The organism is Terasakiella sediminum, assembly GCF_033100395.1.
In the GTDB taxonomy this organism is placed as follows: domain Bacteria; phylum Pseudomonadota; class Alphaproteobacteria; order Rhodospirillales; family Terasakiellaceae; genus Terasakiella.
This window is the reverse complement of record NZ_JAWLVJ010000015.1, coordinates 56,011-113,681: the sequence shown is the minus strand read 5'-3', so window position 1 is coordinate 113,681 and position 57,671 is coordinate 56,011. Positions and strand designations below refer to the sequence as shown.

Below are 57,671 nucleotides of genomic sequence, written 5' to 3'. Positions count from 1 at the left end.
GCAGCCGTATTGCCTGCCGAGGTGATCCTTGTCTATTTTATGACTTATCTGAACGCGGATATTCTGGATGAGACTGTCTGGGCAGGATTTGGTTTTGGGGCGTGCGCTGCATTCCCGGCTATTCTTCTGGCATTGGGGGCCATGACGATCGTCAATACGTTTGACGGTGTGATCTGGCAGGCGATGGGAAAAGCTTTTCTGGGGGCGTCAATCCCTGAAGAGATATGTAAGTTTCTGACGATTGTTTGTCTTTTTCACAAGCAACTGAAGAAATTGTCACCCAGTCATATTTTTTTGGTAGCAATCGCTGTTTCAACAGGTTTTGCCTGTCTTGAAAATATTTTCTATGTGATTGAAGACGAAAGTTGGGGCGTTCTCGCCTTGATGCGGAGCCTGAGTGCCGTGCCCGGTCATGCCTTTGTTGGTGCGGTTATGGGATATTGTATTGTCCAGGCGCAGGACCCTGATCGCCAATCTGTGACGTGGTGGGCGCTTGGTCTGACTGGGCCGATCATTCTGCATGGTTTATATGATTTCCCTCTTGTGGCTTTGGATGGGGGTGTTGCAGATCAAGAAGTGCTTTTATATGTCTTGCTGTTTTTACTTGTCGTTGTACTGGAAGGCGGCTTGGCTCACTACTATTTAAAGTCTTTCATTGGTGCTGAAGAGAATGCGAAAAACCCAATGTGGGAGCCAGCGAATATGCTGAAAGCAGTGCGTTGGGCAAATGCGACAGCATGTAATCATTGGCATTGGATTTTTTGGGCGTTGGTGTGCTTTTTTCTGGCCACGGGATTGCTGTTTGGCAGATTCCATATGGATCATGATACTGGTTATAAAATCTATTATGTCACCAGTTTCGCTGTTTTTGCAGTTCTACATGGTTGCGCCTTTGTGGCATTGGCGATGATTTCGCGGCGAAGAAAAAAAGCACGCCAATTTATTCATTCCTGAGATGCGGCGCGGCCTTTTGACCAAGGGCGCGCCAGGTTCCGAGGAATCCGGCCGTGATTGTCAGGATCAGGCACAGCACTAACGTGACGGCAATGGTCATGGGGTAAAAGGCCCAGTTCATATTCATCAAAAACGTGATCACGCCCCAGGACGCAAGGGTTCCGACAATTGCACTGATGCTTGCTGTGACCAGACCGAGCACGCCATATTCAATCAGGTAGGCCTGAACCATACGTCCGCGTGTTGCGCCCAACACTTTAAAGATGATGGCTTCGTACGTGCGGCGTTCACGGCCAGAGGCCATGGCACCTGCCAGAACCAATGTGCCTGCCAAGACAGTCAGGCTGGCGGCAACCGCGATGGCACTGGAAATGCCATCCATCAAATCACGTGCGGACTGCAAAGCCTCTTTCACCCGGATGATGGACACATTGGGGAAATCTTTGGCAACCGCCTTTTCCACCAATCGCTCACTCGCTTCATCCGTATGAAGGGCGGCGATGTGGGAATGGGGCGCATATTCCAACAGACCCGGGCTCATGATAATGGCAAAGTCAAAGCGCATGGATTTCCAGTTGATGGCGCGAAGCGACGTGATGGTTGCCGTTACATCACGACCCAAGACATTCACACTTAATGTATCGCCGATATCCACCCCAAAGCCTTTGGCTAATCCGGCGTCTAAGGAAATAAGTGGCGGACCATTATAATCAGCATCCCACCATTCACCCTTCACAATGTCGGAGCCTTCGGACGGTTTGGCGGCATAGGTCAGTGCCCGGTCGCCTCGCACAGCCCATTGGGATTGGGGATCAATGGTGACTTTATCCACATCAACCCCGTTGATCTTGGTGATGCGACCACGCAAGGACGGTACCCGTTTATAATTGGCCGTGCCTTCGATGGCGGTCAAAGTTTGATCAAATTGTTCGGTCTGATTGTTCTGCACATCGATGAAAAAGAAAGAGGGTGCTTCTTTGGGCAGCTCATCACTGATCTGGTTGCGCAGGTTCTGATCAATCTGCGAAACTGCGACCAGAACAGACAAGCCAAGACCAAGTGAAAGGATCACGGCAGGCGCCGTCGTGCCCGGGCGATGAAGGGCGGCGATGGCAAGGCGGAAATGGGTTTTCTTAAGATGTGGCATCTTGGCCGCCAGCTTGATGGTCAGATTCCCGGCCAATTTCAGGATGGCAAGGGTCAATGCAGCAGCTGCAATGAAAACAAGGGCAAAATCTATGTTATGTGCGGTATAGAGAGTTAATAAAATTAATAATCCGGCAAAGATATAAGATAAAACACGATACTTCATCTCCGGTTTTGACTGGACCGGCGTAATTTTATCGCGGAAAAGTGCGCTGGCTGGCACGTTCTGCGCCCGACCCAACGGCCAGAAGGCAAAGGTCAGCGATGTCAGCACACCGAAGAAAAAGGCCGCGATCAAGGCGTTGGGATAAAGGGCGGCTTCGGGGGTGACGGGGAAGAAATCGGACCCCACAACACTGGCGAGATAAGGCAGGCTCGCCCCCAAAATCAAGCCAACAGATGTGCCAATGGCGGTCAGGATCATGATTTGCAAAAGATACGTTTTAAAGATCACATCACCGCTTGCACCGAGACATTTAAAGGTCGCGATGGTGGCAATTTTGCCATCCAGATAGTCACGCACCCCGGAACTAACACCGACACCGCCGATCAAGAGCGTGGTAAAGCCAACGAAACTTAAGAATAGGGCGAGGCGGTCGATGAAGTTTTCTACACCTGGGGCGGCATTATCCGGTGTGCGGATGCGCCATCCGGCTTCGGGGAAATCTTCTTTCAAGGCATCCACAGTCGGGCTGATCAGCACGGAATCTTTCAGTTTCAGGCGATAATGGTGGCGCACGACACTGCCAGGTTGCAGCAATTTCGTGTCTTCCAATGTCTCCATAGAGATCATAACGCGCGGGCCGAAATTAATGACAGAGGCAATACGATCCGGTTCTTTCACCATGACAGCGCGCACGGTCACATCTGCCTGACCGACCTTGATCTGATCGCCGACTTTTATGTTCAGACGATCCAGCAAGCCGCGATCTACCACGGCCCCATTGTTGCCAAGCGCCTGATCAAACGGGATTTGCGGGTCGGATTTGACAGAGCCGACGAGTGGGTAAAGGTTATCAACCGCTTTTAATTCAACAAGTTGACGCTGATCGGGCACAGAGACCATGGCACGCAGTTCGCTGACATGGGAGTTCTGACCGACCTCATCAAATCGGGCTTGTTGGTCGTCTGTGATGGTGCGGCTGGACAGACGCAGATCAATATCGCCGCCCAGCAAGACAGTCCCGTCGCGTTGCAGGCCTGCTGTAATTGACTGGTTCAGCGAAGAAACGGCCGCAATGGTGGTCACCCCCAGGATCAGGCAGGCGAGAAAGATGCGAAAACCTTTGGTACCGCCGCGTAATTCCCGAAAGGCAAGGCGTTTTGCGTGGGACCAACTGTTCATGAGGCCGCGACCTTCAACGTGCCGCCGGACTGGATCAGCCCGTCTTTCACTTCAATGATGCGATCACATTTATCGGCCAGTTTCGGATCATGGGTGATCAGTAGCAGGGTATTGTTCTGTTCCTTATGGCGTTTAAACAGCAATTCCATCACCATGCGCCCGGTTTCGCCGTCCAGATTCCCGGTCGGTTCATCCGCCAATAATAAAGTGGGGTTGGGGGCAAAAGCACGGGCCAAGGCCACACGTTGTTGCTCCCCACCGGAGAGTTGAGAGGGATAATGGTCGAGGCGATGACCAAGCCCGACATTTTCAAGCTGATTGCGCGCTTTATCAAAGGGATCGGCAATCCCGGCAAATTCCAGCGGCACAGCGACATTTTCAAGCGCCGTCATGGTTGGGACCAAATGAAAATCCTGAAAGACAATGCCGATATGATCGCGTCTGAACAATGCCAGTTCATCTTCGCTAAAGTGCGTCACATCTTGCCCAGCGATAGAAACAGTACCAGACGTTGCGCGTTCCAACCCGGCGATGACCATCATCATGGATGATTTGCCCGACCCGCTTGGACCCACAATGGCGACGGTTTCGCCGCGGGCAATTTCCAAATTAATTCCACGCAGGATATTGACGTCACCGGCATGACTTGCCAGCTTAAGATGGATCGTATCAAGTTGTAACGCGGGAGTATCGTTCATGGGCTGTGGCCTTCAGTTTAAAATTTTGCCTTTCTTGAGATTTGTGCTCTTTTTAGGTCTTGTCAATCTCATCGGTGAAAAGGCTTTGGCGGCAGACTATAAAATTCTCGCATTGGGCGACAGTTTGACAGCAGGATATCGGCTCAATCAGGGCGATGGTTTCGCTGAACAACTGGAAAAACGTTTACAGGAAATCAAACCGGGCTTGCGGGTCATCAATGGGGGTGTTTCAGGCGATACGAGCCAGAGCGGTCTCGCGCGTCTGGGGTGGGCGCTGGCTGATCAGCCCGACATGGTGATTGTGGAATTGGGTGCCAATGATGCCCTTCGCGGGCTTGATCCAGAGCTCACGCGCAAGAATATTGAACAGATCATTTTACAACTAAAAGAAAAGAACATAAAAATCTTACTGGCTGGCATGCTTGCTCCACCAAATTTAGGCGATGCATACGGCCAGAAATTTAATGTGATTTATCCCGACCTTGCGAAACAACACGGGGTCGCCCTATATCCCTTTTTCTTAGAAGGGGTTGCGGGTCATCCGGACTTAAATCTGGATGACGGGATACATCCGACAAAAGAAGGTATCGCGATCATTACAGATCAGATTTTACCCTATGTATTAAAGGTGATTGATTAATGGAATATAGAAAACTTGGCCGCACGGACATTGATGTCAGTCTCGTCTGTCTGGGTACCATGACCTGGGGGGAACAAAATACCCAGGATCAGGCGTTTGAACAGATGGATTATGCGGTCTCTGAAGGCGTAAATTTCTTTGATACGGCAGAGATTTACCCGGTTTCGCCACGCAAAGAGACCTACGCGGAGACAGAACGGATCATCGGCAACTGGTTTGAAAAATCCGGACAACGCAACGATGTTATTCTGGCCTCCAAAGTCGCCGGACCCGGTGATTATTTTGATTATATCCGCGATGGCGCGCCGCGTCTGACCGAAACTGAAGTCATGACGGCTGTGGAATCAAGCCTGAAACGCCTGAAGACCGATTATATCGACCTCTATCAAATCCACTGGCCTGCACGCCCAAGTAACTATTTTGGTCAACTGGATTATCCGGACGGGGCAGATTTCTCAGAATCCATCCCCATGGAAGAAACACTGGGGGCTATGGCAAAACTGGTGGAACAGGGTAAAATCCGCCATATCGGTGTGTCGAACGAAAGCGCCTGGGGCGTGATGGAATATCTGCGACTGGCGGAAAAGAACGGCTGGCCGCGCATTGTCTCCACGCAAAACCCCTATAATGTCATGACGCGCCAGTACGAAGTAGGCCTGTCTGAAGTCACCGCCCACGAACAAGTCGGCCTGCTGGCTTACTCGCCGCTTGGGGGCGGGACCTTGTCCGGTAAATATATGAATGACCAAAAGCCGGAAGGTGCGCGCATGACGCTTTGGCCGCAACGATTCTCCCGCTTTATGAAGGAACGTGCGGATAAAGCGGTCCAAAGCTATCACGATATCGCCCAGCGTCATGATCTGGACATGAGCCAGATGGCCCATGCTTTCATGAAGACCAAAAGCTTTGTGACCAGTTCCATCATTGGCGCGACTTCCATGGAGCAATTGAAATCCAATATCGCCGCGTATGAGCTGGATTTGTCCGAAGATGTGTTGAAAGAAATTGAAGAAACCCATCAGGCCAATCCAAATCCGGCCCCTTAAATCCCATGTTACGCCTTTTTATTGGGCTGGAGTTGCCCATCGCTATTCAGGACAGGTTGGAACCTTTATGTTCCGGCCTGCGTGATGCCCGATGGGTGACCCCGCATAATATGCATATCACGCTGGGATTCGTGGGAGATGTGGATGAAGGGGCGGCGCGCGATCTCCATGAAACGCTTGGTGATATCCGGTTCGACCCGTTTGAACTTTACTTAAGCGAGGTGGATTGTTTCGCCCATAAAAAACAACCCACCATCGTCTGGGCCGGAGTAAAGGGGGATTTGGACGCCCTTCATCACCTGTACAGCAAGACCCTCAAGGCGATTGAGTTGGCTGGGCTAGAACCGGAACGGCGCAAATATAAGCCGCATGTGACGCTGGCCCGCATGAAGCAGATGCCAAAAGAAAAATTGCTGTCCTACATGGAAGCCAATAATTTCTTTAAAACCGACAGTTTCGAGGTCAGTCACTTTGCCCAGTTTCGCTCCCACCTCACCCGACACGGTGCGGACTATGAGGTTTTGGCGAGATATGGCTCGGACCCGTCAAAGACCCAATTCTGATCCTGACTGCCATCAACCTTGATCCCGCCGATCCAGCGGGTGGTCGGGTTGTCGGCGAGCCAGTTGACCTCTCCCTTCACCAGTTTTTCACCGTATGCGGTGAGTTTCAGGATTTCCTTGCCTTCAAACGGGTCGGGCGTGTCGATCTTGCCGATGACTTGCAGGGCAGGCTGTTCGCTTTCCCAGAGATGATCCAGACTGGCGAAGAACGTCAGATCCCCGTGATAGGGCTGCGGGTCGTTTTCTGCCAGGCAAAAGAGAAACAGGCGGCGCAGCACCATGGTTTCTTCTCTGGATAGAATATCCAGCACAAGACGCTCACACAGCCCCAGGCCATTGTGCGGGCTGGGGAGTTCGGACAGCATGCGGATGATGGCCTGCTGCATCAGGGGCAGGGGGGCGTTTTCGATTTGACTGAGGTGCCAAAGCTCGCGTGGGTCGCTGGATGTATAAGCCTTCCAGATATCCCGACCAAAGCGGATCATATCCGGGGTAACGGTCACGCGTTGCTGATAAAGCAGTCTCAGATTTTCCTTCTGTCCGCTGATTTGCCCGATCCCGGTAAAACGTTTAACCCCGGGGAAATGGTCGATCTGAACGATCTCAAGGGGTGGCAGATCTTTATCTGCGAGATGATAGAGCAGGTAAGTGAGACAGAGCTGATCATAAGCATCATGTTCAAACCAGAGGGTGATTTGATCAAAATCAGCAGGCAGATTTTGAACGAAGCTTTGTTCCTCAACCAAATCTTGATCCATATGGGCTTGACGTTCGGGCGGCAGGAAATGACCGAGCTTGTCGCGCATGTATTTTTGTCGCAGGCTCAGGGCTTCACCTGTCATTTTTGGTGCAGTGACGGGTCCGATAACAAAAGGATTGATGACTTCTTTGAAGGTTCCGATAAAACCAGCCTCACTTAAGGCGGGTTTGATATCATCGCCACAGCGAAGGTGCAGGTTTTTTTTCGTATCTGGTTGATATTCTCTGGAACTGATCTGTTTTAGGGCCTCAAGGTGATGTTTCAGTTTCGGCCAGCTATCAAATCCATTCTCAAGCGCCAGAATATGATGCATATCGGCAAGGGTGAGCTCAATGAGCGAGCGGGTTTTGTTTTTGATTTTTGGATGGATGTCTTTTACCCGCATGAGCGCCAGTGGCTGTTTGGCTTTGACGGCCTTTAATAAAGACTTGGCCTCTTTCTTCATCTTATCCAGCGATAGTTTTCGGCTGGATAAATTCTGTCGCATCACCACCATACGGGCATCTTGCAGGGTCGGCGTGAAATCGTCGCGTCCGCCCAATGGGTGGTTTTCTTTTAGCGCGTTCAGGGCAATGGGGTCCTGCTGCCGGATATCTTCTAACAGAAGTTCGGCTTCCAGGCTCAGGTCAAACTGGTTTTGATGCGACGATTGGGTCAGGCCCACGATGGGCGCTTTGATATAATCAGACATACGAGTTTCCTATCATCAACGCATCCGCCCAACGTCAAGAAATCGTATGAGGTCATATGTAGAAAGTGGTTTCTTGCAAGGCTGAGCCTTTTTCCGCGGATGAGGGGGCAAGCAAGTATTGCGGGAGAAAGTTTAGGGCAGGGGAAACCGGATTGTCAATGGCAAGTGGTGGGGCGGTGAAAAGATGAAAAAAATTAAACAGATAGTGCCTTTAATGCGGCAATATTCTGAATGCGCAGACGATGAATACGGCGGGGGTCAGCTTCCAGAATTTCAAATTCCAGGCCACTCATATGTGTCACCACTTCGCCACGGATAGGCACGTGCCCCGTGATGGAGAAGACCAGGCCACCTAATGTATCAATATCTTCGCGTTCTTCTTCGCTTAGGAAGGTGCCGATCTGGTCTTCCACATCTTCCAGTTCCCAGCGGGCATCCGCATCGATTTTGCCATCGGCGCGTTCCACATGCAGGTCGCCTTCGGGGCGGTCGTGTTCATCTTCGATCTCGCCAACGATTTCTTCTACCAGGTCTTCAATGGTGACCAGACCGTCCGTGCCGCCAAATTCATCGACCATCAGGGCCATATGGACCCGTTTGGTGCGCATTTCCAGCAACAGTTCCAGAACACGGGCACTGGGGGAAACATACAAGACTTTTCGACAGACAGTTGCCAGATTAAACGGTGTATCCTTGGTCTGGCAGGCAATCACGTCCTTGATATGGACCATCCCGATGGGATCATCCAGATCTTCCCCATATACAGGCAAGCGAGAATGGCCTTCCTGGGTCATCAGTTTGACAACATCCTCCAGCTGACTGTCCACAGCCACCGCACAAATGTCGGAGCGTGGCACACAGACGTCTTCGATGGTGCGTTCACGCAGGCCAAAAATATTTTTGAGGATTTGTGCTTCTTCGGCTTCTAAAGGGGCAGCTTGTTCTTCGCGTTCGTCCAGCAATTCTTCCAGCGTTTCACGCACGCTGTTATCGCCGTTGCTTTTTTTGCGAAAAGGGTTCAGCCGTCCAAGTAATCCGGCTTCTTCTTGTTGCTGGTTCTGCCCCAGGTCCTGCTGGGGCTGGCTACTGTCGCCGTTTTGGTCGTTCATTGTCTCTTAATATCTATATTCGAAAGAAGTCACTTATGACTGTGCCCCAGAATCATAGGGGTTCGCAATGCCTAATTGCGCTAAAAGGTCGATTTCAAGGCTTTCCATCTCTTCTGCCTCTTCGTCATCCATATGATCAAAGCCGATCAGGTGTAAAACACCGTGAATGATCAGGTGGCTTAGGTGGTCATCAAAGGAAATCTTCTGGTCTTCGCTTTCCGCTTTCACCACACCATAAGCCAACACGATATCGCCCAGATGAACTGGTCCCGGTTCCAGTGCAATCTCACCGGGGGCCGGGCTTTCAAGGGCGGGGAAGGACAGCACGTTGGTGGGCTTATTTTTTTCGCGATAATCCCGGTTCAACTCTTGAATATGGTCATCCCCTGTCAATACGATGCTAAGCTCGCAGGGACGCCCGCCCGTATCTGTCGCACAGGATTTCAGCGCCAGCATGACCCGATCACGGATCAGATTTTCACAATTGGGCCATTGATCATTTTCAACAGCAATATCCAGATCACCTAAAATCATTTCTTGGGTCTTCTGCCACGTGGTTTTTCGTAAATCTCTGCGTCCGGGCGATCTTTTTCTGCCTTATCGTAGGCATCGACAATGCGTTTCACCAGGCGGTGGCGCACCACGTCTTTTTCGGTAAAGCGAATGGCTGAAACACCCTTGACGCCATCCAGTGTTTCCAAAGCATCACGCAAGCCTGAGCGTACCCCATGGGGCAAATCGACCTGGGACAAATCGCCTGTAACGACCATGTGGGAACCTTCGCCCAGACGGGTCAGAAACATCTTCATCTGCACGGCCGTGGTGTTTTGTGCCTCATCCAGAATGACATAAGCATGCGAAAGTGTGCGGCCACGCATAAAGGCCAGCGGTGCAATCTCGATCTCACCCTTTTCCATGCGTTTTTCCACCTGATCCTGGGGCAGCATGTCATAAAGCGCATCATAAATGGGGCGCAGGTACGGATCGACCTTTTCCTGCATATCACCGGGCAGAAAACCCAGCTGCTCACCTGCTTCAACAGCAGGACGTGACAGAATGATGCGGTCAACTTCACCCGTGGTCAAAGCTTCCACCGCCTTGGCAACGGCCAGATAAGTTTTACCTGTGCCTGCCGGACCCACACCAAAGACCAATTCATTGGCATCGATGGCACGCAGGTAAGTTGCCTGCAACGTTGAACGGGGCGAGATATGTTTTTTGCGAGTTTTCACCACCATGGCAGTGTCAGGCAGCGAGGCTTTTTTCTTTTTCGCCGTTTCAATCACATGGGGGGCCTGATCGCCGTCAATCGCCATGCGGATCGCGCCGTCAACTTCGGCAGAACCGACAACCATGTCTTTTTTCAAGCGCGCATAGAGGCTTTCCAGCACGGCCTTGGTGCGATTTACATTTTCCGGGTCACCCACAACAATCAGCTGATTGCCGCGTTCATGGATCGTGACTTCCAACATTTGTTCAAGACGGGCCAGATGGCGGTTATGTTCCCCGAACAGATCGGGCAGCAGTCCATTGTCTTCAAAATCCAATGTCAGATTAATTTCGTCACTCACGTTTATTTTTATCCTATTAATTCAGCGCCCAAACTGCTCGGGCGCGCACTGATGATTTTAAGATCACGGATTTGGCCGACTAAATCAAGTGGCGCTTCCACATGGACCGGTTGCATGTAGGGGCTGCGACCCACCAGCTGACCTAGATTGCGTCCTTCACGTTCCAGCAAAATCGGGAATTCCTTGCCGATGCAGCTGTCGTTAAAATCAGACTGAATATCGTTTAACAGTTTCTGCAAAATCTGCAGACGCTCATTCGCAACTGCCTTTTCCACCTGTAAATCCATGGTGGCGGCAGGTGTGCCGGGGCGTGCGCTGTATACGAAAGAGAAAGCCTGAATAAAGCCAACCTGACGGATAATGTCTAGCGTATCTTCAAAATCACGTTCATTCTCACCGGGAAAGCCGACGATAAAGTCAGAAGATAAAGCCAGGTCCGGGCGGGCTGCTTTCAGCTTGGCGATGATTTCCAGATATTCTTCGCGGGTGTGATTGCGGTTCATGGCCGCAAGCACACGGTTGGAGCCAGCCTGAACGGGTAAATGCAAGTATGGCATTAACTGGGGCACTTCAGCGTGGGCAGAGATAAGATCATCGTCCACTTCGGCGGGATAAGAGGTGGTATACCGGATACGTTCTAGCCCATCAATTTCCGCCAGTTCCCGGATCAAACGGCCCAATGTCCATTCCCCACCACGGCCATCATCACCGTGATAAGCATTGACGTTCTGGCCCAATAACGTGATTTCCAGCGCGCCTTGATCCACAAGCTGGCGGGCTTCTTTCAAGACATGTTCCACCGGGCGGGAATATTCAGCCCCGCGCGTATAAGGCACCACGCAATATGTACAGAATTTGTCACAGCCTTCCTGAATGGACAGGAAAGATGAATAGCCTTCCGGTTTTACAGGGTCCGGCAGAAAATCAAACTTATCTTCTTCCGGGAATTCGGTCATCAGGATGCCACGGCCTTTATCATCCCCTGCACGGTGCGCTTTTGCCAACATCTCCGGCAGGTTATGATAGGACTGCGGGCCAAAAACCATATCTACATAAGGCGCACGGCGCGATATCTCTTCGCCTTCGGCCTGGGCGACACATCCGGCTACCGCGATGACCATTTCATTGTCATCATCGCGTTTCTTTTTGATGTTCTTCAGACGCCCCAGTTCGGAATAGACTTTTTCAGACGCTTTTTCACGGATGTGGCAGGTGTTCAGGATGACCATATTGGCATCTTCCGGCCCGTCTGTGGTCTCAAACCCCAACGGTTTCAACACATCTTCCATGCGTGATGAATCATAGACATTCATTTGGCAACCATAGGTCTTGATAAAAAGCTTTTTCTGCGCAGTCATCGTCAATCACATCTGTTAAGGGGTAGAAAAATACTTGAGTGGCGATGTAAGCCTATGAGGCCTGCGAGTCAAGTTATTCAGCAAAAACCGTCTTGACCATTTTAAGGTATATTTTACGCAAATCTTCAGGCAGCCAGCGGGCATAAAACCCGGCAAATTCATCACTGGTGCGATATTTCAAGGTTAAGGCATTCACATCCGTGATAAATTGCGCATTCCAGTCGCCTTTTGCACATCCGATCTGCGCCAGTTTATAAGGTTTGTCCCCTGCGATATTGAGAAACAGCATCTGATCAGCCTTATCCAGCTGGGTCATCACATAAAGCCCTTCTTCCGGGCGGCCAATCACCGCATCCAGACGCCCACCCAGAAGCAGCTTTATCTCTTTATCCGTTTCTTTCAAACCTGTTTTGCGCATCAAAACAGCAGACCTGTCCTGATGGGTTTCAATCACCTGATCAATCACTTGCGAATACGATCGTTTGGCGTGATAGCGAACCTTAAGGGTGCTTTCTGTCACCAGCTTGTCAAAATCAACCGTGTGATCATCTACCATATAAGGAGCAAACCGTTTGGCATTTTCCTTGGTGGTAATCAGCCCGTTGGCGAATTGGGCGATATTGGGTTCCAGATAATCAACAAATTCAGCACGATCTTTTTTCCACAGTAATGAGCCATGGCATATCTGTTCGCCTTTTTGCATATTGTTTAAAACACGCTGTAGGCTGGCCGTAATTTTCTGGTGATCATATTGCGGTAAATGGCGGATGTAAAAATCGATCATCTGATCGGTGACGCCCTGTCCGGCCAAGTCACCTCTTATAATGGTAAATGGCGGAAAATCTGTTCTCCCCCATTTGACATGCTGATCCTCTGCCCAGACCGGGACAGACATCATACAAACAAGGTAAAAATACAGATATTTCAAAAGATCACTCCAATCAGTAGAATGATTGAATTGTATCGAAACTACTTGTCGCTATCAAGCGGAACGCCAAAAAGTTCCATACGGTGATCTACAAGTTTAAAGCCAAGTTTTTCTGCAATTTTTCGCTGTAGCTCTTCAATCTCATCATCATGAAATTCATAGATTTTGCCGGACTGGACATCAATCAGATGATCGTGATGATCTTCGGATGCTTCTTCGTAGCGTGCACGGCCATCGCCGAAATCAAGACGTTCAACAATGCCGGCTTCTTCAAACAAACGCACCGTGCGATAAACGGTCGCGATAGAGATTTTCGGGTCCACTTCGCTGGAACGGCGATAGACTTCTTCCACGTCTGGATGGTCATCAGAATTGGAAAGTACCTGTGCGATCACACGGCGTTGTCCCGTCATTTTCATGCCTTTTTCGACACACATTTCTTCAATGCGAGAAACCGTCATGTTCCAAATACCTCTACCTGCGTTTTTTGAATTCCATTCTGCTTTCTAGTTGCGAATGGAGGTTGCCATATAATGCCAATTATTCATTTTCTGTCAATAAGAAGCATTATTATCACCTACATTTAAATGCTTCTAATCCAGCCCTCTTGATCAATTACGAAATATGCGTCACCCTAACCCTATGTTTAGATTGTTTTTCTTCTTAAGCCTTGTTCTGGCCTCGAACAGTTTTGCTGACACAGCACTCAAACCGGGTGATGAGTTTCAGGACTGCGAAGCCTGTCCGAAAATGATCGTGGTTGGTCCCGGCAGCTTCATCATGGGTGATGACGACAATTATAAATACGAACGTCCCACTCACAAGGTCACCATCAATTACCCTTACGCCTTGGGGAAATATGAAATCACCTTTGATGAATGGGCAGCCTGCGCACAAGAATTGGGCTGCAAGGAAGAACCGGACGATCACGGCTGGGGCAAGGGGCGATACCCCATCATCAATCTGACTTATGAAGACATCGGCCATTACCTGACATGGATTTCGAAAAAGACCGGACAGACCTATCGCCTGCCAAGTGAGGCCGAATGGGAATATGCCGCACGTGCGGGCACCACAACGGAATATTGGTGGGGCGATAAACCGGGGAAAAACAAGGCCAATTGCCGTAAATGCGGATCAAAATGGTCCGGCCATGGTTCCGCCCCCGTTGGATCGTTTGAACCCAACCCCTGGGGTTTCCACGATATGCACGGCAATGCCTGGGACTGGGTGGCTGATTGCTGGTCGCCCCATTATGCCCTTGCCCCCGCAGACGGGTCCGCGCGCATGGATGGCAATTGCAAAGAACGGGTCACACGCGGTGGGTCCTGGTACTATTTCCCCAAGCTCTCGCGCTCTGCCTATCGTTATAAAAACAACGTGAATGTCTTTAGTTATAATATTTCATTCCGCGTGCTGCGTGAGATTAAGCAGTAGAAAGCAATCATTACTGCCTCAACGAAGAATACAAAAATTAATAAAAAGTAAATAAATAATTTATAATTAGTTAATCTACTTCATTACGTTTGATTAATACTTTTCATTTACTATCAAAGCATATCAATAACTATAAAGTGTCTCAAGATGTACTTTGATAATAAAACAGGCCTCAAAAGCAAGACCCGGAATTATTCTGGTCAGAAAAACCAACTGAGAAAGGCATTTATTATCTATGAGGACCGGGACAAATGGCTGGCAAGTGACAAGGCGCAGGCTTATGACAAAGCTGACGCAAAAGAGATGTCGAAATGGCTTATGCCCAAAGAAGCCGTCGCCAATACACTAGATATCCTTCGTAACAATTCTACAAATAACAGTATCCAGTTCGAAATTATTGAACTTGATGACTGGAAAAGTGATTTCCACAATTTTATTAAGAATCATTCAGAAGACTCCATTCTCTGGCCGATCACAGATGGCTTTGGCCTGTTCCATGGCAGCCATGTCATCAGCATGGCAGAACTTTATGGACTAAGATGTTTTGGCTGTGGCGTACAAGCGCATGTCTTTGCACAGGATAAATTCAAACTGACCACCTTATGTGAAAATATTGGCATTTCGGTGCCCGCTTCACAACTTGTTGATAATCAGTCTATTATTGCGCAAACACAACGTTGTGTTTTTTCAAGATACTTTGTTAAGCCCAATTCACTCGGCAATAAAATCGGCATTAACAAACATTCAAAATGCACCGATCACACGCAGGCTTTGGCGCAGGCACGCCAGCTTCAGGAAGCCACATTCGATAAAATTCTGATCCAGGAATATATTTCCGGTGTCGATTTGCGGGTGACCTATATTAACACGGGCACAGGCGAGGCACCGCAATATGGCTTTCACCTCATCCCGTTTGATGACGAAAAAGGTCTTCCTTTTATCTCTCGCTATGATCGGGTTTCCAAATATCACGGCTACACCGACCTGCGCCATACGGACCGTTTTTCTGAATTGCAGGTTAAGCGACTGATAAACGGGATCGAAGAAAACCTCGACACATTCTCACAACATGTTGAAATAAAAGACTATTTTACCTTTGATTTCCGCGTGGACGAGAATGGCAAAGCCTGGCTTGTTGACTTCAATCCTGGTGCCTTTTTGTTTGGCAGCGATGTTGAAGGCTATACGGAATACTGCTTTAACAAAAACCTTGGCAGCGCTTTAAACAATGCGCTCTCCAAAGCGTTTTACGAAGAAAATGCGCTTCTGTCTCAAAGCGTTGCATAATGCCGATTAGTCAATCGGCACATCTTTCCACGCATCAATGAAATTGAGCCATTTCTCACCTGCGACGCGACGAACATAGTCCTGATCCACATAGAAAAGACCGTCTTCTTTTACTTTTTCAACTTCTTCTGCTGATGTTTTAATCAGAACTAGGCGGTCGGTATAAAGATGCCCCTGACCACCAGAAGTCAAATCTGACACGTATCCGTACAGTCCTGTAATTTTATCATTCACGATATCAATTTTCGCTTCCAATCCGGACCAGAAAACCTCTTGATTATTGCCCGCAGAAGTAGTTTTCTTCTCTCCTAAGATATTGATAACTTTTCCTACAATAGACACAGAACCAATATAGATTTGTTTCTCATCTTCATGTGCCCAAAAATCTTTGTATTCCAGAGAACCATCAGAGTTATTTTCAATAGAGACGGTTGCTTGAATATAGGGCCGCTCTTGAAGGGCTTGCTCTTTGTCGTGCCTTAAGAGTAAATAATCCCCAACGTAAAGAGACGTATCCTTTGCGTTAATTGCAGAATCAATAAGTAAGTTTGGAACATGAATATTGTAATTACAAAGAATAGCAGCTTTTAACTTGGAAAGACCAATCTTTTCACACCAAATCATATCGTCATTAATTGTAAAAAATTCAAGCTTGAGAACCTTTTCCCCATCCTGATTTTTACAAAATTTACAAAGACTCTTGATGAAATCCACCTCAAGTGATTTCTTGATTTTTTTAACATCAATTCGCCAACGCTGAATTGTTGTTTTATCCCGACTAATTTCTTTTGCAATCTTCGAATTATCAATCTCAAAACTCAATGCCTTCAAGATATCCAATCTTAATTGTAAGTTGGGAAAATTCATTGTTAATGCGTCCTTAGTAACAAACTTAACATGACTTATAACAGGTTGTTTTTTGCATATCAATACTCCTAATGTTCTTCCGTGCTATTTTTCGCGATGCATCCTGATGCATGCATATTCATGCATCGTGATGCATTTATATGGCATAAAGTGCTATTTTATATAATTTTTTAAAAAAGATTATCGCTTCATATAGTTTGATACGGTGAATTTTGAGTCGCGACTCATGACAAGAATAATGTCGAAGAAAAGTCTTAAAGCTCACCCAATCGTTTTTTTGAGTAGCTTACCGCATTTTTGCAAACGCTCTATGTTTGGCCCTCGATTCCAATCAAGGAGAAGTTTTATGACTTTAGAACAATACTATGAGGAACTTAATGCCCTGAAATTACGTTTTACTGGTACCACTTATGGTGCAATCTATGAATATGTACGTAATGATGGCGTTATTGTTCCAATTACTTCAACTGCACTCCAAACCCCTAATGGTCGAATTTGCAGTCTCATTTCTATTAAGCGCTACCTTGCAAAGAGAGATGAGGAGTTTGATGGGTTAAAAAATGGTTGGTAATACACACAGCCTCTTACTCAACCCCATCCTTACCCGCCAGAATCTTACGGCGGCCCACCCGGTCCGGCGCAGACACAATTCCGTCTTCTTCCATCTGATCTACAATGCGTGCAGCGCGGTTGTAGCCGATGGAGAGGCGGCGTTGGATGTGGCTGGTGGAGGCTTTGCCGTCCTGAATACAGATTTGTACGGCCTGATCATAAAGTGCATCGCCGCTTGATGTATTACCACCCACAGAACCTGCTGGCATCACCAGACCGTCAATGGGTTCATCACTTTCTTCGGTGACGGCATCAAGATATTTCGGTTCGCCCTGTTTCTTCAGGTGCGTGACCACTTCTTCCACTTCTTCATCAGAAGCAAACGGACCATGGACACGGGAGACCTGGCCGCCCCCCGGTTTAAAGAGCATATCCCCCATCCCCAGAAGCTGTTCGGCCCCTTGGGTTTCCAGGATGGTGCGGGAATCGATTTTGGTGGTTACGGTAAAGGAAATACGTGACGGGAAGTTTGCCTTGATCGTCCCGGTCATCACATCCACCGATGGACGCTGTGTCGCCATGATCAAATGGACACCGGCGGCACGTGCTTTTTGCGCCAAAGACTGAATACAAGCATCAATCTCTTTGCCCACCTGAAGCATCAGATCGGCAAATTCATCGACGATGATGACAAGGAACGGCATCGGTTCCATATCAAGGGGCTGTTCTTCAAAGATCGGCTTGCCTGTTTCCGGGTCAAACCCTGTCTGAACACGACGGGTCAGGACTTCACCTTTCTTGCGGCTTTCCGCCAGTTTCGCGTTATAGCCGGAGATATTGCGAACGCCCAGGTTTGACATCATGCGGTAACGTTCATTCATTTCCTGCACGCACCATTTAAGCGCCATCACCGCTTTGCCCGGCTCCGTCACAACAGGGGACAGCAGATGCGGAATACCGTCATAGACAGACAGTTCCAGCATCTTCGGGTCAATCATGATGAACTTGCACTCTTCCGGCGTCATGCGATAAAGCAAGCTCAGGATCATGGTATTGACCCCGACTGATTTACCAGACCCCGTGGTCCCGGCAACCAACAGGTGCGGCATACGCGCAAGGTCTGCCATGACGGGTTGTCCACCAATATCTACACCCAGCGCCATGTTGAGCGAGGCTTTCGGATTATCAAAACTTTGCGATTCCAGCAGTTCACGCAGATATACGGTTTCACGTTTCGCGTTCGGCAATTCAATCCCGATCACGCTGCGCCCGGGCACAACGGCAATCCGCACAGAAATGGCCGACATGGACCGCGCAATATCATCGGCCAGCGAAATTACGCGCGATGTCTTGGTGCCAGCGGCTGGTTCCAGTTCATACAAAGTCACAACAGGACCGGGACGAACCTCAACAATTTCGCCTTTTACACCAAAGTCAGCCAGTACCTGTTCCAGCAGTTCTGCATTATGTTCCAGCGCCTGACGGTCAATTTTGGCGGCTGATTTCTGCAAAGCGGTTGCTTCCGTCAGCAAATCCATCGGCGGGAAGTTATAGCTGTCCGGTGATAGGGCTAGTGATTGTTGCTTGGCTTTAGAAGCTTTTTTCGGCACGTCCATATTTACTTCCGGCTCTTTCACCCGCTTGGCCGAACGTTTGCGTTTCAAGACAGGTGCGCCTTCTTCAATCGGGCCGCCTTCTTCTTCCTCAATCATTTCTTCCAGCTTGGTGCGTTGCAGGACGCCAACGCCTTTGCGCACCGCTTCAACGGAACCGACGGCCGTCCCTTTAACGGCTGCCCCAACCCCATGGCCCATCACGGACCATTCGTTTTTGGACAAGGCCAGACCATAAATCAGACCGAAGAACCCCAGGATGCCCGCCACAGCCGCGATAGCCAGATCAAGCATCGGCACATCTGCCAGACCGACAAAGCCAACAAATGCCATCAATCGCCCATGCAGCAAAACACCGGACAAGCCGCCCAGCCCACTGCGCAACGGCCAGTCCGTTGGCGCAGGCACACTGTTAAAGGCGATGGAAAGCAACAGCGTACTGGCACACAACAAGACCAGACGCATCCATAAATTCGTTACCATCTGTTTGGACGCAATCCGCCAGGCCCATGTAAACAAGACCAGCACCGGAACGATAGAAATCACCCCGACTGACTGCACGAAGACGTCTGCCACATAGGCTCCGATGGGCCCCATCAGGTTCTGGACATCATGCGGGGAGGCGCTGTTCAGCGACGGATCACCCGAATTGTAACTGACCAGTGTCACGGACAACAATACAGCCATCGCGCCTAATAAAAGACCTGCCAACTCAATTGATCGACGCACCAAAAAGGCGTGTGCACCGGGCGGCAATAAAGGCGTGCGTTGAGTTTTTGTGTTGCTGCGGGCCATGGGTGTAAGCTCTCTTCATTCATTCAGATTCATGCATTTTATCAGTTTAGAGAAAGAGAGTTAAAGGATGGTTTACAAAGCGTTCAACTGTCATTCCTGTGCAGGCAAGAATCTCTGATGGCAATATTCATTTTTTATGATACTCCTTATCCAAACTAGATTCCTGCCTGCGCAGGAATGACGATATGTGGGCAGGACAATGAACCAGATAACCAACATCCCCGGCTTCGAAAAACTCAGCGCAGATGACGCCGCCTTCATCCAACCTCACTTGCAGCAAATAACCGTTCCGGTAGGGGCCAAAGTGTTTGAAACGGGCAGTACCTGCGGTGCTTTTCTGATGGTGCTGGATGGGTGTGTGCGGGTTCAGATGATTGGGGAAACGGGCCGCGAGATCGTGCTTTATCGGGTCGAAGACGGCCAGACCTGCATTCTGACCACCGCCTGCCTTTTATCCGGTGATCTTTATTCTGCCGAGGCAATCACCGAAAGTGAAACAACGGCCATCGCCCTGCCTGTGGCCCAGTTCAATGAACTGCTAAACCGATCCCAGGTATTCCGCGAACTGGTCTTTGCCAGCTACGGCACGCGCATTTCCAATCTGGTGTCACTGGTAGAAGAAGTCGCCTTTGGCCGGGTTGATCTGCGTCTTGCCCAGTTTCTGCTGGATCGAAGCGATAGTCAATCCATCCTGAAAAAAACCCATTACGAATTGGCTGTGGAGCTTGGTACCGCACGTGAAGTGATCTCTCGACAGCTAAAGGAATTTGAGCGTAAGGGCTGGATTACCTTGTCACGCGGACAGGTGAAAATCACTGATAAATCCGGCCTTCAGTCCTTTATTTCAGCTGAATGTGATTAAGTCACAGAAGCCACAGCCATAATCTTGTTTACTCCGTTTCAATGAGTTTTGTTATTAAGGAGTATGGGTTATGACTAAGAACGTGGGTTCTCTCGATAAAATTTTGCGCATTGTTGCCGGTCTGGCTTTGCTGGCTTTTGCCATCTTCTTCCCGGAAAATGAATATAACTGGATCGGCTTCATCGGGATCGTGCCGCTGGCAACCGCTTTACTTGGCTGGTGCCCGGCTTACACGCTGATCGGTGTGAAAACTTGTTCTACTGAAAGCTAAGCACAAACACACGCACTGTGCCCCGGCGAAGGCCGGGGTCTCTTAAAAGACGTGCATCTGCTTACAAGAGGTCCCGGCCTTTGCCGGGACACAGCAAGAACTTAGGCCGCTCGACGTTTTGGCGAACTCTTGCGGTTATTGGATTTGGCCTTGGTTTTCTTGAAAGAACCGGGGCCTTTCTTTTTAAAGCCGCCTTCCGGTTTTTTGCGTGGACCGCCGGTGCCGAACTTGCGCGGGCTGCCTTTGCCACCGCCACCAAAGCGACGACGTTTCTGATCGCCAGATGGACGTGTAAACGGCAGCGGGTCCTGATGGAACGGATGATCGGAATGAATATCAACGCGCTGCTTGATAGTGCGTTCAATCACCTGCAACAAATCACCTTCACCGTCCGTACAGAAAGACAGAGCAACACCGCTTTGACCTGCACGACCTGTACGACCGATCCGGTGTACATAGCTGTCGCCTTCCAACGGCATATCATAGTTGATCACGTGGGTGATATCGGCCACATCAATACCGCGCGCAGCCACATCCGTTGCCACCAGCAATTCAATATTGCCATTGCGGAACGCACGAAGCACGCGTTGACGCGCAGCCTGTTGACGATCCCCATGGATGGCATCGGCCTTGCGGCCTTGGCCCTTCAAATTGTCACACAGACGGTCCGCCATGGCTTTGGTGCGCGTAAAGATCAGCACTTTCTTCAGTGTCGGGTCTTCCAGCAGATGGGCCAGAAGCTTTGGCTTGTCTTTCTGCTTCATATGCATGACACGGTGATCGATGGTGGTCGCAACAGAATTTTCACGTGCAGCTTCCACAGATTTCGGTTTGTTCAACAGACCTTGTGCCAGGCCACGAACGGCCTTTGACATGGTGGCAGAAAACATCACGGTCTGACGTTCTTCCGGCATTTCAGCCGCGATCTTTTTCACATCATGGATAAAGCCCATATCCAGCATACGGTCGGCTTCGTCCAGAACGAAGGTGTGAACCTGATCAAACTTGATGGTGCCGCGTTCCATATGGTCCATCAGACGACCCGGTGTCGCAACAACGATATGCACGCCGCGTTGCAGCTGCTGCAGTTGCTGACGATAGGGTGAGCCACCGAAGATCACGGTATGGAAAATCTTCTGGCCTTTGGTGAAAGAACGGATGGTTACACCGATCTGTTGCGCGAGTTCACGGGTCGGGGCCAGAATGACACAGCGCGGTTTACCCGCAACGGTCTTTTCATTTTCTTCCAGCAAACGGTTCAGCATCGGCAGGGTGAAAGCTGCTGTCTTACCGCCGCCTGTCTGGGCAACGCCCATTAGGTCGAACCCGTTCATAAGGTGTGGGATGGATTTATCCTGAATGTGGGTCGGTTCCGTAAAACCTTGTTTCTGGACGGCGTCAAGCAACGGCTTCGCCAGACCCAACATATCAAATGTGGTCATGTCACGTATTCCTGTGTCATCTGCGTTCAAACCATCCAAATGCGTTTCGATGGCCTATAATAAACTTCCGCACATGATGCCCATATCGGGGCAAAGGAAAACGCAACCTTGGGCCTCTTTGTGCCCAGGTGCGTGCATTAACTCGCACACACGGAAAAACTTCTTGGGCGCTATATCTGCTTTTTCGCCCCCTTTGTCAAGGAAAGCTTTCGCATGCGCACAAAAGAAAGAGGCTGTTCCTCAGGGAAGGAACAGCCTCTTAAGGTAAACCTTACAGGGGGGAAGGTTTATTTTTTCAGCTTCAGAACTTCAGCTTTAACTTCGTCCAGAGACTCAGTGAAACGAGCGCGGATTGTTTCGAAAGCTTCAGTGTTAGACTTACCAGCCATCTCAGCCAGTTCACGCATGTTGGAAAGAGCTTTTTCTACAGCGTCTTTAACCAGGTCAGTTTGCTGAGCAACTTTGTCTTGTGGCTCACCAGCTGTTGCGATGTCTTTGAAAGTCGCTTGCATTTCTTCCATAGCTTGACCCAGGATCTCAGCTTGGCGTTTGAATACAGCCTGCATGCCTTCAAGAGCAACTTTGTTGGCTTGAGCCAAAGCTTCAACGTTTTTCTTCTGGCTTTCCAGAACAACGTTGCCGTCTACGCCTGGGATTTTGTATTCAGAGAACGCTTTCTGGAAGTCGCCCATGAATTTTTGTGGATCGAATTCGCCCATCAGTTTAGTCGGGTCGAAGTCGCCGAACATTTTGGAAGAATCGAAAGCGAATGGGTTAGCTTGTGTGGATTTTTTAGCGGCTGGCATTTGATTAGCTCCAAATAAAAAGTAAAAAGGTTTGCTGCACTGCAAAATTTCTGGAGCCAATATGTGTGAACTGATCAAAAGAGTCAACTCTTTTTTTGTGCGCCGCACAAACAAGAGGTTCTAATTTTCTAATATAGTCCTAAAATAGAATATAACTTATTGAAAATTAAAAACTTTGTGGTCTATGATTTTTTTGTGACGGCGCACAATAAATACCAGGCTACCCTGCCAATTCCCTGCTTCGCTGCACTGCAGCATTGATGGCATTTTCCATAATCGGTGCGATTCCGTCCTCTGCCATCAGGACTTCCAACGCGGCCTGAGTGGTCCCGCCCGGTGAGGTTACATTGATGCGCAGCTGTTCCGCCTCTATCCCGCTTTGACGCATCAGTTCGCCTGATCCGGCAACGGTGGCACGCGCTAGTTTCACCGCCAGATCGTCCGGCAGCCCCGCCTTGATCCCGGCTTGGGTCAGACATTCCGTCAGATAAAACACATAAGCCGGACCGGAACCGGAAACGGCTGTCACCGGATCGATCAGGGCTTCATCATCCACCCAACCCACTTCGCCCACAGCTTCCAGCAATTGGGTGCAGGTTTCTTTCACCGTATCGCTAACATTGTTATTGGCACAAGCCACACTGATCCCGCGACGAACAGCCGCCGGTGTATTTGGCATCACGCGCACAATGCGGGCATCTTTACCCAGAATACCTTCGAAATAAGAGATGGTCTTGCCTGCTGCAATGGACATATAGGTCGCCTGATCAGAAAAACGCTTGGCAGCCTCAACGGCCACGTCCATCACCTGTGGTTTGACCGCCAGGATCACGATGTCGGCAGGGAAGCCTTCTTCGATATCAGCCAGATCATCGACCACACGAATGTCGTGGGTATCGCGAAGGGCTTGTGCGTGTTCTTCTGATTTTTCGATAATGCGGATACTGTCTTTCGGCACGCCTTGATCCAACCAGCCTTCCAACATCGCACCACCCATTTTACCACATCCGACGAGGATCAATCCCATAACCGTTTCTCCTGATTTTTTTTGGTTGGGTTATTTTTATACGAAAGTAGGAGGCATGAAAAGAGCACCAATATCAAAAACACCGGAAAAACCTAATGCAATTTCTGATTGTTGACAATGTTGAAATTAATACACCTCAAGGTGTTGCGCTTACTCGCTCCCTAATTCAAGTGCAAAGCAATGACGGAGTTTTTTTACCTCCGTCATTACCAAGACATCAATTATTTCGGAAAACAACGATTTAGGTCTTTTGCATAGAATTTTTTTTCTGTTTCATCGAGCTTGCCCACGAGATCAAGTTTATGATACTTGAGCGTTTGGTTTGTGGGCCAACATGACAAAGCCCAATCTTTTGACACATTTACAATTTCTTGTGATTTTAGAGATGGATATTTTTCGAGAAAGTATCCTTTATCATCCTCAAACTTAGCTTCTAATTGCCCTGCTTCACTGAAATTGTTCGCAGTGAAATGACCAAGGTAATAGATATTCCCACCATCAAACTTCAGGCTTTTTGTTTTGGGTTTTTCATAGGAATGCCCTAAACGGAACTTAAAAAACCATCGGCTTAAACTGTATTCTCCAGCAGGTACTTCCATTGCCACATAAGATGTTGCCCCGCCTCTGTGTTTACGGTCCATATCTTGCGGCCCAGAGAAACGAGCAAGAGAGTCTAAGACCACCTGCCCCTCATCCGATCTCAAAACCACTGATGCTTTTCCCGGTTTAAAAACAAATATCTCCTGCATGGTTAAAAGGACGAGTGCAGTATCAGCCTTTAAGGAAATTTCAGCATTTTTTTTAAGATGTTTATTAGTAGACATACAAGAAGTGAGTGTTAAGCAGAGTAGAATAAACCCTGCATATTTCTTTATATTTTTCATTTAGTTAATCCATTAGAGCACCAAAATCGACAGTTTACAGATTAGTCATAAAAATACAACTAATGAAGTTATTGTCATATCATCTATTCAATCCGCTCTCTCGGTGGCGCCAATTCTTCTGCCGGGCTGTCTTCGCCAAGCTGAATCTCTTCGATACGTTCCCCCCGTTTGGTGATTTTGCCTGTCGTGATCTGAATATCGCGGATGTCTTTGGTGGTTTGGCTGAAGTGGCGATCCAGATTGTCGATCCGTTTATCCAGGCGTCCCACATCTTCCAGCAAGGTCATCACTTCTTTTTGAATGCGGCCTGCTTCTTCGCGCATGCGGGCATCTTTCAGGACAGCACGCACCGTATTTAAGGTCGCCATCAGCGTTGTGGGGGAAACAATCCAGACCTTGGCCTTATAGGATTTTTCTACCACATCGGTGAAATTGGCGTGCAGTTCCGCATAGATGGATTCTGAGGGCAAAAACATAAGCGCACTTTCAGCCGTTTCGCCCGGGATGATGTATTTTTCAGAGATATCTTTAATGTGCTTTAGCACATCCGCCTTAAACGTACGGGTCGCCAGAAGCTTGTCCTGGTCATTGTCGGAAGCCTGCAAAGCCTGATAACTTTCCAGCGGGAATTTACTGTCGATACAAATGGACCCCGGTGGGTTTGGCAGGTTCAAAAGACAATCCACGCGCTTGGTGTTGGATAGAGTTTCCTGAAAGCTGTAGGCAGACGGCGGCAAAGCGTTGGTGACCAACATTTCCAGCTGCACTTCGCCAAAGGCCCCACGGGTCTGTTTGTTGGATAAAATATCCTGTAAGCCCACCATCTGTTGAGACAGGTCCATGATATTCTTTTGTGCCGTATCAATAACCGCCAGACGTTCGGCCAGACCAGACATATGTTTGGCAGTGGATTTTGTTTGTTCCAACAGGCCTTCACCCATGCGGTGGGTCAGATTGTTCAAACGTTCATCCAGCGTTTTGGTAATCGCGCGTTCCTGGGTCTGCAGACGCTCATTCACTGTTTGCTGCGCGCGGTTCTGATTTTCATTCATCTGCGCAAGACGCCCGGTGAGTTCCGCCTGAACACGGCTCATTTCCTGAATTTGCAGGGCCATCTGCTCGGCCTGGGGATCAGCGATCTCTTCTACTGGTGCATTCTTTCGCATCAAGGCAAAGACAGCAACCAGCAGACTGATGACCGTTAGCCCGACCAGCACACTGATCACCAGATCGGTATTTGCCAAAAATTCTTGCAGAAATGAAACGTCCACGTCTTTGCCCTTTTAGTTATTCACGCCACACACTCATAGCATGAATTTTTTCATGTGCAAGCTTGCCCCGCACGCGGCGAACAGGCAACATGTTCTTTCATAAATTTCAAGGAGGAAGACATGTCCCATCTGCCCACCCGTATCCTGTTTGCATCCGCGCTTTTGATGTCCACATCGGCGTTGGCAGAAACCGCCCTTGATCAGTCCCACCAGAAAGATCTGGGCCTGACCATCTATCAAAACGGGTTGGGATTTGTGCGTGACCTTCGGGAAGTCAGTCTGAACAAAGGGGCGCAGAGTATCGCCTTTGAGGATGTGAGTGCACAACTGATCCCGGACAGTCTTCTTATTGCCGGTAACAACTTTTCGATTAAGGAGCGCCGCTTTGCTTTTGACCTGTTGACCCCATCCGTCCTGCTTGAAAAATCAGTGGGCGAAACCGTTTCGTTCCGTCGTTTTAATTCAGTGACCGGCAAGGATGAAGTCATCAAGGCGAAAATTCTGTCCAATCAAGGCTCATTAATCATTGAACGCGACGGTAAAATCGAGGTCGGCCAACCGGGTAATCTGGTGCTGGATCAACTGCCAAAAGGCTTACGCGCCAAACCGTCTTTGATGGCGGATATTGATGTGGCGAAAAAAGGCAATCTCGACCTTGCGCTTGGCTATCTGACCAACGGGCTGAAATGGCATACCTCTTATAGTGTGGAAGTCGCAGGCGATGGCAAGACCCTGGCTGTTCGATCCTGGGCTAATCTAACCAACACATCCGGTGTGGATTACAAAAACGCGACCCTTAATCTGGCCGCAGGTAATATCAATCGCCGCAGCCGCCCGACCCCACAGATGATGATGGCCAAATCTGCCCCGCGTGCCATGGCAATGATGGATAGTGTGGCGGAAAGTACAGCCAGCGCACCGCAATCATTGGGCGGTATTCATCTTTATCAATTGCCGGGCAAGGTGGACCTGCCACAAAAAGAAACCAAACAGGTCGCCCTGATCAAGCCGCTTTCGTTTAAAAGCAAGCGCGTGTTGGTCAAACGTTATGGCCCGGTCTATAACGCCTTTCCCCATAACACCGACACGCCCAGCCATCCACAAATTGAACTGAGCTTCACCAACACATCTGGTCAGCCCTTGCCGTCAGGTCTCGCCCGTTTGTATCGCAAGGACAATCAGGGGAATTTGCAGTTCATCGGCGAAGATAATCTGAAACGTGCCCCCAAGGACACCAAAGCGAAGCTGCATCCGGGCCAAAGCTTTGACGTCACCATCAAACGTACCCAGACGGAATTTGATCGCGACGGGAAATATAAATTCACTGCCGCTTATAAAGTCGTTGTAAAGAACGCCAAAAAGACCAAAGAAACCGTGCGCATTGAAGAAAGCTTCCCCGGTGAATGGAACCTGGAAAAAGCTAGCGACAAGTTGAAGGAACAGCAGGGCCAGCGCGCCGTCTGGCAGTTTGAAGTGCCCGCAAATGGGGAGAAATTCCTGACTTACCGCGTCAGTGTGAAGACCCGCTAAGGCTATTTCTGCGCGATCAAAAAGAACCGTTTAAACGGCATTACCGTCTTGCCATTACCTGACTTGGGATAAGCTTTGGCGATTCGGGCGCGATAATCTGTTTCAAATTCCTTGCGTGCCTGATCATCGGTCAAATCATCCAGAACGGGGCGAAGGGCGGCCCCCTTTGTCCAATCCGCTACCGGATTGTCGCCTTCCAAGATATGCTGATAAGTCGTTTCCCAGAGGTTCAGATGCATGGCCTCACTCGCCAGCCAGTCATAATATTCCTGCGGTGCATGGACCGGAAAACCGGGTGAGAGCGGATGGCCTTTCCCCAATACATCGCGGATCAACTGATGGGTCGGGGCTGCAAAATTGCTCGGCATCTGGACCGCCAGAACACCGTCATAACTCAGATAAGAAAACAAGCGCGTAAATAATCCCTCATGATCTTCCAGCCAATGAAGACAGGCATTGGAATAAATCAAATCAACAGGCCCATCCGGTTTCCATGTTGAGACATCCGCCTGCTGCCAACTGACATCAGGATAAGCAGCCTTGGCCTTTTCCAGCATATGGGGTGAACTGTCGATTCCGGTTACATCCGCATCCGGCCAGCGTTCTTTTAAAATCTGCGTGACATTACCCGGACCACAGCCCAGATCAACGATAGTGCGCGGGTTCTTCAGATGGACTTGCCCTATCAGATCAAGGGCCGGGCGCAAGCGCGGGGCATCAAATTTCAAATAAGTCTCAGGATTCCACGTCGCCATTTCCATTATCCATCACAGGCAGGGTTAACCGAAAGCAGGTCCCCTTTTCGCCCGTATGAATAAGCGCCAGGTCTCCGCCATGGGCCTGCAAGATATCACGCGCAATCACCAAACCCAAGCCTGTGCCGCCACGTCTGGCCGATCCTTCAAACGGTTTAAACAGATTTTTCAAGGCAATCTCGGGCAGGCCGGGGCCATTATCAAGCACATCAATGGCTGTCACCCCGTCTTCGGGTTTATTCAAACACGAAATTTCCACCCGCTTGGCCCCCATCTGGATGGCATTACGGGTCAGGTTGCCGAGCACGCGGCGCAACTGGGTGACATCGCCTTCGGCTTCAGCCAAATCATCGACCTGATTGATGACTTCACAATCTCGATTAAGCAAATCTTCTACATGGCTGTATACTTCATTCACCAGATCCTGCACATAAAACAGTTCCTTATCCAGACGCGGGGTACTGTTGGCGACATAGTCCATGGTTTGGGAACAAAGATCGATGGCTTGATCCACGGTTTGGGACAGTTGCGGGGCCAGTTCACGCACCTTGGCATCCGTGCTGCTCGCCAACTGGTCCGAAATCAGCATGCTTTTCGCCAGACTGTTGCGCAGGTCATGGTTGATCTTGGCCGCTGCCGCCCCAATGGCCGCCAAGCGATCTTTTTGGCGCAGCATTTTACGCAATTCGCCCTGCATTTCGCGCAACTCGTCTTCCGCCAGCCCAATTTCATCTTTGCGACCAGATGGATGAATGGTGGAACAATCATCTTCCGGGTGGGTTCTGAAATCAGCCATGTTTTTGGCAAGACGTCGAACCGGGCGCACCATCAGTAAATGAAGGCTCAGGTAAATCAGGACAGCCGTAATCAGGGAAATCACCAGCGACAGATTCAAAATCCGGCGTGAATAATCCACCATCTCCATCTTCAAGGGTGCTTCGTCCAGAATGACTTCCATATAAACATCTGGATCACGCGGGCTTGGGCCGACCACGCGTAGTACGCGATTTTCGCTCTGCCACATGGTATCAAACGCGCCAAAGACCATAGCGCCCCATTTTTCTTCTGACAAATCCACCGTCAGATTGGTCTCGGGCGGCATGTCTTTGGATAAAGCCAGCATCCGCTTCTGCCCTTCTACCAAAACAACACCATAGGCTTCGGCATGTTTTAGAAGCTGATTTTCAAGGGATTTATCCACCATATGGCCGGGCGCTGCCTCAAGTGCCAGCGCGGCCAGATGGGCGGTTTCCATATGTTCTTTAAAATAAACGTCGCGATATCGTGCAATGGACGGCACGTAGATGAAGGCTTCTGCCAGCAAAATAAAGATAATGGTCAGGATCAAAAGCCGTGCCGACAGGCTGACACGTATATCGCGCATGTTCGTCATGGTAAAAGATTATCCAAAGCTCAGCAGGAAGCGAACAATTTTCTTCGTCTTCTCACTAAACAGCGATGGCGTATAGAAAGACCCGGCCGCGCGTTTGGACACTTCACCCAATGTTGGATAAGGCGCAACGGTGGAAGCAATATCACCAATCTTCATCTTTTTCGCCAAAGCAAGTGTCCAGACCTGGATTAGTTCCCCCGCATGTGGCCCAACGATGGAAGCGCCCAGGATCAGACCTTTCGGCGTGGTCACAACCTTGACCAGACCATCGGTTTCACCTTCAGCACGGGCACGATCATTTTCAGAAAACGGCCAGCGCAGGATGCGGATTTCACCATGTTTCTTTTTCGCCGCCACTTCATCCATCCCAACGGTCGCCAGTTCCGGTGCCGTATAGGTCACCCAGGGCATGGCGGTATAATCCGCCTTCGCAGGAAGACGGAACAAGGCATTGCGAATCACAATCCCCGCATCATATCCGGCCTTATGGGTAAACTGGAACCCGCCAGCCACATCGCCAATGGCAAAAATCTTTTTGTTAGATGAACGCAGACGCGCATCGACTTTAATGCCACGCGGATCATAGGCCACATTGGCCGCTTCCAAATCAAGCCCATCCACATTGACGCGACGACCCGCCGCAACCAACAGGTGGCTACCTTGGATTTTCTCTTCCTTACCGTCACGTTCAATGGTGACTTCCACACCATCAGCTGTTTTGGTTGCACCCACGACTTTAACGCCTTCATGCAGGTTCAGACCTTCATTCTTCAGACGGGTGCGCACGATATCAACCAGTTCCGGATCATCTTTCGGCATGATGGTGAACATCTCAAGGACGCTCACTTCACAACCTAGATGTCGATGGGCCTGTGCCATCTCAATCCCGATAGGCCCACCACCGATAACGATCAGATGTTTCGGCGCTTCAGTCAGATCAAAGATATTCTCGTTTGTATAATATGGCGTTTCATCCAGACCGGGAATCGGCGGGATCATGGCACGTGATCCGGTCGAAATCACAAAGCGCTTGGCCTGAATGCGTTTGCCATCCGCTTCAATTTCTTGTGGTCCGGTAAATTTGGCCGCGGCCTGAATAACCTGAACGCCCAGACCTTCAAACCGTTCTACTGAATCATGCGGCGCAATGCCTGCGATCACGCCTTTGACATGATCATGCACAGCTTGCTGATCCACACTATCCAGTGTCGCATTGGCACCAAACTTTCCAGCATGACGCACGGCTTGTGCCGCATGACCGGCGGCCAGCAGGGCTTTGGAAGGAACGCAACCGTAGTTCAAGCAGTCGCCGCCCATTTTTCCTTTTTCAACCAGGACAACCTTGGCCCCCATTTGGGATGCGCCCGCTGCAACGGAAAGACCGCCTGATCCACCACCGATGACACAAATGTCTGTTTTAATGATCTCGCTCATGCCTTCCCCCGGTTTTTGATTTTTTTATAGACTACAGGAACCATCGCCAATAAGGCCAGTCCAATAATAGGTGTGATGATTTCAGGGCTGAAGATAATGCCCAGATCAGGTGTCCCGCCTTCATCAAAGACTGCACCCAGACCACTGCCGACACTGGCGTAAACAAAGGCCCCCGGGATAATGCCAACGAAAGTCCCTATGGTGTAAGTGCGAAGCTTCACCCCCAGCAAAGCAGGCACAAGGTTCACCAGCCAGAAGGGGAACAGGGGCACAAGGCGCAGCACCAGCATGTAGCTGAGCGCATCTTCCTGAAAGCCTTTTTCCATTTTATCCAATGTCTTGCCGACCTTGGCATGGAAGAAATCATAAAGCGCATAACGCGCCAGCAGGAAGATCCCGATGGCACCCGCTGTCGCCCCAATGACGATATAGGCCGTTGCCTCAAAAGTGCCGAACATAAATCCGCCTGCCAGAGACAGCCAGACTGCACCGGGCAGCGAAAACATTACCGCCACATGATAGGCCACCACAAAAGCCAGAACGGCCAGCACATAATTGTTTGCTGTCCAATCCAACAGGGCAATGCGGTTGTCGCGTAAGGTATCAAGGGAAATATAGTCCGCCCCACCCAAAGCAAAGAAGGCAATAATACCCCCTGCGAGAATAAGTAATGGCAGTATATTTAGTTTCTTTTTCGGCTTCGGTGGATTTGTATCCGTCATTTCGTTCACTACAGTCATGGGGGGAATGTCCAAATTCAGTTAGTACTTGTCCCCTATTCTACTCAGCTTTGCAATCCGTACTAATCACACCTGCGTGAGGAAGGCGTGAAAACCCACTGGACCGTCGTTTCCTTTCCCATTACAAACGTTCCATGAACAGTCGCGCGCCACATGTCTTTAGCATTTCCCCCAATGTCTCTTTTGCAGATGCCTTGGCCCGTGGCATTGTGTCCAGATTTGGTGATCGCCCGGAAAAACTCTCGGAAGTCACGCTGTTGTTACCGACCCGACGGGCGTGCCGCACTGTGCGTGATGCTTTTCTACGCTTTTCTGAAGGCAAACCTTTGCTTTTGCCGCGCATGCAGCCCCTTGGCGATCTGGACGAAGATGAATTGGCGCTGACCGGATGGCAGGATATTGGCGGGATCAATGCCATCAAGCCAGCGATTTCCCCGCTTCGTCGCCAGATGCTGCTGACCCGGCTGATCCTGGGATTCGAAGGCGATAAAACAACGGCAGATCAGGCCGCCCAATTGGCAGGCGAACTCGCCGGACTGCTGGATCAGGTCCATACCGAAGGACTTGCCTTTCACGATCTGAAATCTTTGGTGCCGGAAAACTACGCCGAACATTGGAATATCACCCTCGATTTCCTGAAAATCCTCACCGATCACTGGCCCGTGATCCTGGAATCCGAAGGCGTCATCGATCCGGCAGATCGCAGAAATCGCCTGCTGGATGCCCAGCGCCGTGTGTGGGAGGAAACACCACCCCAAGGCCCGATTATTGCCGCTGGTTCCACCGCCAGCATCCCGGCCGTTGCCGGATTGCTTGCCTGTATCGCGCGCCTGCCCCAAGGGATGGTCGTGCTGCCTGGGCTTGATACCTATATGGAAGATGATGACTGGGAACATCTGGCCGCAAGCCACCCCCAGTTTGGGCTGAAGCAACTGCTGGATCGCCTGCATATGGGACCGGAAGAAGTCGAAGATTGGGGCAACCACGGGATTGAAGGATCACATCCGACGCGTGCGAAATTGTTATCCGAAGCCATGCTGCCTGCCAAAACAACCGATAAATGGCGATCCATGGATCATCCCGTCGGCAGTGTTTTGGATGGGGTTGAACGGGTCGATTGCCCCACCCCGTTTGAAGAAGCAGGCGCCATTGCCCTGATGTTGCGCCAGGAACTGAGCCATCCCGGACAGACCGCCGCCCTTGTGACGCCAGATCGAAACCTTGCACGCCGGGTCGCATCCGAACTGCGTCGCTGGGGCATTGAAATTGACGATTCGGCAGGAACACCGCTGCAACATAGCCCGACCGGGACCTATCTGCGGCTGATGGCCCAATGTGTGGCGGAAGATTTCGCCCCCATCCCGTTTTTGGCCCTGTGCAAACACCCGTTAAGTGCCGCCGGGCAAAGCCCCATGGTCTTTCGCCGACTGGTGCGCCAGCTGGAACTTAAAATCCTGCGTGGCCCCCGTCCCGGCCCCGGCATTGACGGCATGCGCTTTGCCCTGGACCGTCTGGAAAGTGACTGGCGCAAACGTACCAACCGCCTGAATACCGTTCAGAAAAAGATACTGGAAGATTTGCGCGGGCTCCTAAGTCACATCGAAACCGCCCTTCATCCTTTCACCAAGGCGATGAAGCGCAAAAAAACCGATGTGATCAAACTGATCGAAGCTCACGTCAAGGCTGCTGAAGCCTTTGCCGCAACCGATATGGAACCCGGCGTGCAGCGCCTCTGGTCCGGCGAAGCAGGGGAAGCCTCAGCCGATTTTATTTCTGAGCTGATGATCGCTGCTCAAGGATTTGGGGAGTTGGAACCGGATCATTACCCCGCCCTGTTTGATGCCTTAATGCTGGGCAAAGCCGTGCGTCCCAAGTTTGGCGCACATCCCCGCCTTGCGATCCTTGGTCTGTTTGAAGCTCGACTTCATTCCGCTGATTTAATCGTACTTGGCGGACTGAACGAAGGCACCTGGCCACCGGATGTGACCGCAAGCCCGTGGATGAGCCGCCCAATGATGCATGATTTCGGTCTGCCACAACCGGAATTCCAGATCGGTCAAACCGCTCATGACTTCACCCAAAACTTCTGCGCCCCGCGCGTCATCATCACCCGATCTGACCGGGTGGATGGCACACCGACCGTGCGATCTCGCTGGCTGCGCCGTCTGGAAAATCGTTTGTCCGGTACTGAAATAGCGGACCAATTCTCAGGCTCTTCCGGGTGGCTTTCCTGGCAGGCAGCCCTTGATTACGTGGCGAAAATTCAGGCCGTCGGCCCACCTGCACCCCGCCCGCCTGTGTCTGCACGCCCACGTGAAATGTATGTCACACGTGTAGAAACATGGATGCGTGATCCTTACGCCATTTATGCCAGAAATATATTAAACATCAAGGCACTGGATGCCATTGACGCTGACCCTGGTGCAGCGGACTATGGTAATATTATCCATGAAGCATTAGAAATATTTATGGAAAAATTCCCCAAGGATTTGCCGAACAATGCGGACCTGGAACTGCGCGCCATTGGCCGCGAAGTCTTTGGTGGGGAGCTGGAAAATCCCGGCATCTGGGCCTTCTGGTGGCCACGGTTCGAGAGGATTTGTGACTGGTTTATCGAACAGGAAAATGATCGCCGTGCGTTAATTGCCAAAACTTACAGTGAGATTGAAGGCACCATCGCCTTTGATGCGCCAGGTGGACCGTTCAAACTTTCCGCCAAAGCAGACCGCCTGGACTTATTCAAGGACGGTGAGATTTCCATCATCGATTATAAAACGGGTGTGCCGCCGACCAAGAAAGAAGTCGAAGCCGGGTTTGCCCCGCAACTGCCATTGGAAGCCGCCATCGCCATGGAAGGCGGGTTTAAAGAATTCGGCCCGCGCGAGGTCAAGGAATTGGAATTCTGGCGTTTGCGTGGCGGACAGGTTGCCGGACAGAAAGTGCCAGCAACTGACAATCCCGCTCAGATCGCTGAAGATGCACTGGAAGGTCTGAAAGGGCTGGTCGCGGCCTATGACCGGGTCGAAGCGCCTTATGGATCACGTCCAAATCCGGAAAATGCGCCGAAATATTCCGACTACGAACATCTGGCCCGCGTTAAAGAATGGTCCACCGCTGCCCCGGGGGAAGATGAATGATAAAGCAAGCTTTATTCACTCTCCCTGTCATCCCGCACCTGTTGCGGGACGACCTTGGGAAGGCGCGCACCTGCATCAACCGATTGTCCCGGAATGAATCCGGGATGACAGGTATGAGAGGGGGCAAACGATGACAACCTTTCTTGACCCCAATATCGTACAGCGCAAAGCCTCTGATCCGCGTGCATCGGTCTGGGTAGCCGCAAACGCAGGCACAGGTAAAACCAAAGTTCTGACCGACCGGGTGCTCTCGTTAATGGTAACGGGCACCAAGCCGCAGCATATTCTGTGTCTGACCTTTACCAAGGCCGCAGCGGCTGAAATGTCCAACCGGATTGCCGATAAGCTGGGGGAATGGTCGATCATGTCGGATGCGGCCTTGCAGGCCGCCCTTGAAGATTTATTGACACGCCCGGCAAAGCCCGAAGAATTCACGCTGGCACGTCAGTTGTTCGCCTATGTGCTGGATACCCCCGGTGGCATGCAAATCCAGACCATCCACGCCTTCTGCCAGTCTTTGCTGCGCCGTTTCCCGCTGGAAGCCGAGATCGCCCCGCACTTTCAGGTGATGGATGAACGATCCGCCGCTGAACTGTTGAAGAAAGCACAGGATGACATCTTGATCGATGCCCGCCTGGGCCGCACACCGGACCTGCATGAGGCCCTGCGCATCGTCACCAGCCATATCCACGAAACCGCCTTTCCCGAACTGATGGGCGCATTGGCCGGGGAACGCGGTCGCTTGCGCCGGGTGCTAGACTATCATGGTGGTGTGCGCAAACTGGTCGCTCGACTGGCCGAACTGATGGAACTGAACATCACCGATACGCCCGCGCGTATTATAGAAAAAGCATCTGAACAGGACAGTTTCGACGCGTTAGGCCTACGCGTTGCCATTGATGGGTTGCTCAACGGGTCCAAAACAGATAGGGGGCGCGGTGAAGTGCTGGCAGGTTGGCTGAATGCCACGCAAGCCGAACGCCTCGACAAGTTTGATGACTATGCCAATGCGTTCCTGACAGGCAAAGGCGAAGTGCGCAAAACTCTGATCACCAAAGGCGCAGCGGCAGAAACCCCATCAGCGGTCGATGTCTTGAACGTCGAAGCCTTGCGGATGATGCGCACCCTGACCAAGATCAAAGCGGCAACCACACTTCAGACCACCAATGCCTTATTACGCATCGGTAAATGCCTGCTGGACAGTTATGAAAAATATAAACGCGGCGCCGCCCAGTTGGATTATGACGATCTGATCCTGAAAACACGTGATCTGCTGACCCGGGAGAATGTGCCCTGGGTGCTTTACAAGCTGGATGGCGGGATTGAACATGTGCTGGTCGATGAAGCCCAGGACACCAACCCGGACCAGTGGCGCGTGATTGAGGCCCTGACGCAGGAATTCTTTGCCGGGATCGGCACACATGAGGAAGACAGCCCGCGCACCATCTTTGCCGTGGGTGATGTGAAACAGTCGATCTACAGCTTTCAGGGCGCGGACCCGGCAGAGTTTGAACGGATGAAAAATCTGTTTGCCGAACATGTCCCGCAGGCCGAACAGGACTGGCGCGAAGTCCCTATGACCGTGTCGTTCCGTTCTACCCGTGCCGTCCTGCAAGCCGTTGATGCGATCTTTAGTGATCCGGTCGTGGCCCAAGGTGTAGAGATTGACGACACCATCCACCATGATGCCTGGCGCGCCAAAGACGGCGGACTGGTGGAAGTCTGGCCTGCGATCAAACCAAGCCCGGCCAACCCCAGCCCCGCCTGGAAGCCGCCTGTAGAACGTATTCAGGCTGATAGTCCGCGTGCACGATTAGCCAAGCTTATAGCAAAACGCATTCATAAGATGCTTTTGACCAAAGAAACGCTGGAAGCCAAGGGGCGCCCCATTGAAGCAGGCGACGTCATGGTACTGGTGCGCAGACGTTCCGGCTTTGTGGAAGAGCTTGTGCGCGCCCTGAAAGAACTGGATGTACCCGTTGCGGGTGTCGATCGGATGGTGTTGAACGAGCAAATGGCGGTGATGGATCTGGTCGCGCTTGGTCGCTTCCTTTTGCAACCCGATGATGACCTGCAACTGGCTTGCGTCCTCAAAGGTCCGTTGTTGGGTATGACCGATGAAGACCTGTTTGATCTGGCTTATAAACGCAAAGGTTCCCTCTGGTCATCACTGCGGGATCGGGCAAAGTCCGACCTGCATTTCCATCAGGCCCACAGTTATCTGGCCGACCTGATGGGCCGCACGGACTATGTGCGACCGTTTGAATTGTTTACCTATGTGCTAACCGCGCTTGACGGTCGCAAAAAACTGATTTCACGTCTGGGCGTTGAGGCTGAAGACCCGCTTAACGAATTCCTTGATCTCGCCCTGCAGTTTGAACGCAGCCATGCGCCCGCTTTGGAAGGCTTCCTCGCCTGGCTGGAAACGGGTGATACCGAAGTAAAGCGGGACCTGGAACAGGCCAGCCACAATGCGGTGCGGGTGATGACCGTTCATGGCGCAAAAGGTCTGCAGGCCCCCATCGTCTTTATGCCCGATACCTTACAAGCCCCGACCATGGGGGCAAAACTCTTCTGGCCACGTGATCCAGATGAGGAAGAAGAGCTCTTCATCTGGCCGCCAAAATCAGAATATATGGAAGACCTTTCCAAGGCAGAAAAAGAACGGCTCAATCAGAAGCGGGATGAAGAATACCGTCGTCTTTTGTATGTGGCCTTAACGCGTGCGGAAGACCGCCTCTATGTCTGTGGCTGGGAAACCAAACGCGCTGCCCCCGCCAATTGCTGGTACAACCTGATCAAAGACGGGCTTTCCGGTGTCGCCGAAGAACTGGATGACGCTTTCCTTGACACTGCTGAAGAAAGTGACGAAAGTCAGCTTCTCCGCCTCACATGTGCGCAGGAAAAAGAGGTCAAAGTCGAAACCGGGCCGAGCCAGCTTGATCTGGTGCAGGAACCTTTACCTGACTGGGCGAAATCCAAACCCGGCATGGAACCCAGCCCGCCCAAACCGCTTGCACCTTCCAAACCGATTGAACCGGAACCCGCCACACGTTCACCATTGGGCGATGATCATGGCTATCGCTTCAAACGCGGGAATATTATTCATGCCCTATTGCAAACCCTGCCGGAACTGCCGGAAGATCAGCGTGATGGTGCCGCGCGCACATATTTGCGCGGCGCCAATCTGGATTTAAGCGAGACTCAACAGGAAGAAATCGCTGCAGAAACCCTGCGTGTTCTATGCGATGAAGAATTTGCCGAAGTCTTCAGCCCCAATTCACAGGCCGAAGTGCCGATTGTGGGGGAAGTGGCGGGTCGTGTGATTTCAGCACAGGTTGACCGTTTATTGGTCAAGGATGATGAGGTCGTCGTCATCGATTATAAAACCAACCGGCCCCCGCCGCGCACGGTTAAAAAGGTCCCGACAGTTTATATCAATCAGATGAAAGCCTATAAGCAGGCGTTGGAACTGATTTACCCGGACAAGCCCGTGCGCTGTGTGTTGCTTTGGACTGATACGCCCAAGCTGATGGAAATCCCGGATGGGATGTTGAGATAAACTGACGATTCTTTATCTTGGTGAAACACCGATATGAGTGGGCATTAACCCTTATCGGTGCCAATGGGCTTGCTGTATTGCAGTTGCGTATCCCACGGGAAGAAGACCCAGGTTTCCTGTTCGACCTCTTTTACAAAAGAATCGACCAGCGGTTTGCCTTCCGGTTTGGCATAAAGCGTGACGAAATAAGCTTTTGGCAGCATTTCGCGCACGACCTTGGCGGTGGTTCCGGTATCAACCAGATCATCCACCAGCAGCCAGCCTTCGCCGTCATCGGTCAGTGTGGCTTCTTTCATCACATTAACGGGCGAATCGTTCAGTTGTGCCGCGTCATCGCGGTAAGCTTCGCAACAGACTGTATCGATCAGTTTCAAACCCAGTTCACGTGCCATGATGGCCGCCGGGATCAACCCGCCACGAGTAATGGCGATAATGCCTTTGAATTTCTCACGTTTTGTCAGTTCACGTGCCAGTTTACGGGTGTCTTTATGAACTTCCGCCCATGAAACCACTTCTGCGACGATGTCGTCTTCCAAAGATGCCATCTTAGTTTGATCCTCTGATTGATATCAATTTGCCCCTCTAATAACTTGAACAGCTGGTCAAGTCAAAGGGGCAATAAAAAACCGACCCATATTTCTATAGATCGGTTTCTCATTTTAAGGAGTGTCAGGCTTAACGAAGATAAAGGTGAACTTCGTTTGTCTGCGCCGTTGCGCTGTTGCTTGCACTCAGACCAACGCGGCTTGGTGGCAGACCCATTTCTGTGAGGCTGCGCAGAACCTGTTCGGCCTGGCGACGTGCTTGTGTGGCGCCGATAGCTTGTTGACCCGGGGACACTTGTGACGGTGTCACTGCAACCAGATCAAAGACGGCATCCGGGCGACGATCCAGCACGCGCTTTACAGCTGTGTAAAGGGCTTGCTGGTAGTTCACTTTCGTGCGGTCAAAACGGATAACGGCCAGTGGGCGACGGTTTGGCTGTTGTGCGGTGCGCTGGAAGTTCGGGCGGGTCACGGTTGTTGTGATGCCAGTTGTCGGCGCAGCCATGCGGTTGGAAAGGGATGTCCCGTAAATCTCACCCGCTTTTACACCAGCAGCCAGTGTATTGAGGTTCGCACGTTCAGCTGCCACATAGTTTGTCTGGCGACGAACGTCTTCGGTTACTTCGCTGAGCAGGCGCTGGATCAGAACGACGGTCTGATTGACTTCATCCTGCAGGATAGCCAACTGACGGTGATCTTCATCAACTGCACCGGAAATACCAAAGGTCGCCTGAACGGATTCCAGCATGTAAGAAGACATGGTGGAATCTTCAGCAACTTTCTGTGCCAGTGAATTCATTTGGGCGATGTCGCTGCTCAGACGATCAAGATCAGCCAGAGAGCTGTTAAATTGCTGGACCAAAATCGGGTTGCCGGGTGTGGTGCCGACTTGCAGGCGCGCATTGATCGCGGCAACTGTGCCGTGATAACGCTGCGAATCCTGAACTGTTTTAGCACGCAGGTCCTGCAATTCCCCATTATGGGTACGAATCTGATTGATCAGTTGGCTGAGCTCTGCGCGCATCGCCTGAACTTTTTTACCAACAAACGTGCCTGTGGCTTCACCTGGCGTAATCGGCGCAGGTTCGAAGTTTGTTGTACCAAGAGCGGGTTGACCCGCGGCTTGTGTCGCTGCGACTTCCTGTCCAGCTTCTTGCGATGTCGCAGAGTTTTCTGCGGCTTCTTCCCCTGTCAGAGAAGGCCAGAGCGCTTCTTCTGTAAAAGAACATGCAGACAACGTGAGTGCTGTAAGTACTACCCCTGCCTTTGACCACTTAAGAACCATAGTGTACGGCTACCTTTTTTATAAGTCCCGAAACCAACTTAAAATAAATTGGTTAATTAATTATTTAGTTTCCCCTGAGGTAAAGCCTTGGTTCCCCCAGATAAATGCGAGCAAATCTTACCCTAAAGGAAACAACACAGACAAGGGCGTATTTGTCTTTTTTTGCAATCAAATAGCCTCAGATCGAACTTTCTGTAATTTTTTTGAAAAAAACTGTGTTTTTCCTCTTGACCGATGGGGTCGAGATCGCTACTTTCCGCGCCACCCCAACAGGGGATGGCTCTTCGGGGTCACGACATAAAGTATGCGCCCATAGCTCAACTGGATAGAGTACCTGACTACGAATCAGGCGGTTGGAGGTTCGACTCCTTCTGGGCGCGCCACTTTCAAAGCCTCAAGGTTAACGCCTTGAGGCTTTGTTCGTTTCAGGCCCATTGGTTTCAATTCCTGGTATTTATTGCCTATTTCCCATAGATCCTGCGGGTGGATCACCTGAATAGGGTATGCCGGGCATATTTATTTATGATATCTCAATTATAAATAGATATAAGAGAAGGTGATATGTGCTCAAAAATATTATCAAAGGCTAAGTTAATTCTGATCCCCCTTTGTGTGACGGTCTGTACTTTTCTAGGTTCTGTCCAGGCACAAACGCTGGAAAAGCTTTCATTAAAGCTGCAATGGCTACATCAGTTTCAGTTTGCCGGATATTATGTGGCAAAGGAAAAGGGATTCTATCGCGACGCTGGTCTGAATGTGGAAATTGTCCCTTATGAAGAAGGCAGCCAGAATGTAGTCGATTTGGTCAGAACCGGTGTGGTGAATTTCGGCACGGGGCGATCTTCGCTGGTGGTGGATCGATTAAATGGCAAGCCGGTTGTGGTACTGGCAGCGATCTTTCAGGAAAGCCCGTCTGTCTTGCTCGTGCGCAAAGGCAACGGCATTGAGAGGCTGACCAATCTGATCGGGCGCAAAGTCATGGTCAGTCCAGATGCCTTATTGGCGGCGGATTATTTTGGCATGTTTGCCAAAGAGGGCATTTCCCCGCATGATATTGTGAGTCAGAAGCATAGCTATAATCTGGATGATCTGATTGATGGCACCACCGACGCCATGGCCTGTTATATTTCCAATGAACCTTATGTGTTGCAGGAACGTGGCGTGCCGTTTTTGGCCTTCCGTCCCAAAGACTATGTGGAAGGTTTTTATGGAGATATGCTTTTTACCTCGATCCGGGAGACAATGAACCATCCGGAACGTGTGAGTCGTTTCAAGGCTGCCTCTTTAAAAGGGTGGGACTATGCTTTTGAAAATATAGAAGAAACAGCTGAGATAATTTTTAATAAATATAATAAGCAGAATAAAACATTAGCCAGTCTCATTTTTGAGGGCCATGAGCTAAGGAAACTGGCTTTGCCTCCTGACACGCCGTTGGGGCATATCAGTTTGCAAAAGCTGAACACACTTGCCAATCTTTATTATTCACAAGGATTGATCAGTGATACCAAGGGGCTGACAGGGATTGTCTTTTCTGACTAAGCCATCCTAGAACGGGATCTCATCATCGATGGGCGAAGAATTGTATGGTTGGTCCGTTTCAAATTCGACGGCACCGCTGCCGATGGGGGCGCCCTGGTCCTGACGCTGGCCGCGGTTTACCTGCCAGGCCTTAACATCTGTATACCAACGGCCATTATATTCACGGCTTTCAATGTCGATGGAAACAGTTAAGCGTTCGCCCTGTTTGATGGCCATTTCATCAATTTTGTCGCCCCAGACCATGAAGCAGACTTTCTTTGGATACTGGCCGTCGGTTTCCAGGATATACTCTTGCTTACTCCATTCCCCTTTTGCGGACTTGCCGGATTTAAGCGGGAGGACTTGTACGATTTTACCTTCGATTTCCATAAGAGCGATCCTGTTACATGACTTAGTGTGGATGCTTTATAGTCGAGTTCAGATGCCTTGGATAGGGGGCTTTTTAAGAACTGGTCCCTTCGCGGATGGCAATTTTGTAAAGTTCATCAGCGTTGGCGCGTGCCATGTCGAACACTTCTCTATCCAGCTGGCCATCCGCCACCATGCCTTCCATGATATTGATGACTTTTTCGGCCTTCAGACGCGCACGATAGGGGCGTTTCTGACAAAGGGCCTGGAAGATATCAGCGATGGTCAGAATTCGTGTGGGCAGATCGATCTGATCGGCTGACCAGCCAAAGGGATAGCCGGACCCATCCAGTTTTTCATGATGTTCAGAGGCCCATTTGGCGATGGGCGTATTGGGGAAAATGGCTTTCAAAACCCGTTTGCTGTCCAGCGGATGGCTGCGCATTTGTGATGATTCATCTTCTGTCAAGGCTTCGGGTTTTTCCAGAATTTCATCCGGGGTGCGCAGCTTTCCAACGTCATGAAGCAATCCGGCAATCCGCAAGGTGCGGCGGTCTTTTTCTTCCAGCCCCATCAGGCCGGCAATGGTGTAGGCGAGATCAGCCACCCGCAGGCTATGGAAATGGGTAAAGGGGCTTTTGGCATCAACGATCAGAGAGATCAGTTCCCCCAATGCTTCGACCTGATTGAAGCTGAGAGTGACACTGTGATCGGAATAAGCCAGTGTTTCAAAGATGGCTTCATCCAGATATTCATCGCGCAGTTCCAGCCAGAAACTGTCTTTTTGCACGGCTTTTCGCGCGGCTTCAAAAATCTTTTCAGAAAAGAGCGTACCGATAAAAGATTCAAGTTTGTTTAAGACAAACTCTTTCTTCTGCAGGATCCTGTATTTTGGATTGTTCAGGTTGAAAACGCAGAATTCCACATCCAGACGATCAGCCAGAAAGATGAGATTAGCGATTTCTTTGGTTTCGTCATCCAGATCGTCGGGCAGCTTTTCCCAACGTGTGTGATGGTAGCGAACAGCGGTTTTATAATGTTTAAAGGGTTCGAAGCTGCTGAGAAAGAATTCACCGCGTGCGCAATGTTCATCTGCACCAGACCATTCAATTTCATCCAGTAGTTTTTGATGGGTGGCAGTGGAAGAAACCCCGCAGTCATGGAGCATACCTGCCAACAGGCTGAAATGACGTTTGTCGCGGCCCCAGCCCAGATAATGGGAAATTCGATGGCAGATCAAACCGACGCGACGCCCATGACTTCTGTCATCTACGCCGACATAGTCCAAAGCCGTAGTAACGGTGTGGGCAGCGATTCCCACATCCATTTCAATCATTTCGAAGTCTTTTGACATATTCATCAATACCCAGCGCCCTTATTGTTATCCGATCATGAATGATCTTTAGTTACAAAGTTAGCACCTATACTCTTAAAAGAATATAGAATTACAACCTAGTTTGACCGACACCGTTATATTTTAAATTATTAATAAAGATAAGATGTCTAAAAATCAACTATATATATGCAAAATTATAACCGTTAGTTATTTTGTATTGGGTAGAGATACCGGCTATGCGGAAGTTTGGGCATCATCATCAATGATGTCGTCTTCATCCTGATCAAAAGAGTCAGGATCAAAGCCGAGTTCTTCATCAATTTTGGCATTCTTGCTGGGCCCTAGATCAAGGGAGACTTCTTGAGCGCGCATCAGGTTTTTCTCGGTCACCTGGGCAAGCTTTTGGGCATTGTGGGCCTGATAGACTTCAAGGGCAGCCTGGAAGGCTTTGACTGCGGCTTCGGCGGTTTCGGGTTTGCGGGTCTTCTGTGACAGCATGAAAAGGGCAGAGCCAAGATTATTCTGTGTTGCCGCCCACAACATGGGGGTCTGCATTTTATTGCGCACAGCCAAGGCTTCACGACAGGCTTCTGCCGATCGCGCGATCATGTCCAGATCGCCGAGCTGACTGCCCAGCGTTTGAAGGGCACGGGCCAGATTATGTTTGGCATCCCCCCATCTGCGCGGCGTGGTGGAGGCAGTATAGACCTGCAACGCCCCCTGGAAAGCAGCGATGGCTTCGCGAAGGGCGGTGTTATTTTCATCCATCTGGTCCTTTTTGAACAGTAACTGCCCAATGACGATTTGCAGGTCTGCCCATTCGTTGGGGAAGCCTCCTTTGGTGAAAAATTCGCAAGCTTCACGCAGGGTTTCGATGGCGGCTTCCAACAGGTTGGCTTCACCACCCTGATCAAACCAGGCGCTTTGGACAAATCCCAGATGGCGTTTGATGATCCCTTCCAACATGGGGGATTTGGTGCGCCGCATGTTGCGTAACGCTTTGTGGTAAGTTTCTTCGGATTCTTTTAGACGATCCGGTTTTTTCTTGGTGATCCCGCAGGTGGCAAGAAGATTGGCAAAACCGACTTCAAAGCGGACCTGTTCGTCCGGGTCCAGATCACGCATGCGTTTTTTCATGGCCGGTCGGGCTGCATCCAGTGCAGGACCAAGCACGGCTTCATAAGCTTCGCGCTGGGCCTTGTCTGCCGGGATCATAGCGCCGACACACATAGCATAAAGATAACCGGGGATGATCTCTTCCATATCAACCGGGATGTCGATGGCATCACAGGGCTGGATATATCCGGCGCGATCATGTCGCAGCGGGTGGCTTTGGGTCATGCGCAGATGCAGGGTCTGTCCACCTGCGCGTGCCTGCCCCCAGACCAGCAGATCGCCTTCCTGTTCCGTGAGCCAGTTATGCGCGTTCTTGCGTATTTGCCCCCAGACCATGGGCGTGTCGGAAAAATCAGCAAAGGCAAAGGCCGAATCGGTGCGGCGCACATTGATCAACCCGCCACCGATCTGTTCAGCAACGGATTTCAGCGTGTTATATAAAAGCAAGGTGGCTTTTTTATCGGGGTCATCAAACAGGTCGGCCACAACGATTTCAAAGGTGGCTTCGCGTCCTTTGTTGGAACTGAACAGACGCGACAAAAAGCCTTTCTTTTTCGGCTGCTGTCCGGTGGCGCCGGGTTTTGCTGGCGCACGTGTGGTGGACCCGTCAGCAGGGGACACACCAGCTTTCGCCAGCATATCATCGGCTGCGCGCAGACGTTCCACCAGTTTGGACATGACCTTTGATGATAAATCTGGATCGTTTTGAATACCGTTTAACAGCGTGTCCGGCGAAATCTCTTTTACAGCTGTCGGGCCAACGGCGCGTGACGTTGCGCTACGTGGGCTGCCGTCAATCACTCCCATTTCGCCAAACAGTTCTCCAGTCTTGAGTTTTGCCAGCAGAACAGCGCCGAATTTACTGTTTTTTGTCAGTTCCACACTACCTTTCATGATGACAAACGCAGACCCGCTCGGATCACCTTCTTTGAAGATAATCTCCCCGTCTTTGAGCTTGCGAATTGTCCCACCTTCGGACATCGAACTGACTTTCCTTCTATAAACTATTCAAGAGTATACATATTTTAGCTTAAGAGAAGCTTATCATTCAAGGCACTATAGAGTTTGTCAAATGCACTGTCCCAATCACCGGGACTGTCTTGGCGGAAAATACGCATGTCGGGATACCAGGGAGTGTCTTCACGATGAAGCATCCAGCGCCAGTCCGGCGTGAAAGGCAGCAACAACCAGACAGGCTTTCCAAGTCCGCCTGCCAGATGGGCAACGGACGTATCAATGGTGATGACCAGATCCAGCTGGTTGATGATGGCCGCAGAATCGGCAAAATCCTGAACATCACGACCTGCATCAATAAACAGGCAGGATCCGCCGGATTGCAGCAGTTCTTGGGCGCGATCCCCTTTTTGCAGGCTAAAGACTGTGACGTCTTTATAACCGGAAAGCGGCATAAACCGTTCGATATTGACCGAACGACGCCGATCATTTTGATGAGTTGGACTGCCGCCCCAGCAAATCCCTATGTTTAAGCCCCCTTTGGGCGCTGGGCGCAGACGAAAACGACTTTCAGTGGGGGGCGTGAGATAAGGAATGGTGCCCGGGATATTGTCTTCCACCACATCCAGCAAATGCCCCAGACTCAACAGGGGCACCCAGTAATCAAAGGCGGGCGGGGTGCTGCCAAACATGACCAGTTGATCCACGCCGTCCAGGTCTTTGAACAGTTTGACCAGTTCGGGCTGGCATTCCAGAATGATGGTTGCGTCCGTGCGTTTTTTAAGTTCGGGTAACAGGCGGACAAACTGGATGGCGTCGCCAAAGCCTTGCTCGCGGTGGATGAACAGGGTTTTACCTTGAATATTTTCGCCTTCCCAGCGTGGTTGCTGGAAATCGCGCGGTGGGCTTTTATCCAGATTCCAGCGCGCATCATAATTGGCAAAGCCGGTCTTTAAATCCCCCTTCATTAGATAGGTTAGCGCCATATCCCAGCGACAGTCTTTGTAATTGGGATCTTTTTCCAGAATGGTTTCAAAATCACGGATGGCTTCGTCACATCGCCCGGCGTCGCGCAGGACAAGCGCTTTGTTATAGAGATAAAGCAGGTCGTCGGGCTTGAGGGCAACGGCCTTTTCATGGGCTTCAATGGCTTGATCTATCCGGTCCAGGTCATTTAACACATTGCCCATATTGGAATAGGTCCCGGCATGATCGTCGCGTAGAGTTAAAGACTTGTGATAGCAGGCGAGGGCAGCGTCGAATCGCTGCAATTTGCGAAGGGCAACGGCCATATTGTTATAGGCATCGGGTTGGGCGGGGTAAAAGGCGACGGACTGGGCATAGAATTTAAGGGCTTCCCCAAATTGATTTTGTTTATGCAGGTGGGTTGCCTTGGCAAACAGATGCTGGCCTTTTTCTTTTGCGCTCAGGTCCTTAAACTCTTTTTGTGCAGGTTTCGTCATTCTTTATGCCGTCCCATGGAATTGTCTGAAAGCAGCTTAGCCAAAGAATCTTTTGAAAAAAAGAAATTTAGGCTTGCACTTTATTCGGCTAACCCTCAAATCAAAGGATATGAAAAATCTTGTTTTCGCATTTGTTGTTTGTATTGCACTTTTAGGTTTTAATTCTGTATCAGCAGAGGAAAAAACCTTAAAGGTGGGTGTTGGCCTGTCCATTCCGCCATATGTTATCAAGGAAGAAAATCGCGGGATTGAATTTGATATCTTAAAAGAGGTTCTGGCGTCCCAGGGCTATAAGATGCAGCCCGTTTATGTGCCGCTTGGCCGCACCCTTCATTTGATCCAGCATGGCAAGGTTGACGGCATCATGTCAACGGGGCGTGATGATTTACCCGGATGTTATACCGATACCCATATCACCTATTGGAATTTCGCCATCACCCTGAAGAAGAAGGGGCTGAAGATTGATACGGTTTGGGACCTGCAGGACAAGACCGTGCTTTCCTTTCAGAATGCCAAACATTATCTGGGGCCAAAATTTCATGAAATGGCACTGACCAACAAGCTCTATCGTGAAATTGCTGATCAGAGTGTGCAGAACAAATTGCTGTTCACCGGGCGCACCGATGTTGTGGTGGCTGATCGTTATATCTTTGAATGGTATCGCAATGATGAAACGGTCACCCAGGTGACTGATACCACACAGGAAGTCACCCATCATCGCCTGTTTGATCCCAGTCATTTCAGCGCCGTCTTTAAGGATGAGGCGGTCTGCAAGGCGTTTAATGTGGGATTAAAAAAGATGCGAGATTCCGGTCGGTATGACGAAATCATCGCATCTTATAATGTGGGCGATCCAGAATTACTGAATTAATCAACTGCCCAGGCAGGTTTTGAGCGTCGTACCAATGTTATTCATCATCTGGAAATAGTGCTGTGGGCCTGCATCAAAATCTGCGCCCAGTGGGTCCAGTTTGGCTGTCTTGATCTGTGTGCCTTCAATAACCGTTTTGACCATTTTGTCGGAGAACTGCGGCTCATAGAAAACACATTTGACGTTCTTGGTTTTCACAAGTTCACGCATATGGCGGATGTGTTTGGCACCCGGTGCAGACTCGGGGCTGAGGGCGACAACGCCTGCCTGGTTCATGTGATAGCGTTTGTTGAAATGGCCAAAGGCGTCGTGGAACACAACAAAAGCTTTATCTTCAACATCATGTAATTGGTCATGGATATCGTGATCCAGCTTTTCCAGCTTTACATGCAGGTTATGTGCATTTTTGGCGTAGGTTTTGGCACTGGCCGGATCAATCTTGCTGAGGCCAGCTTCAATTTTTTCCACCATTTCGATAGCCTGGCGGGGATCAAGCCAGATATGGGCGTCTATCTCATGGTGGTGGTCATGCTCATCATCATGACCTTTGTGATTATCATGGTGATCATGGTCGTCATGCTTGTCGTGTTCTTTATGATCGTCATGCTCTTCTGCAAGCATCACAAGGGACAGACCTTTGGAGTTCAGCGACTTTAAGGATTTCGCGAGGTTGGTTTCCAGTTCTTCCGACACCCAAATCACCGCATCGGCATTCTGCACTTTGCGTGCATCAGATGGTTTGAGGGAGAAATGGTGTGGGGACTGCACGGCTTTGATCAGAAGTTCAGGTTTACCAACCCCGTCCATCACACCGCTGACCAGCCCATGAAGTGGTTTGATTGAGACCACAACCTTGGGCGCAGCTTGCGCAACAGTGGAAAGAGCAAGGAAGGACGTAAGTGCGATAACGGGGAATCTAAAAGCCATGAAAGGGTCCATATGTTATAATATAACGAATTGTGTTATGTTATTACATATGGTAAGGGTCGCTTCAAGGAAAAAACAGGATTGCAATGCGGCGAATGACTGATTTTGATAAGCCATTGATTTCATTAAAAAGTGCGGGTGTTTATGAAAATGAACGCTGGCTCATTCGTGATGTGGACCTGGTGGTTCATCCCGGTGAAATTGTAAGTCTGATCGGTCCCAACGGGTCTGGTAAAAGTACCACCTTGAAAGCTGCCATCGGTCTGATGAAATTACGCGAAGGTGAGGCTTATAAACGCCCCGGTCTGCGTATTGGCTATGTCCCGCAGAAATTAAGTATTGATGCAACCTTGCCCATGACGGTGCGCCGCCTGATGAAACTGTCTGCGCATTATAATGATGATGTCATTGAGGATATGTTGCATAGTGTCGGCATGCTTGAACATGCCAATAGCCCGGTCCATGCGTTGTCAGGTGGTGAATTCCAACGTGTGTTGCTGGCACGCGCCATGATCGGACAGCCGGACCTTTTGTTACTGGATGAACCGGTGCAAGGGGTGGATTATACGGGTGAAGCGTTGCTTTATGATCTGATCAGCAGTTTTCGCGACAAGACGAATTGTGGTGTTTTGCTTATTTCTCATGATTTGCATGTGGTGATGGCACAGACTGACCGGGTCCTATGTCTGAACGGTCATGTTTGTTGCACAGGGACCCCACAGACGGTTGCGAATAATCCGAAATATCAGGAATTGTTTGGCGAACACGCAGCAAATTCTTTTGCCCTTTATCAGCATAAACACGACCATACCCATCTTGATGACGGCCGGGTCATGCATGCCGATGGATCCATCACCGATCATTGCCATCATGAAGACGGGCATCATGACCACGAAAAAGGAGATCGTCATGCTGGATGATTTCTTCTTCCGCGCGCTGATTGCCGGGATCGGGGTGGCGCTTTGTGTTGGCCCGCTGGGATGTTTTGTTGTCTGGCGGCGCATGGCCTATTATGGGGACACCATGGCCCATAGCGCATTATTGGGTGTGGCGTTGTCCTTTTTATTTGAATTTTCAATGACGTTGGGCGTGTTTGTCATTGCCTTGCTGGTCTCCCTCTTGTTGGTTGCCTTGCAGAGACGACGGTCATTACCGACCGATTCGCTCTTGGGGATTTTATCGCATTCTTCCCTGGCCATCGGGCTGGTGCTGGTCGCTTTTATGACTTGGGTGCGCATTGATCTGGAAGCGTACCTGTTCGGTGATATTCTGGCGGTGACCAAGACGGATATTTTACTGGTTTATCTCAGCACCTTCGTCATTCTGACGGTTCTGGCCTATCTATGGCGCCCCTTATTGGCGGCAACGGTGAATGAGGATCTGGCGCTGGTGGAAGGGTTGAAGCCACAACAGAGCAAACTGGTCTTTATGGTGTTAATGGCCGGGGTGGTGGCAATTGCCATCAAGATCGTCGGGGTGTTGTTGATCACCGCCCTGTTGATCATTCCGGCCGCCAGTGCGCGCAGGTTTTCAACCACACCGGAAATGATGGCCGTGTTGGCGGCTATGATTGGTGTGCTGTCGGTTGTGCTGGGCCTTTGGGGGTCTTTGCAATATGATACGCCGTCCGGGCCATCCATTGTGGTCGCAGCCATGATGTTGTTTGGGGTCAGCCTTATTCAGCGCAGAAAGGGGAAGCCATCATGAAAACGACATTAACCAAGAATCAGCAACTTGTGCTGGATTGCCTGAAACGGTCCGATGCGCCCCAGACGGCTTATAATCTGCTGGATCAGCTGCGCGATGAAGGTCTGCGTGCCCCGCCCCAGATTTATCGTGCACTTGATAAGCTGATGGAACTGGAACTGATCCACAAGCTGGAAAGTTTGAACGCTTTTGTGGTCTGTGCCCATGATCATGACCACAGCGGGTTCAGCGCTTTTTCTATCTGTAACGACTGTGGTGAAGTCGCGGAGTTTGAGCTGCCGAAAGTCTCTGCTTTGTTAAACCAATGGTCAAGCAGACAGGCCTTTGTGGCAGAAACCACCACCATTGAAGTGCGTGGTCATTGTTCGAAATGTGTGAAACCCTAAGTCTGCATAATTTCTTCGCTTTTTTTGCGAAACAATTCAGCCAGTTCAAGATATTGCGCATCCAGTCGGCTGTCGTTGCGCCAGACAAGCGCGATGTCGCGGGTCGGTCGATTTTGCGTCAATTTTTTCACGCTCAATCCATCGCGTCCCTTGATTTCTGACAGGATGTACAGGGTGGGGAAAAAGGAAATCCCGGCACCCATACCGACCATATGACGCAAGGCATCCAGACTGGTGCCTGCGTAATCATAAAGCAGTTCTGCCCCATAAAGGGTACAGAGGTCCTTTACCTGATTGTGCAGATGGTGCCCGGTTTCCATGGTTAGGACTTTCTCGTTCTTCAGGTCCTTGCCTTCCAGTGTGTCCTTTTGTGCAAACGGATGGTCGTTGGCCATCACCACATGCAAATCTTCACTGAAAATCAAAGCTTTATTCAGTTTGGGCGACACAATGGGGAGCGGACTTAAGGCAACATCCAGTTTGCCTTCGGCCAGTTGGTTCTGGATATCTTTGGGCGCCCCTTCGCTGACAAAAAGTTTTAGTTGCGGAAACTGGATATGAAGCGTGGGCACGATATGGGGTAGTATGTAAGGGCCCAATGTGGGCGGCACCCCAAGACGCAGACGGCCACTGAGCGGGTTTTCAATCTGTTTGGCAAATTCCACCAGGTCTTCTACATCCGCCAGAATTTTGCGGGCGCGCGCGATAATTTCCTGACCTGCCGGGGTGGGGGAAACGCCTTTTCTGGATCGATCAAACAGGCGGGTTTCCAGGCGATGTTCCAGCGTGGAAAGTTGTGCGCTTAAGGTCGGCTGGGCCACATGGACCCGATCTGCCGCCCGCCCGAAATGGCGTTCATCATCGACAGCGACGAGATATTGCAGTTGACGCAGGGTTGGCATGGGGATCTCCTATTCAATAGTTATGTCCTATCATAAATTGGTATTTCTTTCTATTATATTTATCAAAAAAATCACATTACCATAGGTTTTAACGATTAAAACCACCAGGAATGTAAGAAATGACAAATGTATCAACGGAGCAAAATGGCTTCATAAATAAGGAGACAGCCGGCGGCCTGTTGCTGATTGGCGCCGCGTTTTTGGCTCTGATTGTCAACAACAGTGCGCTTTCATCATGGTATATGGCCTTGTTGAACGCGCCTGTGATTGTGCAAGCAGGCCCGCTGGAGATTAACAAACCGCTTTTACTTTGGGTGAATGATGGCCTGATGGCCATTTTCTTCTTCCTGGTGGGGCTGGAGATCAAACGTGAAGTGATGGAAGGTGAACTGTCCACCTTTGATCGCGCTGCCTTGCCGCTGATTGCGGCGGTGGGCGGCATGTTGATCCCAGCCCTCGTTTATCTGGGCGTGAACCTTTCAACACCTGAAAATTTCTCCGGCTGGGCGATCCCGGCGGCAACGGATATCGCCTTTGCGCTGGGCATTCTGGCCTTGCTGGGCCCGCGCGTCCCTGTTGCGCTGAAAGTCTTTTTGCTGGGTATTGCCATCATTGATGATCTGGGGGCGATTATTGCTATTGCGCTTTTCTATACAGACAATCTATCGACCACATCCCTGATGTTTGGGCTGGGTGGCTTTGGTCTATTGGTGGCCCTGAACCGTATGGGGGTTCGTGCACTCGCGCCATATGTACTGATTGGCCTTGTCGTTTGGGTTGGTGTGCTGAAATCAGGCGTTCATGCCACTTTGGCAGGGGTGATGATTGCGCTGACCGTACCGCTGGCGGAAAAAGGTGGTCATTCACCGCTCAAGCATGTGGAACATGGGCTGCACCCCTGGGTCGCCTTTATGATTATCCCCATCTTTGCCTTCTTTAACTCCGGTGTGTCTTTCGCAGGTATGTCTTTTGCCAGCCTGTTACAGCCACTGCCGCTGGGGATTGCGCTGGGCCTGTTTGTCGGCAAGCAAATCGGGGTCTTCAGTTTCTCCTGGATTGCGGTCAAGATAGGGATTTGTCGCCTGCCGCGTGGTGTCAACTGGATGCAGGTCTATGGCGTGGCTTGCCTGACCGGGATTGGCTTCACCATGAGCCTGTTTATCGGAACGCTGGCCTTTGAAACATCCGAACAATTAAATGCCGTTCGCCTGGGCGTGATTATGGGATCGATCCTGTCCACCTTTGTGGGTGTGATTGTCCTGAAACGCAGCCTTGCGGATAAGAAACAAGCTGTGCCTGCGGGTGCGACTTCTGCAACCTAATGAAGGGATAGTAAAATGAAACGGTTTAAGAACATACTTGCGATCTATGATATGGGCATTGGGGCAGAAGAAACGCTGGATAAAGCCATCTCGCTTGCCCGCCAAAATGAAGCGGACCTTAACGTGCTGCACGTGGTCGATCAGAAAATCGATATGAAGGCCATGGTCGCCGAACGCAAACACCTGATGCGCCGCCTGTTTCTGGGCGTGGAACTGGAAGGCCGGGTTAATGTGATCGTCAAATCCGGTGATCAGCTGGAAGAAACACTGGCTTGCGTCGAAGAAGAAGCCTTCGATCTGATCGTCACCCCGACGGAATATAGCAGTGGCTGGGCACAGTTGTTGGGCACAGACCTGACACCGGAATTGATGCGCCGGACCAATTGCCCCATCTGGGTCGTGCGTCCAGGTCAATCCACCAACTATCGCAAGATTGTTGCTGCCGTGAATGCGGGTAAGGAAGATGCGCTTACCTGTCCGATCAATCGCCGCATCCTGGAAATGGCGTCGTCTCTCGCAAAACGTGAAGGTGCTGCGCTTGATATTCTGTTTGCTTGGGAATTTGAAGGGACTGAACGCGACATGTTATTAAGTGAACTGCCCGATGAAGTTCGTTTTAATGTGTCACAGGAAGCCCATTATCAGGCCTTGGAAAAGGTCGTCACCCTGACCAAACAGGTCTTGGGGGAGCCTTTAGTTGGCACCCCGATTGCCAAACATGGCGATATGGAAGATGTGGTGATTGATTACTTAAAAGAATCCACGGCTGATTTATTGGTCACAGAAGGCTCACCGGGCAATCCGTTGGTCAATGCGATTGTTGGTAACCGGACCTTGCGGCTGATCAATCAGGCCCATTGTTCTGTCTTGATTTCACGGCCGGAACCTGAATCGGCCATGATGCGTCGCTTGGGACGTCATCCAAGCCGCGGCGTCGACTTCGTTGATATTGATCGTCGTATTTAGTCCCCTCCACCTCATAGAAGATCAGGCCCTGAGAGTTCTTTCTGCCTCCAACACCCCGTTGTCAGGGTCTGGTCTTCTCCTTTTTTTTGTCTAAGGTTTAGAAAAGTGGATGGGGGCTTTTGCTGGCTTCAATCAACAGCGAAGCCCCCAACATGGTGATGAACAAGCCACCGACAAAGGCGGCACTTAGTGACATATTCTGGATAAAGTTGCCCCCTTGGCGATCCGCCAGGAATAATGCACCACGGCGGAAGTAAACAGCCAGAATAGCCAGCGCACTGACGGTAAGCGCCGTGCCGAAGGAAATGGCGAAAACAGCGCCGATCCCAGCCCAGCCCAGCCCGATAATCTGGGCAAAAACCAGCATCAGGACAGAGCCACTGCAGGGGCGGATACCAACGGAAACAATGATGGCAAGCGTGTCGCGGATACTGGTTTGTTCTTCCAGCATTTCCGGTGTGGGCGCATGGGAATGACCACAGGTGCCGCAGACATGATCGTCACCGTCATGGTGATGATCGTGGTTGTGGCTATGGTTGTGATCATGACCATGATGATCGTGACCATGTTCGTGGTGATGATGTCCGTGGTCATGGTGGGTATGATTATGACTGTGTTTCTGATGCTGATAGCGTTTCCACAAGGCAGATAGTGCGCGTTTCATCAGAACGATTCCGATGACAGCGATCAGACCAAAACTCGCCATTTCCAAAATCGGCACAGTGTCCTTTGCTTCACTGCGCGACCAACCCAAAATGCCGACAAGACCCATCACCAGGAAAATGGCGCTCAAGCCTTGCACGAAGGCGGAGGCAAAAGACAGGTAAATGCCGCGCTTTAACTTGCTTTCATGACTTAACAGGTAGGTACTGATCACCGCTTTGCCATGACCGGGGCCTGCCGCATGGAAAACACCATAAAGAAAGCTGATGCCGATCATGCCCCAGATGGCAGCCATGCCACCGTCCTGAATGGCGCGGATGGCGCTTGCCAGTTCGCGGTGGAAAAGCTGTTGCTGGGTGCGGATATAATAAACCGTTTCTGTCCACAAGCCTGCCTCGCTGGCAAGGGCATCGACAGGGAAAAGTAAAATCGCAGTAAGAATTGCAAAGACTAAGAGCATGTCAGGATCACACGTTCTGCAAAAGAGACACCAATGCCGTCACCAGCCGTTTCGGTTTTATCCAGGGCTGCGGCCATGAGGCTCAGTTCCTTGGGTGGTTCGGGCTTTTTCAATTGATAGCCACAGCCGTTGGTATTGCCGACCATCTGGATCGGATCGCCGTCAAGGGCATGCAGCACTTCTACATAATAGGTCGGATCATAAACCGCATAGTCGACTTTGTGGGTTACAGGATCAATTGGGGTTTCCAGCATGACGCTGAATTCCATCCACAAGCGATGCCCGTCAACAAAGGTTTTGTAATCCGTCACCTTCTTATAGGTTTGTTGCTTTTCATCCGCACGGATGTAGGTGAAATAAGAATATTCTTCCAGATTGGTCAGGTTGCGTTCGGCGAGGGCATCCAGATCTTTCTGATCAAACGTGCCATCTTCATTGCGCGCGGTTTCTTCCAGCGTGTAGGCGGAATAGAAATCATCAAACAGCCAGCCGACCCACAGGCCCGTGACGCGTCCCTGATCATCAAACAGAAGTGTGGTTTCCAGATCAATCCAGCTGTGTGGATGAGCCTGCGCACGTACCGAGAAAAGCAGCACGAATGCACAGAGAAAAAATGGAAGAACGCGTTTTTTCATCACCTGATAACTTACCCTTGCAACATTTCAACACGGTCGGGGTTCAACCATGTTTTGAAATAAAGCTCAATTGTCTCTTTTGGTATGTCGCGTGTGATGAACACAATGGTCGTTTGTCGGTTATCGTCCGGCCAGGCGGGAAGTTCCGCCGGTTCATGGAAAACATGCTGCACACCATGGATAATATAGGGACGTTCCGGCACTTCCGCCAGATTAATTACGCCTTTCATGCGCAACAAATCCTTGCCCTGATTGCTGATCAGCATCTGCATGGCCAGAACAAAGGCTTGCTGGTTTACAGGTTCATCAATGGTGATGGTGAAGGTATGGATATTTCCATGGTGATGATGATCATGAGGGTGGTGATCATGACTATGCCCATGGTCATGGTGGTCGTGATCGTGGTGATGGTCGTACCCATGATCATGATTGTTTGATTTGATGCCTAACCAGTCAGACAAATCTTGATGACTGGCTTTTTCATCCAGTTCGGCAAATTCGAACAGGGCAGGCAGGTCTTTGCGTTCTGTTGGTTTGTCGATTAATTCCGCGATCTGGTTGATCTGGCGGGTTTTGACGTTCAGGTCATGCAGGGCTGCTGGGTCAATTCCCATATCCGTTTTGGTCAGCACGATCCGGTCGGCAAGTGCGATCTGTTTGACGCATTCGTCATATTGATCAAGGGTATGCAGACCATTGACCGCATCCAATGTCACAAGCGCGCCATTCAGTTTAATGTGAGACATTAACTGCGGGTGGGTTGTCAGCGTATGGATCACCGGGGCTGGATCGGCCAGGCCCGTTGTTTCAATGATGATCTGGTCAAAGGCTTTGATATAACCTTCTTTACGGTTTTCCAGCAGATGGAGCATGGTCTCGGTGATATCGCCACGCACGGTGCAGCACAAACATCCCGTTGTCATTTCAACGATCTGTTCATCGCTATGGACCACCAGAAAATCATCCAGTCCCACTTCGCCAAATTCATTGACGATGACGGCCGTATTGCCGAATTCCTCGGTCTGCAGAATGTCGGAAAGCAAGGTGGACTTGCCACTGCCTAGAAAACCGGTGAGGACGGAAACGGGGATTTTATCAGCCATGGGAACTCCTTTGGCCTAAGTGTTATAATATAACACACCCCGTTTCAAGCTTCTTCTTCTTCTCACGATTTCTACGTAGCAGGTGCCTGCTTTCCTGTCTGGGTTTGGGAGATAATGGAAATGGCAATTCCGATAGCAATGATCCCGGCTCCGAGCCAGGTGGCAGAGGGATAGATTTCACCCAAGAATACGGTTGCAGCGACAAGACCGACACCTGCTGCGATATAGCCGATCTGGCTTAACAGAACAGGCCCGCCCTTTTGTTGCAAACGGAAGAGAACCGGGAAGGTTAATCCACCGACAATGAGCTGAAGGAATGTCACTGTGGGGGCTGCATTCAAACTTTCCAATAGCAGGCTTCCATCCTTAAAGAACAGGATGATAGCGAAAAAAACTACGCTGGCAACATGGCTCCAGAAGGCCAGCATGTCCGGGGTTGCACCTTCTGGCCAGTCAAGGGTGCGATAGATATTGCCGCAGGCCAGACTGACGGGCACAAACAGGGCGGCCATGATCCAGATAAATTCTGGCGCATCCGGTGCCGTGCTGCGTGTCAGGGTGACAACAATGGCCCCGACCAGCCCGACCGTGATGCCGAAAATACCCAGCATGTTAGGTGTCTTCATGGCGAATAGCACGGCAAAGCCCAGGGTAAAGACCGGGGAAAGC

51 protein-coding genes and 1 tRNA gene (2 of these 52 only partly in view) are annotated in these 57,671 nt (G+C 50.4%); 20 read left to right on the top strand and 32 right to left on the bottom strand.

Annotated elements, in window-relative coordinates; translation table 11 throughout:
- Nucleotides 1–954, top strand: partial view of a PrsW family intramembrane metalloprotease gene (locus RYZ26_RS13130; RefSeq protein ID WP_317683677.1) — the 3' portion only. It extends 36 nt beyond the left edge of the window; the window shows 954 of its 990 coding nt (coding positions 37–990); the start codon falls outside the window, past its left edge; the stop codon is at nucleotides 952–954.
- Here the strand turns inward: RYZ26_RS13130 and RYZ26_RS13125 are convergent.
- Together RYZ26_RS13125 and RYZ26_RS13120 are read right to left on the bottom strand one after the other, a co-directional pair.
- On the bottom strand, nucleotides 941–3,445 hold the full coding sequence (locus RYZ26_RS13125) for an ABC transporter permease (protein WP_317683676.1): 2,505 nt from the start codon (nucleotides 3,443–3,445) through the stop codon (nucleotides 941–943). The two genes, RYZ26_RS13130 and RYZ26_RS13125, sit on opposite strands and share 14 nt — an antisense overlap.
- Nucleotides 3,442–4,143: an ABC transporter ATP-binding protein gene (locus RYZ26_RS13120; RefSeq protein WP_317683675.1), complete on the bottom strand. Its 702-nt coding sequence runs from the start codon at nucleotides 4,141–4,143 to the stop codon at nucleotides 3,442–3,444. The genes RYZ26_RS13125 and RYZ26_RS13120 overlap by 4 nt, the downstream gene beginning before the upstream one ends.
- Nucleotides 4,144–4,186: 43 nt before the next feature.
- Here RYZ26_RS13120 and RYZ26_RS13115 point away from each other — a divergent pair, with 43 nt between their 5' ends.
- Genes RYZ26_RS13115 through thpR form a run of 3 tightly spaced genes read left to right on the top strand, consistent with a single transcriptional unit; the run spans nucleotide 4,187 to nucleotide 6,392 of the window.
- A complete protein-coding gene (locus tag RYZ26_RS13115) occupies nucleotides 4,187–4,783 on the top strand; it encodes an arylesterase (RefSeq protein ID WP_317683674.1) in 597 nt (198 codons plus the stop codon).
- Nucleotides 4,783–5,829 (top strand): NADP(H)-dependent aldo-keto reductase, encoded by a 1,047-nt coding sequence (locus RYZ26_RS13110; protein ID WP_317683673.1) that lies wholly within the window; start codon nucleotides 4,783–4,785, stop codon nucleotides 5,827–5,829. Before RYZ26_RS13115 ends, RYZ26_RS13110 begins: the two co-directional genes overlap by 1 nt.
- 5 nt (nucleotides 5,830–5,834) lie before the next feature.
- Nucleotides 5,835–6,392: an RNA 2',3'-cyclic phosphodiesterase gene (gene thpR / locus RYZ26_RS13105; protein ID WP_317683672.1), complete on the top strand. Its 558-nt coding sequence runs from the start codon at nucleotides 5,835–5,837 to the stop codon at nucleotides 6,390–6,392.
- Here the strand turns inward: thpR and RYZ26_RS13100 are convergent.
- From RYZ26_RS13100 to RYZ26_RS13070, 7 genes are all read right to left on the bottom strand, one after another.
- Nucleotides 6,341–7,843, bottom strand: a complete 1,503-nt coding sequence (locus tag RYZ26_RS13100) for a DUF1835 domain-containing protein (protein WP_317683671.1) — start codon at nucleotides 7,841–7,843, stop codon at nucleotides 6,341–6,343. The genes thpR and RYZ26_RS13100 overlap by 52 nt on opposite strands.
- A 194-nt stretch (nucleotides 7,844–8,037) precedes the next feature.
- A complete protein-coding gene (locus RYZ26_RS13095) occupies nucleotides 8,038–8,952 on the bottom strand; it encodes a hemolysin family protein (protein ID WP_317683670.1) in 915 nt (304 codons plus the stop codon).
- A gap of 33 nt (nucleotides 8,953–8,985) precedes the next feature.
- Complete coding sequence (gene ybeY, locus RYZ26_RS13090) at nucleotides 8,986–9,486, bottom strand: rRNA maturation RNase YbeY (RefSeq protein ID WP_317683669.1); 501 nt, start codon at nucleotides 9,484–9,486, stop codon at nucleotides 8,986–8,988.
- Nucleotides 9,483–10,529, bottom strand: coding sequence for a PhoH family protein (locus RYZ26_RS13085; protein ID WP_411576871.1), 1,047 nt, complete (start codon nucleotides 10,527–10,529; stop codon nucleotides 9,483–9,485). The genes ybeY and RYZ26_RS13085 overlap by 4 nt, the downstream gene beginning before the upstream one ends.
- Nucleotides 10,530–10,531: 2 nt before the next feature.
- Nucleotides 10,532–11,881, bottom strand: coding sequence for a tRNA (N6-isopentenyl adenosine(37)-C2)-methylthiotransferase MiaB (gene miaB, locus RYZ26_RS13080; RefSeq protein WP_317683667.1), 1,350 nt, complete (start codon nucleotides 11,879–11,881; stop codon nucleotides 10,532–10,534).
- Between the two features lie 73 nt (nucleotides 11,882–11,954).
- Entirely contained in the window at nucleotides 11,955–12,809 is an 855-nt protein-coding gene (locus RYZ26_RS13075) for a TIGR02285 family protein (RefSeq protein WP_317683666.1), read from the bottom strand.
- Between the two features lie 41 nt (nucleotides 12,810–12,850).
- Entirely contained in the window at nucleotides 12,851–13,270 is a 420-nt protein-coding gene (locus tag RYZ26_RS13070; protein ID WP_317683665.1) for a Fur family transcriptional regulator, read from the bottom strand.
- A 181-nt stretch (nucleotides 13,271–13,451) separates the two neighbouring features.
- On the opposite strand from RYZ26_RS13070, the gene RYZ26_RS13065 reads away from it, so the two are divergent.
- Nucleotides 13,452–14,246: a formylglycine-generating enzyme family protein gene (locus tag RYZ26_RS13065; protein ID WP_317683664.1), complete on the top strand. Its 795-nt coding sequence runs from the start codon at nucleotides 13,452–13,454 to the stop codon at nucleotides 14,244–14,246.
- A gap of 147 nt (nucleotides 14,247–14,393) precedes the next feature.
- Nucleotides 14,394–15,533: a D-alanine--D-alanine ligase family protein gene (locus tag RYZ26_RS13060; protein WP_317683663.1), complete on the top strand. Its 1,140-nt coding sequence runs from the start codon at nucleotides 14,394–14,396 to the stop codon at nucleotides 15,531–15,533.
- 6 nt (nucleotides 15,534–15,539) lie between these two features.
- On the opposite strand, the gene RYZ26_RS13055 is transcribed toward RYZ26_RS13060, so the two are convergent.
- Nucleotides 15,540–16,400, bottom strand: coding sequence for a hypothetical protein (locus tag RYZ26_RS13055; protein ID WP_317683662.1), 861 nt, complete (start codon nucleotides 16,398–16,400; stop codon nucleotides 15,540–15,542).
- Between the two features lie 346 nt (nucleotides 16,401–16,746).
- Between RYZ26_RS13055 and RYZ26_RS13050 the strand changes: the two genes are divergently transcribed.
- Nucleotides 16,747–16,971, top strand: a complete 225-nt coding sequence (locus RYZ26_RS13050) for a hypothetical protein (RefSeq protein ID WP_317683661.1) — start codon at nucleotides 16,747–16,749, stop codon at nucleotides 16,969–16,971.
- A 13-nt stretch (nucleotides 16,972–16,984) separates the two neighbouring features.
- Here RYZ26_RS13050 and RYZ26_RS13045 read toward each other — a convergent pair whose 3' ends face one another.
- Nucleotides 16,985–19,360 carry a DNA translocase FtsK gene (locus RYZ26_RS13045; RefSeq protein WP_317683660.1) on the bottom strand — a complete coding sequence of 792 codons (2,376 nt, stop codon included), beginning with the start codon at nucleotides 19,358–19,360 and terminating at the stop codon, nucleotides 16,985–16,987.
- 199 nt (nucleotides 19,361–19,559) lie between these two features.
- Here RYZ26_RS13045 and RYZ26_RS13040 point away from each other — a divergent pair, with 199 nt between their 5' ends.
- Both RYZ26_RS13040 and RYZ26_RS13035 read left to right on the top strand, forming a co-directional pair.
- Entirely contained in the window at nucleotides 19,560–20,222 is a 663-nt protein-coding gene (locus RYZ26_RS13040; protein ID WP_317683659.1) for a Crp/Fnr family transcriptional regulator, read from the top strand.
- A 70-nt stretch (nucleotides 20,223–20,292) separates the two neighbouring features.
- Nucleotides 20,293–20,493, top strand: coding sequence for a YgaP family membrane protein (locus RYZ26_RS13035; RefSeq protein ID WP_317683658.1), 201 nt, complete (start codon nucleotides 20,293–20,295; stop codon nucleotides 20,491–20,493).
- 101 nt (nucleotides 20,494–20,594) lie between these two features.
- On the opposite strand, the gene RYZ26_RS13030 is transcribed toward RYZ26_RS13035, so the two are convergent.
- The 5 genes from RYZ26_RS13030 to RYZ26_RS13010 all read right to left on the bottom strand — a co-directional run bounded on the left by RYZ26_RS13030 (nucleotide 20,595) and on the right by RYZ26_RS13010 (nucleotide 25,923).
- Nucleotides 20,595–21,935, bottom strand: coding sequence for a DEAD/DEAH box helicase (locus RYZ26_RS13030; RefSeq protein WP_317683657.1), 1,341 nt, complete (start codon nucleotides 21,933–21,935; stop codon nucleotides 20,595–20,597).
- A gap of 287 nt (nucleotides 21,936–22,222) precedes the next feature.
- A complete protein-coding gene (locus RYZ26_RS13025) occupies nucleotides 22,223–22,741 on the bottom strand; it encodes a phasin family protein (protein ID WP_317683656.1) in 519 nt (172 codons plus the stop codon).
- 220 nt (nucleotides 22,742–22,961) lie between these two features.
- Nucleotides 22,962–23,768, bottom strand: a complete 807-nt coding sequence (proC, locus tag RYZ26_RS13020; protein WP_317683655.1) for a pyrroline-5-carboxylate reductase — start codon at nucleotides 23,766–23,768, stop codon at nucleotides 22,962–22,964.
- 221 nt (nucleotides 23,769–23,989) lie between these two features.
- Nucleotides 23,990–24,652: a hypothetical protein gene (locus RYZ26_RS13015; protein ID WP_317683654.1), complete on the bottom strand. Its 663-nt coding sequence runs from the start codon at nucleotides 24,650–24,652 to the stop codon at nucleotides 23,990–23,992.
- Between the two features lie 83 nt (nucleotides 24,653–24,735).
- Nucleotides 24,736–25,923 (bottom strand): DNA recombination protein RmuC, encoded by a 1,188-nt coding sequence (locus tag RYZ26_RS13010; RefSeq protein ID WP_317683653.1) that lies wholly within the window; start codon nucleotides 25,921–25,923, stop codon nucleotides 24,736–24,738.
- Between the two features lie 120 nt (nucleotides 25,924–26,043).
- On the opposite strand from RYZ26_RS13010, the gene RYZ26_RS13005 reads away from it, so the two are divergent.
- Nucleotides 26,044–27,453 (top strand): DUF4139 domain-containing protein, encoded by a 1,410-nt coding sequence (locus tag RYZ26_RS13005; protein ID WP_317683652.1) that lies wholly within the window; start codon nucleotides 26,044–26,046, stop codon nucleotides 27,451–27,453.
- Between the two features lie 2 nt (nucleotides 27,454–27,455).
- Here RYZ26_RS13005 and RYZ26_RS13000 read toward each other — a convergent pair whose 3' ends face one another.
- From RYZ26_RS13000 to RYZ26_RS12985, 4 genes are read right to left on the bottom strand one after another with little or no spacing between them, the layout of a single operon-like run.
- The gene (locus tag RYZ26_RS13000; RefSeq protein WP_317683651.1) at nucleotides 27,456–28,208 is read right to left on the bottom strand and encodes a methyltransferase domain-containing protein; all 753 of its coding nucleotides are present in this window, start codon (nucleotides 28,206–28,208) and stop codon (nucleotides 27,456–27,458) included.
- Complete coding sequence (locus RYZ26_RS12995) at nucleotides 28,189–29,601, bottom strand: sensor histidine kinase (protein WP_317683650.1); 1,413 nt, start codon at nucleotides 29,599–29,601, stop codon at nucleotides 28,189–28,191. Before RYZ26_RS12995 ends, RYZ26_RS13000 begins: the two co-directional genes overlap by 20 nt.
- Before the next feature lie 9 nt (nucleotides 29,602–29,610).
- The gene (locus RYZ26_RS12990) at nucleotides 29,611–31,035 is read right to left on the bottom strand and encodes a dihydrolipoyl dehydrogenase family protein (protein WP_317683649.1); all 1,425 of its coding nucleotides are present in this window, start codon (nucleotides 31,033–31,035) and stop codon (nucleotides 29,611–29,613) included.
- Nucleotides 31,032–31,775 (bottom strand): TVP38/TMEM64 family protein, encoded by a 744-nt coding sequence (locus tag RYZ26_RS12985; RefSeq protein WP_317683648.1) that lies wholly within the window; start codon nucleotides 31,773–31,775, stop codon nucleotides 31,032–31,034. The genes RYZ26_RS12990 and RYZ26_RS12985 overlap by 4 nt, the downstream gene beginning before the upstream one ends.
- Before the next feature lie 134 nt (nucleotides 31,776–31,909).
- Here RYZ26_RS12985 and addB point away from each other — a divergent pair, with 134 nt between their 5' ends.
- Nucleotides 31,910–34,912 (top strand): double-strand break repair protein AddB, encoded by a 3,003-nt coding sequence (gene addB / locus RYZ26_RS12980; RefSeq protein ID WP_317683647.1) that lies wholly within the window; start codon nucleotides 31,910–31,912, stop codon nucleotides 34,910–34,912.
- Between the two features lie 130 nt (nucleotides 34,913–35,042).
- Complete coding sequence (gene addA, locus RYZ26_RS12975) at nucleotides 35,043–38,474, top strand: double-strand break repair helicase AddA (RefSeq protein ID WP_317683646.1); 3,432 nt, start codon at nucleotides 35,043–35,045, stop codon at nucleotides 38,472–38,474.
- 44 nt (nucleotides 38,475–38,518) lie between these two features.
- Here the strand turns inward: addA and gpt are convergent, their stop codons facing one another.
- Nucleotides 38,519–39,019 (bottom strand): xanthine phosphoribosyltransferase, encoded by a 501-nt coding sequence (gene gpt, locus RYZ26_RS12970; protein WP_317683645.1) that lies wholly within the window; start codon nucleotides 39,017–39,019, stop codon nucleotides 38,519–38,521.
- Nucleotides 39,020–39,149: 130 nt separating this feature from the next.
- The gene (locus RYZ26_RS12965; protein ID WP_317683644.1) at nucleotides 39,150–40,256 is read right to left on the bottom strand and encodes a hypothetical protein; all 1,107 of its coding nucleotides are present in this window, start codon (nucleotides 40,254–40,256) and stop codon (nucleotides 39,150–39,152) included.
- A 354-nt stretch (nucleotides 40,257–40,610) separates the two neighbouring features.
- Here RYZ26_RS12965 and RYZ26_RS12960 point away from each other — a divergent pair.
- Nucleotides 40,611–40,687, top strand: a tRNA-Arg gene (locus RYZ26_RS12960).
- 178 nt (nucleotides 40,688–40,865) lie between these two features.
- Nucleotides 40,866–41,843: an ABC transporter substrate-binding protein gene (locus tag RYZ26_RS12955; protein ID WP_317683643.1), complete on the top strand. Its 978-nt coding sequence runs from the start codon at nucleotides 40,866–40,868 to the stop codon at nucleotides 41,841–41,843.
- Nucleotides 41,844–41,849: 6 nt separating this feature from the next.
- Here RYZ26_RS12955 and RYZ26_RS12950 read toward each other — a convergent pair whose 3' ends face one another.
- From RYZ26_RS12950 to RYZ26_RS12935, 4 genes are all read right to left on the bottom strand, one after another.
- A complete protein-coding gene (locus RYZ26_RS12950) occupies nucleotides 41,850–42,212 on the bottom strand; it encodes a DUF3127 domain-containing protein (protein WP_317683642.1) in 363 nt (120 codons plus the stop codon).
- 73 nt (nucleotides 42,213–42,285) lie between these two features.
- Nucleotides 42,286–43,545, bottom strand: coding sequence for an HD domain-containing phosphohydrolase (locus RYZ26_RS12945; RefSeq protein WP_317683641.1), 1,260 nt, complete (start codon nucleotides 43,543–43,545; stop codon nucleotides 42,286–42,288).
- Between the two features lie 216 nt (nucleotides 43,546–43,761).
- On the bottom strand, nucleotides 43,762–45,624 hold the full coding sequence (locus tag RYZ26_RS12940) for a cyclic nucleotide-binding domain-containing protein (protein ID WP_317683640.1): 1,863 nt from the start codon (nucleotides 45,622–45,624) through the stop codon (nucleotides 43,762–43,764).
- A gap of 44 nt (nucleotides 45,625–45,668) precedes the next feature.
- Nucleotides 45,669–47,060 (bottom strand): tetratricopeptide repeat protein, encoded by a 1,392-nt coding sequence (locus RYZ26_RS12935; protein WP_317683639.1) that lies wholly within the window; start codon nucleotides 47,058–47,060, stop codon nucleotides 45,669–45,671.
- A 193-nt stretch (nucleotides 47,061–47,253) separates the two neighbouring features.
- Here RYZ26_RS12935 and RYZ26_RS12930 point away from each other — a divergent pair, with 193 nt between their 5' ends.
- Nucleotides 47,254–47,931, top strand: a complete 678-nt coding sequence (locus RYZ26_RS12930) for a substrate-binding periplasmic protein (RefSeq protein WP_317683638.1) — start codon at nucleotides 47,254–47,256, stop codon at nucleotides 47,929–47,931.
- Here RYZ26_RS12930 and RYZ26_RS12925 read toward each other — a convergent pair whose 3' ends face one another.
- Entirely contained in the window at nucleotides 47,932–48,858 is a 927-nt protein-coding gene (locus RYZ26_RS12925; protein ID WP_317683637.1) for a zinc ABC transporter substrate-binding protein, read from the bottom strand. It abuts the gene before it with no gap.
- Nucleotides 48,859–48,953: 95 nt separating this feature from the next.
- On the opposite strand from RYZ26_RS12925, the gene RYZ26_RS12920 reads away from it, so the two are divergent.
- From RYZ26_RS12920 to RYZ26_RS12910, 3 genes are read left to right on the top strand one after another with little or no spacing between them, the layout of a single operon-like run.
- Complete coding sequence (locus tag RYZ26_RS12920) at nucleotides 48,954–49,778, top strand: ATP-binding cassette domain-containing protein (protein WP_317683636.1); 825 nt, start codon at nucleotides 48,954–48,956, stop codon at nucleotides 49,776–49,778.
- Entirely contained in the window at nucleotides 49,744–50,565 is an 822-nt protein-coding gene (locus tag RYZ26_RS12915) for a metal ABC transporter permease (protein WP_317683635.1), read from the top strand. Before RYZ26_RS12920 ends, RYZ26_RS12915 begins: the two co-directional genes overlap by 35 nt.
- A complete protein-coding gene (locus tag RYZ26_RS12910) occupies nucleotides 50,562–50,951 on the top strand; it encodes a Fur family transcriptional regulator (protein WP_317683634.1) in 390 nt (129 codons plus the stop codon). The genes RYZ26_RS12915 and RYZ26_RS12910 overlap by 4 nt, the downstream gene beginning before the upstream one ends.
- Here RYZ26_RS12910 and RYZ26_RS12905 read toward each other — a convergent pair.
- Nucleotides 50,948–51,853: a LysR substrate-binding domain-containing protein gene (locus RYZ26_RS12905; RefSeq protein ID WP_317683633.1), complete on the bottom strand. Its 906-nt coding sequence runs from the start codon at nucleotides 51,851–51,853 to the stop codon at nucleotides 50,948–50,950. The two genes, RYZ26_RS12910 and RYZ26_RS12905, sit on opposite strands and share 4 nt — an antisense overlap.
- A gap of 119 nt (nucleotides 51,854–51,972) precedes the next feature.
- Here RYZ26_RS12905 and nhaA point away from each other — a divergent pair, with 119 nt between their 5' ends.
- Both nhaA and RYZ26_RS12895 read left to right on the top strand, forming a co-directional pair.
- On the top strand, nucleotides 51,973–53,175 hold the full coding sequence (gene nhaA, locus RYZ26_RS12900) for a Na+/H+ antiporter NhaA (RefSeq protein WP_317683632.1): 1,203 nt from the start codon (nucleotides 51,973–51,975) through the stop codon (nucleotides 53,173–53,175).
- Between the two features lie 15 nt (nucleotides 53,176–53,190).
- Nucleotides 53,191–54,141 carry a universal stress protein gene (locus tag RYZ26_RS12895; protein ID WP_317683631.1) on the top strand — a complete coding sequence of 317 codons (951 nt, stop codon included), beginning with the start codon at nucleotides 53,191–53,193 and terminating at the stop codon, nucleotides 54,139–54,141.
- Nucleotides 54,142–54,238: 97 nt separating this feature from the next.
- Here RYZ26_RS12895 and RYZ26_RS12890 read toward each other — a convergent pair whose 3' ends face one another.
- The 4 genes from RYZ26_RS12890 to RYZ26_RS12875 all read right to left on the bottom strand — a co-directional run.
- Nucleotides 54,239–55,264: a nickel/cobalt transporter gene (locus RYZ26_RS12890; protein WP_317683630.1), complete on the bottom strand. Its 1,026-nt coding sequence runs from the start codon at nucleotides 55,262–55,264 to the stop codon at nucleotides 54,239–54,241.
- On the bottom strand, nucleotides 55,255–55,899 hold the full coding sequence (locus tag RYZ26_RS12885) for a DUF1007 family protein (RefSeq protein WP_317683629.1): 645 nt from the start codon (nucleotides 55,897–55,899) through the stop codon (nucleotides 55,255–55,257). Before RYZ26_RS12885 ends, RYZ26_RS12890 begins: the two co-directional genes overlap by 10 nt.
- Nucleotides 55,900–55,910: 11 nt before the next feature.
- A complete protein-coding gene (locus RYZ26_RS12880; protein WP_317683628.1) occupies nucleotides 55,911–57,002 on the bottom strand; it encodes a CobW family GTP-binding protein in 1,092 nt (363 codons plus the stop codon).
- Nucleotides 57,003–57,073: 71 nt separating this feature from the next.
- Nucleotides 57,074–57,671, bottom strand: the 3' portion of a protein-coding gene (locus tag RYZ26_RS12875; protein ID WP_317683627.1) for a DMT family transporter. It continues 311 nt past the right edge of the window; 598 of the gene's 909 nt are visible here — the last part of the coding sequence; its start codon lies beyond the right edge, outside the window — the gene reads right to left on this strand; its stop codon occupies nucleotides 57,074–57,076.

Coding starts and splice junctions, on each gene's coding strand:
- RYZ26_RS13125 (WP_317683676.1), bottom strand. CDS start 3,445: ATGAACAGTTGGTCCCACGCAAAACGCCTTGCCTTTCGGGAATTACGC.
- RYZ26_RS13120 (WP_317683675.1), bottom strand. CDS start 4,143: ATGAACGATACTCCCGCGTTACAACTTGATACGATCCATCTTAAGCTG.
- RYZ26_RS13110 (WP_317683673.1), top strand. CDS start 4,783: ATGGAATATAGAAAACTTGGCCGCACGGACATTGATGTCAGTCTCGTC.
- thpR (WP_317683672.1), top strand. CDS start 5,835: ATGTTACGCCTTTTTATTGGGCTGGAGTTGCCCATCGCTATTCAGGAC.
- RYZ26_RS13100 (WP_317683671.1), bottom strand. CDS start 7,843: ATGTCTGATTATATCAAAGCGCCCATCGTGGGCCTGACCCAATCGTCG.
- RYZ26_RS13095 (WP_317683670.1), bottom strand. CDS start 8,952: ATGAACGACCAAAACGGCGACAGTAGCCAGCCCCAGCAGGACCTGGGG.
- ybeY (WP_317683669.1), bottom strand. CDS start 9,486: ATGATTTTAGGTGATCTGGATATTGCTGTTGAAAATGATCAATGGCCC.
- miaB (WP_317683667.1), bottom strand. CDS start 11,881: ATGACTGCGCAGAAAAAGCTTTTTATCAAGACCTATGGTTGCCAAATG.
- RYZ26_RS13070 (WP_317683665.1), bottom strand. CDS start 13,270: ATGACGGTTTCTCGCATTGAAGAAATGTGTGTCGAAAAAGGCATGAAA.
- RYZ26_RS13065 (WP_317683664.1), top strand. CDS start 13,452: ATGTTTAGATTGTTTTTCTTCTTAAGCCTTGTTCTGGCCTCGAACAGT.
- RYZ26_RS13060 (WP_317683663.1), top strand. CDS start 14,394: ATGTACTTTGATAATAAAACAGGCCTCAAAAGCAAGACCCGGAATTAT.
- RYZ26_RS13055 (WP_317683662.1), bottom strand. CDS start 16,400: ATGAATTTTCCCAACTTACAATTAAGATTGGATATCTTGAAGGCATTG.
- RYZ26_RS13050 (WP_317683661.1), top strand. CDS start 16,747: ATGACTTTAGAACAATACTATGAGGAACTTAATGCCCTGAAATTACGT.
- RYZ26_RS13045 (WP_317683660.1), bottom strand. CDS start 19,360: ATGGCCCGCAGCAACACAAAAACTCAACGCACGCCTTTATTGCCGCCC.
- RYZ26_RS13040 (WP_317683659.1), top strand. CDS start 19,560: ATGAACCAGATAACCAACATCCCCGGCTTCGAAAAACTCAGCGCAGAT.
- RYZ26_RS13035 (WP_317683658.1), top strand. CDS start 20,293: ATGACTAAGAACGTGGGTTCTCTCGATAAAATTTTGCGCATTGTTGCC.
- RYZ26_RS13030 (WP_317683657.1), bottom strand. CDS start 21,935: ATGACCACATTTGATATGTTGGGTCTGGCGAAGCCGTTGCTTGACGCC.
- RYZ26_RS13025 (WP_317683656.1), bottom strand. CDS start 22,741: ATGCCAGCCGCTAAAAAATCCACACAAGCTAACCCATTCGCTTTCGAT.
- proC (WP_317683655.1), bottom strand. CDS start 23,768: ATGGGATTGATCCTCGTCGGATGTGGTAAAATGGGTGGTGCGATGTTG.
- RYZ26_RS13015 (WP_317683654.1), bottom strand. CDS start 24,652: ATGAAAAATATAAAGAAATATGCAGGGTTTATTCTACTCTGCTTAACA.
- RYZ26_RS13005 (WP_317683652.1), top strand. CDS start 26,044: ATGTCCCATCTGCCCACCCGTATCCTGTTTGCATCCGCGCTTTTGATG.
- RYZ26_RS13000 (WP_317683651.1), bottom strand. CDS start 28,208: ATGGCGACGTGGAATCCTGAGACTTATTTGAAATTTGATGCCCCGCGC.
- RYZ26_RS12995 (WP_317683650.1), bottom strand. CDS start 29,601: ATGACGAACATGCGCGATATACGTGTCAGCCTGTCGGCACGGCTTTTG.
- RYZ26_RS12990 (WP_317683649.1), bottom strand. CDS start 31,035: ATGAGCGAGATCATTAAAACAGACATTTGTGTCATCGGTGGTGGATCA.
- RYZ26_RS12985 (WP_317683648.1), bottom strand. CDS start 31,775: ATGACTGTAGTGAACGAAATGACGGATACAAATCCACCGAAGCCGAAA.
- addB (WP_317683647.1), top strand. CDS start 31,910: ATGAACAGTCGCGCGCCACATGTCTTTAGCATTTCCCCCAATGTCTCT.
- addA (WP_317683646.1), top strand. CDS start 35,043: ATGACAACCTTTCTTGACCCCAATATCGTACAGCGCAAAGCCTCTGAT.
- gpt (WP_317683645.1), bottom strand. CDS start 39,019: ATGGCATCTTTGGAAGACGACATCGTCGCAGAAGTGGTTTCATGGGCG.
- RYZ26_RS12955 (WP_317683643.1), top strand. CDS start 40,866: ATGTGCTCAAAAATATTATCAAAGGCTAAGTTAATTCTGATCCCCCTT.
- RYZ26_RS12950 (WP_317683642.1), bottom strand. CDS start 42,212: ATGGAAATCGAAGGTAAAATCGTACAAGTCCTCCCGCTTAAATCCGGC.
- RYZ26_RS12945 (WP_317683641.1), bottom strand. CDS start 43,545: ATGTCAAAAGACTTCGAAATGATTGAAATGGATGTGGGAATCGCTGCC.
- RYZ26_RS12940 (WP_317683640.1), bottom strand. CDS start 45,624: ATGTCCGAAGGTGGGACAATTCGCAAGCTCAAAGACGGGGAGATTATC.
- RYZ26_RS12935 (WP_317683639.1), bottom strand. CDS start 47,060: ATGACGAAACCTGCACAAAAAGAGTTTAAGGACCTGAGCGCAAAAGAA.
- RYZ26_RS12925 (WP_317683637.1), bottom strand. CDS start 48,858: ATGGCTTTTAGATTCCCCGTTATCGCACTTACGTCCTTCCTTGCTCTT.
- RYZ26_RS12920 (WP_317683636.1), top strand. CDS start 48,954: ATGACTGATTTTGATAAGCCATTGATTTCATTAAAAAGTGCGGGTGTT.
- RYZ26_RS12915 (WP_317683635.1), top strand. CDS start 49,744: ATGACCACGAAAAAGGAGATCGTCATGCTGGATGATTTCTTCTTCCGC.
- RYZ26_RS12910 (WP_317683634.1), top strand. CDS start 50,562: ATGAAAACGACATTAACCAAGAATCAGCAACTTGTGCTGGATTGCCTG.
- RYZ26_RS12905 (WP_317683633.1), bottom strand. CDS start 51,853: ATGCCAACCCTGCGTCAACTGCAATATCTCGTCGCTGTCGATGATGAA.
- nhaA (WP_317683632.1), top strand. CDS start 51,973: ATGACAAATGTATCAACGGAGCAAAATGGCTTCATAAATAAGGAGACA.
- RYZ26_RS12895 (WP_317683631.1), top strand. CDS start 53,191: ATGAAACGGTTTAAGAACATACTTGCGATCTATGATATGGGCATTGGG.
- RYZ26_RS12890 (WP_317683630.1), bottom strand. CDS start 55,264: ATGCTCTTAGTCTTTGCAATTCTTACTGCGATTTTACTTTTCCCTGTC.
- RYZ26_RS12885 (WP_317683629.1), bottom strand. CDS start 55,899: ATGAAAAAACGCGTTCTTCCATTTTTTCTCTGTGCATTCGTGCTGCTT.
- RYZ26_RS12880 (WP_317683628.1), bottom strand. CDS start 57,002: ATGGCTGATAAAATCCCCGTTTCCGTCCTCACCGGTTTTCTAGGCAGT.